51 protein-coding genes are annotated in these 49,013 nt (G+C 27.3%); 5 read left to right on the top strand and 46 right to left on the bottom strand.

The features are described 5' to 3' along the window. From C7U54_RS11490 to C7U54_RS11425, 15 genes are all read right to left on the bottom strand, one after another. Positions 1–893, bottom strand: an 893-nt coding sequence (locus C7U54_RS11490; RefSeq protein WP_146137634.1) for a hypothetical protein, incomplete at its 3' end; no start/stop codon positions are given. 16 nt (positions 894–909) lie between these two features. Further along, positions 910–1,278 carry a helix-turn-helix domain-containing protein gene (locus C7U54_RS11485; RefSeq protein WP_107030385.1) on the bottom strand — a complete coding sequence of 123 codons (369 nt, stop codon included), beginning with the start codon at positions 1,276–1,278 and terminating at the stop codon, positions 910–912. 70 nt (positions 1,279–1,348) lie between these two features. Then, positions 1,349–1,663 (bottom strand): type II toxin-antitoxin system PemK/MazF family toxin, encoded by a 315-nt coding sequence (locus C7U54_RS11480; protein WP_118516409.1) that lies wholly within the window; start codon positions 1,661–1,663, stop codon positions 1,349–1,351. A 555-nt stretch (positions 1,664–2,218) separates the two neighbouring features. Beyond that, complete coding sequence (locus C7U54_RS11475) at positions 2,219–2,674, bottom strand: RNA polymerase sigma factor (protein WP_107030383.1); 456 nt, start codon at positions 2,672–2,674, stop codon at positions 2,219–2,221. A gap of 224 nt (positions 2,675–2,898) precedes the next feature. Further along, positions 2,899–3,345 carry a hypothetical protein gene (locus C7U54_RS11470; RefSeq protein ID WP_107030382.1) on the bottom strand — a complete coding sequence of 149 codons (447 nt, stop codon included), beginning with the start codon at positions 3,343–3,345 and terminating at the stop codon, positions 2,899–2,901. Between the two features lie 93 nt (positions 3,346–3,438). Then, positions 3,439–4,617: a glycoside hydrolase family protein gene (locus C7U54_RS11465; RefSeq protein ID WP_158546524.1), complete on the bottom strand. Its 1,179-nt coding sequence runs from the start codon at positions 4,615–4,617 to the stop codon at positions 3,439–3,441. Continuing rightward, on the bottom strand, positions 4,577–7,498 hold the full coding sequence (locus C7U54_RS11460) for a lantibiotic dehydratase (RefSeq protein WP_107030380.1): 2,922 nt from the start codon (positions 7,496–7,498) through the stop codon (positions 4,577–4,579). Before C7U54_RS11460 ends, C7U54_RS11465 begins: the two co-directional genes overlap by 41 nt. Positions 7,499–7,709: 211 nt before the next feature. Beyond that, positions 7,710–7,898: a hypothetical protein gene (locus C7U54_RS11455; RefSeq protein ID WP_107030378.1), complete on the bottom strand. Its 189-nt coding sequence runs from the start codon at positions 7,896–7,898 to the stop codon at positions 7,710–7,712. A 27-nt stretch (positions 7,899–7,925) separates the two neighbouring features. Beyond that, positions 7,926–8,114: a hypothetical protein gene (locus C7U54_RS11450; protein ID WP_107030379.1), complete on the bottom strand. Its 189-nt coding sequence runs from the start codon at positions 8,112–8,114 to the stop codon at positions 7,926–7,928. Positions 8,115–8,141: 27 nt separating this feature from the next. Further along, a complete protein-coding gene (locus C7U54_RS11445; RefSeq protein ID WP_107030378.1) occupies positions 8,142–8,330 on the bottom strand; it encodes a hypothetical protein in 189 nt (62 codons plus the stop codon). Positions 8,331–8,357: 27 nt separating this feature from the next. After that, complete coding sequence (locus tag C7U54_RS14630) at positions 8,358–8,525, bottom strand: hypothetical protein (RefSeq protein WP_155522458.1); 168 nt, start codon at positions 8,523–8,525, stop codon at positions 8,358–8,360. A gap of 5 nt (positions 8,526–8,530) precedes the next feature. Then, the gene (locus C7U54_RS11440) at positions 8,531–9,232 is read right to left on the bottom strand and encodes a flavodoxin family protein (protein ID WP_107030377.1); all 702 of its coding nucleotides are present in this window, start codon (positions 9,230–9,232) and stop codon (positions 8,531–8,533) included. Then, entirely contained in the window at positions 9,225–10,538 is a 1,314-nt protein-coding gene (locus tag C7U54_RS11435; protein WP_158546523.1) for a glycosyltransferase, read from the bottom strand. The genes C7U54_RS11440 and C7U54_RS11435 overlap by 8 nt, the downstream gene beginning before the upstream one ends. Positions 10,539–10,543: 5 nt before the next feature. After that, a complete protein-coding gene (locus C7U54_RS11430) occupies positions 10,544–11,161 on the bottom strand; it encodes a PIG-L deacetylase family protein (protein WP_158546522.1) in 618 nt (205 codons plus the stop codon). A 66-nt stretch (positions 11,162–11,227) separates the two neighbouring features. Beyond that, positions 11,228–13,006, bottom strand: coding sequence for an ABC transporter ATP-binding protein (locus C7U54_RS11425; RefSeq protein WP_107030374.1), 1,779 nt, complete (start codon positions 13,004–13,006; stop codon positions 11,228–11,230). Between the two features lie 617 nt (positions 13,007–13,623). Between C7U54_RS11425 and C7U54_RS11420 the strand changes: the two genes are divergently transcribed. Then, positions 13,624–14,067, top strand: coding sequence for a DUF632 domain-containing protein (locus C7U54_RS11420; RefSeq protein WP_158546521.1), 444 nt, complete (start codon positions 13,624–13,626; stop codon positions 14,065–14,067). A 399-nt stretch (positions 14,068–14,466) separates the two neighbouring features. On the opposite strand, the gene C7U54_RS11415 is transcribed toward C7U54_RS11420, so the two are convergent. From C7U54_RS11415 to C7U54_RS15420, 4 genes are all read right to left on the bottom strand, one after another. Then, complete coding sequence (locus C7U54_RS11415; RefSeq protein WP_107030372.1) at positions 14,467–14,958, bottom strand: accessory gene regulator B family protein; 492 nt, start codon at positions 14,956–14,958, stop codon at positions 14,467–14,469. Continuing rightward, a complete protein-coding gene (locus C7U54_RS11410; RefSeq protein ID WP_107030371.1) occupies positions 14,959–16,188 on the bottom strand; it encodes a hypothetical protein in 1,230 nt (409 codons plus the stop codon). Next, the gene (locus C7U54_RS11405) at positions 16,185–16,877 is read right to left on the bottom strand and encodes a LytR/AlgR family response regulator transcription factor (RefSeq protein WP_158546520.1); all 693 of its coding nucleotides are present in this window, start codon (positions 16,875–16,877) and stop codon (positions 16,185–16,187) included. The genes C7U54_RS11410 and C7U54_RS11405 overlap by 4 nt, the downstream gene beginning before the upstream one ends. A gap of 207 nt (positions 16,878–17,084) precedes the next feature. Then, positions 17,085–17,207: a hypothetical protein gene (locus C7U54_RS15420; protein ID WP_256179890.1), complete on the bottom strand. Its 123-nt coding sequence runs from the start codon at positions 17,205–17,207 to the stop codon at positions 17,085–17,087. A gap of 168 nt (positions 17,208–17,375) precedes the next feature. Between C7U54_RS15420 and C7U54_RS15620 the strand changes: the two genes are divergently transcribed. After that, a complete protein-coding gene (locus C7U54_RS15620) occupies positions 17,376–17,642 on the top strand; it encodes a helix-turn-helix domain-containing protein (protein ID WP_107030369.1) in 267 nt (88 codons plus the stop codon). Positions 17,643–17,729: 87 nt separating this feature from the next. Here the strand turns inward: C7U54_RS15620 and C7U54_RS11395 are convergent, their stop codons facing one another. The 7 genes from C7U54_RS11395 to C7U54_RS11370 form a co-directional block, all read right to left on the bottom strand. Further along, positions 17,730–18,164, bottom strand: coding sequence for a DUF1284 domain-containing protein (locus tag C7U54_RS11395; protein ID WP_107030368.1), 435 nt, complete (start codon positions 18,162–18,164; stop codon positions 17,730–17,732). A 91-nt stretch (positions 18,165–18,255) separates the two neighbouring features. Continuing rightward, positions 18,256–18,441 carry a hypothetical protein gene (locus C7U54_RS11390; protein WP_107030367.1) on the bottom strand — a complete coding sequence of 62 codons (186 nt, stop codon included), beginning with the start codon at positions 18,439–18,441 and terminating at the stop codon, positions 18,256–18,258. A 537-nt stretch (positions 18,442–18,978) separates the two neighbouring features. Continuing rightward, a complete protein-coding gene (locus tag C7U54_RS15615; RefSeq protein WP_107030366.1) occupies positions 18,979–19,224 on the bottom strand; it encodes a tyrosine-type recombinase/integrase in 246 nt (81 codons plus the stop codon). A gap of 32 nt (positions 19,225–19,256) precedes the next feature. Continuing rightward, positions 19,257–19,727: a tyrosine-type recombinase/integrase gene (locus C7U54_RS11380; protein ID WP_158546518.1), complete on the bottom strand. Its 471-nt coding sequence runs from the start codon at positions 19,725–19,727 to the stop codon at positions 19,257–19,259. Positions 19,728–20,008: 281 nt separating this feature from the next. Next, positions 20,009–20,155, bottom strand: coding sequence for a hypothetical protein (locus tag C7U54_RS14625; protein WP_155522457.1), 147 nt, complete (start codon positions 20,153–20,155; stop codon positions 20,009–20,011). Positions 20,156–20,363: 208 nt separating this feature from the next. Then, complete coding sequence (locus C7U54_RS11375) at positions 20,364–20,795, bottom strand: VanZ family protein (protein WP_158570600.1); 432 nt, start codon at positions 20,793–20,795, stop codon at positions 20,364–20,366. A gap of 1 nt (position 20,796) precedes the next feature. Then, the gene (locus C7U54_RS11370) at positions 20,797–21,309 is read right to left on the bottom strand and encodes a hypothetical protein (RefSeq protein WP_107030363.1); all 513 of its coding nucleotides are present in this window, start codon (positions 21,307–21,309) and stop codon (positions 20,797–20,799) included. Between the two features lie 164 nt (positions 21,310–21,473). On the opposite strand from C7U54_RS11370, the gene C7U54_RS11365 reads away from it, so the two are divergent. From C7U54_RS11365 to C7U54_RS15610, 3 genes are all read left to right on the top strand, one after another. Then, positions 21,474–22,142 (top strand): LytR/AlgR family response regulator transcription factor, encoded by a 669-nt coding sequence (locus tag C7U54_RS11365; protein WP_107030362.1) that lies wholly within the window; start codon positions 21,474–21,476, stop codon positions 22,140–22,142. A 607-nt stretch (positions 22,143–22,749) separates the two neighbouring features. Further along, complete coding sequence (locus tag C7U54_RS14730) at positions 22,750–23,370, top strand: GHKL domain-containing protein (RefSeq protein WP_162297516.1); 621 nt, start codon at positions 22,750–22,752, stop codon at positions 23,368–23,370. Beyond that, positions 23,351–23,731, top strand: coding sequence for a VanZ family protein (locus C7U54_RS15610; protein ID WP_107030360.1), 381 nt, complete (start codon positions 23,351–23,353; stop codon positions 23,729–23,731). Before C7U54_RS14730 ends, C7U54_RS15610 begins: the two co-directional genes overlap by 20 nt. A gap of 382 nt (positions 23,732–24,113) precedes the next feature. Here C7U54_RS15610 and C7U54_RS11350 read toward each other — a convergent pair whose 3' ends face one another. The 20 genes from C7U54_RS11350 to C7U54_RS14725 form a co-directional block, all read right to left on the bottom strand. Next, positions 24,114–25,628, bottom strand: coding sequence for a lysozyme family protein (locus C7U54_RS11350; protein WP_155522456.1), 1,515 nt, complete (start codon positions 25,626–25,628; stop codon positions 24,114–24,116). Further along, entirely contained in the window at positions 25,625–26,014 is a 390-nt protein-coding gene (locus tag C7U54_RS11340) for a DUF6075 family protein (protein WP_107030357.1), read from the bottom strand. The genes C7U54_RS11350 and C7U54_RS11340 overlap by 4 nt, the downstream gene beginning before the upstream one ends. A 13-nt stretch (positions 26,015–26,027) precedes the next feature. Continuing rightward, on the bottom strand, positions 26,028–26,774 hold the full coding sequence (locus C7U54_RS11335) for a DUF6674 family protein (protein ID WP_107030356.1): 747 nt from the start codon (positions 26,772–26,774) through the stop codon (positions 26,028–26,030). A gap of 65 nt (positions 26,775–26,839) precedes the next feature. After that, positions 26,840–29,167 carry a VirB4-like conjugal transfer ATPase, CD1110 family gene (locus tag C7U54_RS11330; protein WP_107030355.1) on the bottom strand — a complete coding sequence of 776 codons (2,328 nt, stop codon included), beginning with the start codon at positions 29,165–29,167 and terminating at the stop codon, positions 26,840–26,842. Then, a complete protein-coding gene (locus tag C7U54_RS11325; protein WP_032089840.1) occupies positions 29,088–29,525 on the bottom strand; it encodes a PrgI family protein in 438 nt (145 codons plus the stop codon). The genes C7U54_RS11330 and C7U54_RS11325 overlap by 80 nt, the downstream gene beginning before the upstream one ends. 63 nt (positions 29,526–29,588) lie before the next feature. Next, a complete protein-coding gene (locus tag C7U54_RS11320; RefSeq protein WP_032089839.1) occupies positions 29,589–29,903 on the bottom strand; it encodes a type II toxin-antitoxin system RelE/ParE family toxin in 315 nt (104 codons plus the stop codon). A gap of 3 nt (positions 29,904–29,906) precedes the next feature. Beyond that, positions 29,907–30,173, bottom strand: a complete 267-nt coding sequence (locus C7U54_RS11315; protein WP_032089838.1) for a type II toxin-antitoxin system Phd/YefM family antitoxin — start codon at positions 30,171–30,173, stop codon at positions 29,907–29,909. An 81-nt stretch (positions 30,174–30,254) separates the two neighbouring features. Further along, positions 30,255–30,836 (bottom strand): hypothetical protein, encoded by a 582-nt coding sequence (locus C7U54_RS11310; protein ID WP_455737478.1) that lies wholly within the window; start codon positions 30,834–30,836, stop codon positions 30,255–30,257. 281 nt (positions 30,837–31,117) lie between these two features. Then, positions 31,118–31,363 carry a glutamyl-tRNA amidotransferase gene (locus C7U54_RS11305; RefSeq protein ID WP_227279869.1) on the bottom strand — a complete coding sequence of 82 codons (246 nt, stop codon included), beginning with the start codon at positions 31,361–31,363 and terminating at the stop codon, positions 31,118–31,120. Between the two features lie 123 nt (positions 31,364–31,486). Beyond that, on the bottom strand, positions 31,487–33,256 hold the full coding sequence (locus C7U54_RS11300) for a VirD4-like conjugal transfer protein, CD1115 family (protein ID WP_107030354.1): 1,770 nt from the start codon (positions 33,254–33,256) through the stop codon (positions 31,487–31,489). After that, positions 33,243–33,443 carry a hypothetical protein gene (locus tag C7U54_RS11295; RefSeq protein WP_032089834.1) on the bottom strand — a complete coding sequence of 67 codons (201 nt, stop codon included), beginning with the start codon at positions 33,441–33,443 and terminating at the stop codon, positions 33,243–33,245. Before C7U54_RS11295 ends, C7U54_RS11300 begins: the two co-directional genes overlap by 14 nt. Further along, positions 33,443–34,345 carry a hypothetical protein gene (locus C7U54_RS11290; RefSeq protein ID WP_107030353.1) on the bottom strand — a complete coding sequence of 301 codons (903 nt, stop codon included), beginning with the start codon at positions 34,343–34,345 and terminating at the stop codon, positions 33,443–33,445. The genes C7U54_RS11295 and C7U54_RS11290 overlap by 1 nt, the downstream gene beginning before the upstream one ends. Positions 34,346–34,348: 3 nt before the next feature. Then, a complete protein-coding gene (locus tag C7U54_RS11285; protein ID WP_107030352.1) occupies positions 34,349–35,080 on the bottom strand; it encodes a PcfB family protein in 732 nt (243 codons plus the stop codon). Between the two features lie 15 nt (positions 35,081–35,095). Then, a complete protein-coding gene (locus tag C7U54_RS11280; RefSeq protein ID WP_107030351.1) occupies positions 35,096–36,445 on the bottom strand; it encodes a relaxase/mobilization nuclease domain-containing protein in 1,350 nt (449 codons plus the stop codon). A gap of 1 nt (position 36,446) precedes the next feature. Continuing rightward, the gene (locus C7U54_RS11275; protein WP_227352169.1) at positions 36,447–36,785 is read right to left on the bottom strand and encodes a plasmid mobilization protein; all 339 of its coding nucleotides are present in this window, start codon (positions 36,783–36,785) and stop codon (positions 36,447–36,449) included. A 139-nt stretch (positions 36,786–36,924) separates the two neighbouring features. Further along, positions 36,925–37,122, bottom strand: a complete 198-nt coding sequence (locus C7U54_RS11270) for a DpnD/PcfM family protein (RefSeq protein ID WP_158546515.1) — start codon at positions 37,120–37,122, stop codon at positions 36,925–36,927. Between the two features lie 49 nt (positions 37,123–37,171). Continuing rightward, positions 37,172–38,125 carry a DUF3991 and TOPRIM domain-containing protein gene (locus C7U54_RS11265; RefSeq protein ID WP_107030349.1) on the bottom strand — a complete coding sequence of 318 codons (954 nt, stop codon included), beginning with the start codon at positions 38,123–38,125 and terminating at the stop codon, positions 37,172–37,174. A 2-nt stretch (positions 38,126–38,127) separates the two neighbouring features. Continuing rightward, positions 38,128–46,362 carry a DUF6908 domain-containing protein gene (locus C7U54_RS15680; RefSeq protein WP_233541203.1) on the bottom strand — a complete coding sequence of 2,745 codons (8,235 nt, stop codon included), beginning with the start codon at positions 46,360–46,362 and terminating at the stop codon, positions 38,128–38,130. 10 nt (positions 46,363–46,372) lie between these two features. Next, on the bottom strand, positions 46,373–47,068 hold the full coding sequence (locus C7U54_RS11250) for a hypothetical protein (RefSeq protein WP_107030346.1): 696 nt from the start codon (positions 47,066–47,068) through the stop codon (positions 46,373–46,375). Between the two features lie 150 nt (positions 47,069–47,218). After that, on the bottom strand, positions 47,219–49,013 hold a 1,795-nt coding region (locus C7U54_RS14725; protein ID WP_277738548.1), incomplete at its 5' end, for an MSCRAMM family protein.

Here is a 49,013-nt window from a genome sequence, read left to right as displayed (position 1 = left end):
CTACCTTCTACTTTTTTCCATTTTATTAGCATTTTGGCTACATTAATAGGAATATGGATTTTCTTACTATTTTCAATTTTATAAATGACAAGCCTAGTACTACCCTCATCATTTATTTTCGGATCAAATTGCTTAATAATATTTTCTCTATGTTCATTAATGTAGGATATCTTCTTTCTTTTTAATTTTTTATTCACTACAGCATAACAATTATTTTTTTTGATGTTTTTATGACCAATATAAAGGTCATTCCATTTTAAAGCCAAAATTTCATTCATTTTCAAGTCAGTTCCAAAAAAACAATGCAAGAACATATGTAATCTTGTTCCTTTACATAATTCAAAAATAGTATTTAAAGTATCAAAATCCCATTCAACTAAATAACGATTAGAATCATTTTGTACTTTATAATATTGCATAGGATTAACATCATATAAATTCATATCTGTAGCATATTTAAATAATTTATTTATGAAAAACTTTATATCATTTTTTAATGTTTTTGAGATTACTTTTTCCTTATTACCAAACTTTGAAACTTGGTTATTTACCTGTGTACTTAAATTTTCAATAAATGATTGTGTTACATCCTTTATATAAATATCTTCAAAATAATCCATAATATATCTTCGTGTCAAACTCACATAAAATTCATACTTTTTATAGGCATCTTTCTTTAAAGAAACCTTTTTTAAATAAATATCAATAAAATCTAAAAATAATGTATTTTGATCTATCCTATATTCTTTATCATATTCACAATTATTGATTTCATCTACTCTAATATCGACATATTTCTTATCAAAAAAGCTTTCTATACACGATTTTTTTACTCCATTACATATTTTGTCATAAGTAATCGTAGTAATGTACTTTCTTTTTGTTATTTTCACATTTGTTCCTCCTAATTTATTTATTAAGCCAGTTATCAAATGATTTTTTAGATATTCTTACAATTTTTCCTAGTTTAATGATTTTAAAGTAATTTTCATTTAACAAATTATAAGAAGAATTTCTTCCAATTTTTAAGATATCTTTTATTTCTTCTAATGTATAAACTTGATTATCAAATGTTTCTTCGTTATTTAAAAGAAAACCTTTATTATCAATCCATTCATTAAAAGATTTCATAGATACTCGTATTGTCGAACCAATCCTAACAGCATTCATGTCATCACTTTCAATAATTTTATAAGCTAGATTCTTGCCACATTTAAAAATTCTTGCAATATCCTGAGCTGTTAGAATTTGTTTTTCCCAATCATTTACTATATTCATTTTCTGACTTCTCCTTTAGTTTATTAAGATGTTTATTCACATACAAATGTGCAAATTTATTAATCGTACATTAATTTAAACCAATACTTATTCGTAAAGACCTATCCATTAAATCGATTTCCTGATCCTCTAAAATACTTAGTTTTTCTAACAGCCGACTTTTATCAATGATTCTTATTTGTTCAAGTAATATCATAGATTTTTTATAAATTCCTGTTCTTTTACTTATAACCAAATGTGTTGGTAAATATGCTTTGCCTAATTTTGTTGTAATCGGTGCAACAATAGTAGTTGTACTAAATCTATTGCCAGTATTATTTTGAATAATCACAACAGGTCTGATACCACCTTGTTCACTGCCTATACATGGATCCAAATCAGCCATATAGATTTCTCCTCTTACTATGTTTTCTATCAACTTCATCACCTTCTTTTTTATGTATGACTAAAAGCAACAGTAAAGTTGCTTTTAGTTAATTGTAATATCAGTAGATTGCTTTGCTATGCAATTCCACGAGTCCCACATAATCTTCAAGGCGTTATATGTTCTCAAAGGATTCTAACCTTCAATAGTGTTTTGCGTGCGGCAAATTTAATTACTCATGCGAACACTATGCGTATCATTATATTCTTATATTATCATCGCCTCATAGCAGCACCTATGATTACCATCAAATATTATTCGCTCTCAATACATATTGGTCATGGCGTATTCATGATTGGGCTTAAATATAAGTAACGTTACTGATATTACTATTCTGCTTTCAATGTACTCTAAAAAAGTCTCCTTATATTTCAAAGAAATTTTCTTTTCATCTATAAGGAGAAAAAAGCAACATTTGTCACCTCAAAAAAATAACTTTTTTATTTTCTATAATTAACATATAAAAAAAGAGTAATCATGATTGTATTATTAATAATCACAATTACTCTATAGATTTTAATCTGTTACATCATATCCATTTTTTTCTAATATTATTCTTAGTTTATCTAATGCTTTAGATATTGACTTGAATACTGATTGTTTTGTACAATTTTCCTCTTTTGCTATTACTTGTAATGATTTTCCCTCTACATATCTTTTATATATTCTTTTACGTTGTACTAAGGTCAAGTTGCTAATCCCTTCTATAATTAATTTTAAAAGATCATCATGAACTATATTATCTAAATATGCTGTATCTTTTCTATTAAAATCCTCTCTATGTATTTCAACATACGGACTTCTTTCTAGGGAATAGTATACTTTATGATATCTTAATTTTCTATCATACGCTGATTCCATATGTTCATAACTATCAATAATTTCAAATATTTCTGTTGCAACTTCAATAAATATGTCCTCCTTATAATGTTCTGGGTATAATAATTTTAAATTTACAATTATTGTATTCATTTTTCTTTTCCTCCTTCGACTAACGGAGGAAAGAAGAGAGAAAGTAAGCCTAATTTTTAAACCCGTATTTTCTCAATTTAAAAGAGTAAAAAAAAAAGATAGTCTTCCTGAAATGAATCAGACTATCTTTACCATTAACTTTGTAAACTATAAATTATACATTTAGTATTAATTTTTTATTTTTTTACAACTATTTCGATATAAATCAATATTTTTTGTGAACACTATACTTTATGATTTACATATGGTAAATTATTTTCTTTAATAATTTGTTCAACCCCATCCCAAATTTTTTTATTTTTATCATTTATTAAAGCAATTAAATTATATTGATCTATAAAAGTAATATTTTTATTTTTTAGATAATTTATCGCTTGAATTAATTCATCCCTATTTGTACCTGTTAATATATTAAATATCGCATTTTTTTCATTTTTTATTTTAATATTGAACATTACTTGGTGTGCATAAGAAAATACACCAACTCTATTTGCAGCTCCACCCATAGGTAGACTTGTAAAGTAGATTTCAATACTTTCTATATTGTCTAAATAAATTTGATGTTCTAATTTTAATTTTCCAAAAACAATCTGCGGTTTAGAATACACTCGAATCAAATGTTCATCTATCTCCCAATGAGCTTCTTTTTTCTTTCCAATAACAAATTTCATAATTAATTCCTCCTTTTCAAATAAATTATATTCATAATCAAAAGTTAATAATATATATATTCATAAACAACACTATTTTTTCATGAAATCACTTTAAAAACCCAACATTTCAAAAATAATCTCATTACTAAAAAATGCCATACATATTACAGGGGATAAATTTCCTTCCATAAGAGAAAAGTTATCAGTAAATTCAAAGTTCTCAAGTAATTGATTTAAAATTTTATAAATTTTCAATTTGTTTTCTTCATCATTTTTATTAACAGTATCTAAAATTAAGCAATAATTAAAAATATAACCACTTACTCCATTAATAAATGCTTTAGTTTCATTCAAATTAGATATGTCTTTTTTTAAATTTTCAATATCTATCATTTTTTCAAAAAAATTATATTTTTTGTTTCCAATCAGCTTACAATAATATGTTAAATATATTATCGTTGTTTGAACTCCATTTCCCCATCTATAAATATTTTTATCTCCAGCATACGTAATATTTTTATCACTAGATATTCTCTCTAAACTATCAATTTTCCCATCAAACCTTAACATTAAATTATAGTAAAAATCGATTAGTATATTCATGCCATTCTTGGCTTGACTATAATTATATTTTCTGTAAATTTTATATAATATTTGAAGAACATTAATTAAACCATGTGCCACACCTAAATCAATATAATTTTCATTAAATATTTCTTTCATTTTTTTATCAATGTAATTTTCTTCATAAATCACAAATATATTATCTTGATTTAATGATAATTTATTTAATTCAGATACAATGTAGTCAACTACTATGCAGACTTCCTTTTTAATTTGGATATCATCATATTGTAATAAAAAAGTCAAATTACCATTCAAACCATTAAATAGGTCATACCATCGATGATTTTGAATATAATTTCCATTAACAATATCTCTAATATTTTCTAAAAGTATATTTTTATAACTATTAAAATTTCCATCTTTAATTATTCCATATTCATGCATTTTATTTAAAATATACAAATAACTACTATGCCCATACCAAAAAGAATTATTAAACGTATAATGCTTGTAATTCTTCATATATTCATCATTAATTTTCAAAATCAATGTTTTATAGAAATTACTTCCTGTATCTTTATATAGGATTAATAGATATATAATAATATCTTTTGCATAATAAAGATCAAAATTATTATTATATATTCTTTTTAATAGCTCTTTATTATACTCATCAATAAAACTATTTGGTTTTAGAATATTTTTGTCTACTTGTAATTCCATAAAATATCCTTTCAACATAACAGTTTAATTCATTTTCTTTTCGTCTATCAATTCCTAATAAGCGATTAAAAAACATATGAAAATAACTTATCAACTGGTCATTATCATAGTTTTCACAATTGAAATATTCCAACACTTGATTATTGCTATTCTCTAATATACTATATAGTTTTGTACCTAAAGAGCTTTTTCTTAATTTAATAAAATTTTCATCCGGGTACATAATGTTTTCGATAAATTTGTATTTTTTTTGATATTCCCTTTTATTAAAATTTATAGTCTTATACATACTTAAAACTTGTGAAACATCTTGATGTAAATTAAACAATATATAAAGCACTGTCATAATATATAGACTTTCTTTGGTGTAATCAATTCTTTTTTTTGTTAATAAATATAACAATTCCAATGAAAAATATGTATTTTCGCAAAACATTTTTTCAAATCTTTCAATATTTCCATAACCATATCTTTCTGTCTCTCTTTCATATACATTAATAGAATATTTCTCTACATATCCCATATCTTTACACTTTAAAATAAATTCGTTAAAATGTACCATAAATTTATTAATATACGAAGATTTTACTCTTAATCTAATATGTGGAAGTTCATCTATATATCTTATATAGAAATATTCTCTTATAAATGAATAAGTTTTTTCATGTAATAAAAATGGCATAAGATAGTTTGTTAAAAATTCATCTTGAAAATAATCCTTTACATAAATATTAAAATAAGTCCATTCGTTAAAAGGAAATAAGGTACGATTACTTTCTTTACTAAAGGACAACGTCTCATGAATTGTATAATTAGTATTATCTCCAGCAAATTGAAAAATAAGCTCCGAAACATGTTTTTCTCCGCTATCATTTATAACAATCAAGTCATTATCAGTAAAATAGTTTTTTACTAATATTCCTTTTGGACTAGATTTAATTTGTTGAAATAATATTTTTTTATGTAAATCATTATTTAAATCTAACAAAAGTCTGTTATCCATATATTCAAAAAACACCTTACTAGGCAACTGATCTGTTTTTATTTTTTCGTCCAATTTTGTACAAAAAATCTCATAACTTTGTTTTTTTGTAAGATTTATCTTATTGTTATCCAATTTCCATTTTTGTGGACTAACTACTACGTTCTTATATCGAATTTCTGGTAGAATATCAAATCCTTCTAACCATCTATTAATCAAATTAAAAAAATACAAATTATTTTTTATTTTTCTTTGAGAAGAATCAAGAATAAAATTTAAAATTGGTGGCATAAAATCTCGTAGTGCTTTATTATTTGCGTTAAAAGCAATTTGTTTTCCTGTTATATTGTTATAATAAAAAAATTCATTTCCGTTAGAACTAACACTAATATCATCAAGGGTTAATCTAGTTTTCCCAAGAATATTAGTATTGGTTGTATATTCTAAATAGTAATTACAATCTGTTGTACAATTTATCACGTTTTGCACTCTACTATTTTTAGGAATATATGTTATCTCTACATAATCAATATCCTCTTTATTAAAAAATTTAGAATTATTTTCTCTGAATATATAATTAAATCTACCAAATGATTCAAATAAATTATTTGAAGCACAAAATGGACTAGTAATATAATTTAATTCTGTTCCGTTTAAAATTGGATAGAACGCCAATTCCATGTTAGTTCTATATTTCTCTTTATTTTTATCCTCAACCATAAAATTTGATAGATCTATAACACTACCACTTTTTATATTTTCATTAAGATAATGTATAAGCCTTTTTCCGTTATCAGAAATTTCTTCATTTCGAAATATTTTAGTTGGTAATCCTATTCCTTTATATTTATCAAATGCATATTTTACAGGAACCCTTACATTCCCAAACTTATCAATAAAAGATTTACAATGATTAATGTACTTATCTTCATCATTAGAAAAACTATTTATAAAATTTGCATAATCCTCTAATTTCTTTTTTTCTTCAATATTAATATCTAAAACAGATTCATAATAACTATCAACTCTAATTATATTTTTACAATTATATACATCTTTCATTTCATTTATCAATCTTTCATATTTTGGAATTGAAAAATCTATATTTAGATTGCATAAATCATAATAGAATTTTCCTAGTTTTTCTAGTAATGGAGAATGATAATTAAATTTTTCTCCTGTTTTAATTATTTCTTTCAATGGATCATTTATAAGTGGGCAAAAACGTAAATTGCTTACCAAAATCTCATATTTTTGTAGTTGATCAAGCAATTTACTTATATCACTTAATCTTTCTGAGCCATATATTTCTAATAGATTATTTATTAAATCTTCTTTTTTTATATATGATTGTGTTAATTCTAATACCTTTTTTACAACACTTGTATTATTAATAATTACTTCATTCGTATTCTTGTTTGTTTCTAAATAATAATGTGTAACCCAGTGGTTAACAATTTTTTTATCATTTTCTTCTATATCTTTATTTTTAACAACGTAAATGTCATTACGTATTTCTTGTTCTAATTTAGGTAAAATTGGTAGCAACCATTCATTATCTACCCTAAAATATAATTTAGGAATATCTATGTTATAATTGTTTTTGTTTGTAAATCTTCCCAATCCTACTCCACTTAACGAACTATATGGTGTACAACGTGTAGATGAACGTATTATATATTTTAAAAGAGAGCATATATTATCATCTTTGCAACCTTTAGAAAGAGTTGCATACAATGATGAAGATGTTAATAATATATCTTGTTTAAATGTATTATTATAAAATTCATTAAATAACGTATAGTTATTTTGATTTGCTACCTTTTCAAATTTATCAAATGATAAGTTTGCATATCTTACATAGAAATTATCTAGACATAAAATTTTATTTTTTTCCACATAATCACCCCATTTAAATATATCTATTATTTTATATTAATTATTGACATTTATGTTAAATACCTTTAAATTATTATATGTAATTTACATAACATAGTAGATAGTAGAATGTGATGGTATTAATTAATTTTGAATATACTTTAAAGTTGCGATTTAAAGTTCATAATTATATCATCACATTTCTACTATTAGTTTATATTTAATAATACTGTTAACATTTTGATTCTGTGTATCCCGGATTTGTAGAAAGACTTGTTGATACTTGTGATAATACCGAAATAACATCTGTTACAAGACAAGGTTTTGTTGTAACACTGTAACTTTGTGGACTGATTCCATCATTTCCATTTTCTGCTGTACTTACAACTGGATCTAAATCAAATTCATCTAAATTTGGCATTTTTCTTACACTCCTTTCATTTTATTATTAACATTTTGATTCTGTGTATCCTGGATTTGTAGAAAGACTTGTTGATACTTGTGATAATACCGAAATAACATCTGTTACAAGACAAGGTTTTGTTGTAACACTGTAACTTTGTGGACTGATTCCATCATTTCCATTTTCTGCTGTACTTACAATTGGATCTAAATCAAATTCATCTAAATTTGGCATTTTTCTTACACTCCTTTCATTTTATTATTAACATTTTGATTCTGTGTATCCTGGATTTGTAGAAAGACTTGTTGATACTTGTGATAATACCGAAATAACATCTGTTACAAGACAAGGTTTTGTTGTAACACTGTAACTTTGTGGACTGATTCCATCATTTCCATTTTCTGCTGTACTTACAACTGGATCTAAATCAAATTCATCTAAATTTGGCATTTTTCTTACACTCCTTTCATTTTATTATTAACATTTTGATTCTGTGTATCCTGGATTTGTCGTATATGTAGAAGTTGGTGGATTAATTGTTATTGAAATAGTCGGTAAAACAGACATAACTGAATGTGGTTCAATAGAGTTATTATCTTCTACATTAACAACCGGATTCAAATCAAATTCATCTAAATTTGACATTTTCTTCACCTCCTTTCATAAATAATTTTATCTAACGATTCACATGTAATCATTCCCGTTTCTTCCCAATATTTTTTTTCATTAATATTTGCATTTTCCGAAAGATAAAATTCTTTCAATCTTTCAAAAGATTCCTCACTAAGTTTAGAAAATTTTAATTTTTCATTATTTTTAATATTATTTATTAGCTTAGAGGAAATATAATCTATTTCATCAAGCGTTCTATTAATATTATCTTTATTTAATTGGTGAGATATTACTTCAATATCCGCCAATCCCAAGTATGACATCACTTTATATAAATAATTATTTACTTCATCCAATCCAGAATTACTTGTTGTAGTAATAATGACTCCTCTTTTACCTATTAATTTAAAAATATGACACCATGACGATATTCTATCTATAAATGTTTTACAGTATCCAGTAACATTGTTTGCATATATCGGTGTTCCTATTATAATAATATCTGAATCCAACATTTCTGCTCTAACCTTATCAAAACAATCCTTATCGTCCAATACACATTCTTTATTTTGAAAACATCTACTACAACCTATGCAATTACTAATCTCTTTATTTTTCAAGTAATATGTACTTAATTCAATGTCACTATTTTGTTTTAACTTATTTAAAAAATTTTTTATTAAATAGTCAGTTGTAGAATTTCTATTCAAGCTGCCATTAAATATAAATACTTTAACCATTAATCAATCTCCTTATTCTCTTATTTATTGTCTCATAATTATTATCAAAATGATTTTTTAAATCTTTTGAATTCATTTTTAAACTATTTTCTATTTCTTTATTATTCAATAAAAAATATACTTCATCACGTAAGGATCTTTTATTTTTTTTATATAGTGTTATTCCAAGATTATTTTTTTCTATAACAATTCCATTCATTCTTTGCTCACATGAAACAGGCCTAACAATCATTGGTACCTCATAATAAATAGATTCCAATACACTATTAAATCCTCCTGATGTAAGAAATAAATTTGCATGCGATAACACATATTTTTGTGGGATAAAATTATCAACATAAACCTGTGAATCTAAATTTTCACTTCTAATATAGTCTTTAATTTCAGAATTCCACTTCAAACAAGAAATTACCAAATTAAATTTTGAATTAGCAAAATAATTAATTATTGCTTTATAAAATTTTTTATCTTCCGAATGAAAAGACCCTGTAGAAACGTAAATAATATATTTACTTTTAGAAATAAATTCTTTTAATCTTTCTGGCACATTGTCTTCAATCACAAATTTATGAAAATTTGGATAAATAATTTTATAATTATTAATATTATCACTAGGTATTGCCTCTTTGGGTTGTAAATAATTCGTACTAAAGATCAAATTAAAATCATCTTCTAATAAATAATTATGATAACAATCTACGTGTACTGCATTTAATTTTTTTTCAACTTCCTTATTCATACCTCTAATTTTTTTAAAAAAATTATGATAATAATCATTACATAGCTTATTTTCGATAGGCAATGTAGCAAAATAAATATGTAACTCCTCTTCATGAGCAGAAAAGTATTCCTCATTATAAAGATTATTAGTTATATATCCAACTGTTTTAACATTTAGTATTCTTGCAATTTCTGCTCCATATACATCTACAGTATCTCTGATAATTAAATCAACTTTTTCCTGTTTAATATCTTTCAGTAATAAATCAAAATACTCTTTGTTAATAGTATGTGATGCTATTAAATCTTGTTTCAACGAATGATAATGTGCTTTTTCATAATTCTCATTAGCTAACTCTATTGCAAATTTTTCTAATTCTTGTTGCGATTCTTCAAAATAATCAGTATCGCCTAAATCTACAGGATATACCCTAAAATTTAAATTATTATCAATAAAGATATTTATATTTTTCTTATCAATATAGCATATCAAATCTGCCCACTTATCAATAGATTTTAAAAGTGGTATTATTGGAAAAATATGACTGATATGTTTAACTGTAAATGCTACTACTTTAGGTTTCATTTTAATCATCCTTTCATCTTATAAATCATTAACCCTTCTGAATAGTTGGAACATGATTTAATTCCATTCAATTTGTCCTTTGCTTCTATGTATGATAATAAATTTTGATTTCTCTTTTTATATTTTTCTATTTGTGATGTATACTTTCTTAATAAACTTTTCTTTTGTTCCTCAAAATCACTAATATCGATGAATAAATTAGGTATAAATTCAGTACTAGTTAAGGATTCATAAAACAATAGATTTTCACAAATCGAAGATATAGATATTGCAGATAACCCTACATTTACATGATCTTGATGAGAATCCTTAAAATATTGACATAGCACCGTATCTATTTCATACTTTTTTATAATATTTGACAAATAATCAATAGTTTTGGGATTATGAAGCAAATGACCATCTTTAATATTTCCTATAATTACTTCATCAAAATTCACACTATTTACTGCATTTTTTGTTTCACATAACCTATCTATGTAAGTTTTTTTTTCCCAATTTCCTCCATTCGTCATAACAAGATAAATGATTTTCTTACCTGCACTTTTTAGCTTTAACACTGTGCCAATGCATCCTAATTCTATATCATCAGGATGAGCTCCAATAACTAATACATTTTCCATATATTTTTTCCTCTCTTCTTTATACATTTTTATTTAAATACCACTTTTATCTACTTTCTTACAAAATTAATTCAATGTTATTCCTCTACTTTGTATATCAAACATATCCTTATAAAATCCGTCTTGCTTTAATAATTCATCATGTTTTCCTTTCTCAATTATCTCTCCATTCTTTAAAACTATTATTTTATTTGCAAATACAGTATTAATAAATCTATGTGTAATAATAATGTTTATTTTTTCATTACTATTTTGATATAGTTGTTTAAATATTTCTAATTCTGAAAAAGGGTCCAATGAAGCTGTAGGTTCATCTAGAATTAAACAGTCAGCATTTTTCATAAACAAACGTGATAGCCCTAGTTTTTGCCATTGACCACCCGATAATTGGGTTCCACCTTCAAACCAGTATCCAACTTGCTGAGTATAATTATTAGGTAAACAATTTATAAATTGATCTGCTCCGCCCTTTTTTGCACTGTATTTTATTTTTTCAATATCATCCAAGTTATCAATTGATCCAAATCCTATATTTTCTTTTATTGTAAATTGATATTTGTTATAGTCTTGAAACAATGTTGCTAAACAATTTCTTAGACTTTTTTTATCAATTTCTCTTATTTCAATTCCATTTATTAATATATTTCCTTCATATTCATCATACAATCCATTTAATAATTTTATGATAGTTGTTTTCCCAGAACCATTTTCCCCTACAATTGCAAGGATTTCTCCTTTTTTTATTTTAAAACTTGTATTTCTTATAGCGTACACTTCCCTATTTGGATACTTAAAGGAAACATTAACAAACTCTATAGTTGTTATATTTTTTAAAGTTTTATTACCATAAAATTTATTTGATTCATAATTAAAATATTTTTTAATATTATCTATATATAAAGAATCCTTATATATTCCAAAAATATTACTAACTATATTCTGTATAGCATTCTCAATCTTTGAAGAAGTATTAATATAAGTCATAGCTGTCCCAACTAGAATAATTCCTTGAGTTGACTCATATATTGCTAAAAAAATAATAAAAAATGAAATGACATAATTCATTAACTGGTATATTTCAGAAAATATATATTGCCTTTTTAATACATCTACATTTTCTTTAAAAAAACGACTTCTTAATTCTATAAATTGCTGTATTAAATATTTAGATAATCCAAATAATCTTACTTCTTTTATATATTCATCTTTTATTAATAAATGAGAAATATACCATGACTTTCTCTCATAGTTTGTCCTATTCATTAAAATATCATATTCATTCTTACTGATTGAAATGAAATATTTTGATGCAAAACTAGCTAACAATATAAAACCAATGATTAATGTTAAATGCCATTTAGTTAATATCAAAAATGCAGATATTAAATTGACACTTTGTGAAATTATCGATAATAATGAAATAATTATATTATAAGGTCTTATTCCTATTTCCTGTTCGGCTCTTTGAATAATATTGTAAACTTCTGGATTTTCAAAATCTTTTAAATTAAATTTTAAAGAATTATCAAGAAATTTCTTATTTAATTCAAGATATAAATATTCTTTATACTTTAATATAAGAAAATTATATAAATTTGAGGAAATTATATATAAGATACCTAAAATCAAAAAAATTATTAACCTTTTTAAAATAAGTCTTATTGATAACCCTATCTGAATTCTATTAATTATTTCTTGTGTGTTAATCATAGTAATGTATGGCAAAATAACATTGATAACACATAAAAATAAACATACAATCAACAATGATAATTTTAAATCTTTTATGAGTTTAAAAATGAATTTAATTCTATCTATAAAACAATAGATCTTATCTTTTTTCATTTTTTTATCCTCCTTAAATTATATTCTTACAGCTGTTAATAAACTTATAACATAATAAATTAGCAATAAATATCACATTACTTAAAATGCATCTTTTTTTCTTAAACGTTTTATATTTATTATTTTTTTATAAAGTAGTCGTTGTAAATCACCAGTAATTTACATTAATTAAAAAGACTTATTATTTCACGCAATTCATACAAAAGTTTTAAATATATTTAGTTAGTTATTCAAATTTATCTAGAATAATAGTTATAATCAATTTCATAATATTTAATAAAAAAACAGATAGTTAAGTAATTCAAACCACATAGACACCACACATTAAAATCAATAATTTACTCAAGTTTAATAATAAAATTAAATAAATGATTATTTTGATTTTCTATACATTATTATGTTAAATGTAAGAATGTGATTATTTTGGCTTAGCTAACCAATAATTCCGATTTATCTTGATCATCAATTCCGATTAGGTTGACCAACTATATAATACAAGCTCCTTTTTGCTTTAAAATTATGTTGTAGATAAGCATCGTATCTACAATATATTTTGCAGGATAGGAATTTTTTATTTTTAAACAAAAGAAGAAAAATATAAAGAGATTTTTAGGTATTTGTCACTGGGAATATCTAGAAATGAAATTTCAAAATTATTAAAGACATCAAGAAATACGATTAGAAAGGTTGAAAATACTGCTAAATCTTTAAATCTAACTTGGAATGATGCTAGTACAATGTCAAACGAAGAATTTGCCAATAAGCTATTTCCTAAATCAAATGATGATAATGATAATCTTCAACCCAAACCTGATTGTGAAATGATGTATCTTGAATTACAAAAAACTGGTGTAAATAGAATGTTATTATGGGAAGAATATTCAAAAGAAGTAAAGGCTATTGGAAAAATACCACTTCAATATTCTCAATTCTGTAATTATTTTAATCAGTATATGGAAAAACAAAGCAACGATGCATTAGCTGACGCTATATTAGATAGAGTTGTTTCAAAATCACAAACGATTAAAATCATGGACGATAAATCAATGAGAAGCAGATAAAAAATAAATTCTGACTGAATAAAAAAAGTTGGGATTTTTTATATGGTCAAGCTTATCGGAATAGTTGATCAATCTCATGGGAATTTGTTGAAATATAGTCGTTGGTCAACCTAATCAGAATGAATGATCAACTAGAGTGGAATAATCAAGAATGTGAATAATACTATTAAAATCCACTTAAATATGTTGGTACTCTAAATAAATATTAATAATTTCAATACACCATCATAGTAAAAATAATTATTTCATATAAAAATTTTAATTTCTAAAACTACTATGATTATTGATTATGTTTTATTTTTTTTCCTCTATCTAACCTTTGAGTATCTGCTTCAAATATTTTATAAGTAAGCTTTAAAATATAAAAAAATAGGGTAAAAATTACCCTACTGTTTAATATTAATTATTATTCTTTACTATTAAATTAGCAATATAAAATATAGAAATAAGCATTACAGAATAAAAAGAAGCTGCACCTATTATGTTATTTAAAAAGCTAAGAATAATTTCAGCCACGAAAATCATTAATGCTATATTTTTGATTTTATTTCTTTTATTATTTAATATACTATATAAAGTTAATATAAATATTGGTATATTCCAATAAAATAGAATATTTTTAAAATTCAGTTTATAAAAAATAATTGTAATTGTAATGATTAAACTAAATAACAACAAACAAGTCGACACTTTTTTACAATGATAGCCTCCTATAATTATTCTTACCGGTATATACAAAGTCATTAATAAAATTATAAATTGTTCTTCATTTAATAATTTTCCTATTAATAAAATTATAATAAATGTAAATAAATTATAAAATAATATAAAAAGTCCATAATTAAACAATAATTTTCTTTCTTCTATACTCTTTGGTAATAATTTTTCCATTTAAAATTCACCTCGATTTGTAATAGAAATAGATAATCTAATATTATAGCTATTATCATCAAAATAGATGTTAGTTTTTGTGTTATATTTTTTTGATAAACTATCTACAGCCGTATTTAATTTAATATTTTTATCCTTATTTCCTTTTATACAAATATTGATTACCAAAAAAGAATTAATTTCTAACATACTTAAATCTGTATCTTCATTATTCAATATAATTGCATCAATTAAGGTATTCAAACAGTCAATAAATTCTAAATTATCATAAAATTCATTTTTTTCTATCGCGATAGATAATTTCAAATCAGTATTATTATCAAAACATTTAGATAATTTTAAAGAAACTAAGCAATCAAAAATATCATTTCCTGAATTTATTACATATTGGTTTTTATTCAATAACGATTTATATTTTTCTATAGTTTCTTTGATTTTAGATAAATCCTTTTTCTCTAACAACCATTCTATTTGCCATAATATATAAAACATTCTATGATTTAAAATATCTGTTTCTTTTTTTATATGTTCAATAGTCTTATATTTTTGCTTTTTAAAAGCATATTCTTGTAATTTTTTTGCATTTTGTATTTTTTCATTATAATTCTTATTACAAACAAGAATAACTAAATAAAATAGAATATTTGAAAAAACACATAGAAATAATAAGGATTTTATAATCATTTGATTAATTTTCCCAAAATTTAATGAATAAAGACATAATCCAATGGTTATAATCATCGAAAATTCTGTAGCAATAATAATCCACCATTCTTTTAATTTCAATGTTATAACGTATTTATCTAAAACAATATAAATAAATAGCGATAAAATTAATTGTAATATTTTAGATAAAATACATGCTATATAATATATTGTACTATTTAAGAATATCTCTGATATATCTATAGAGAATATATAAGTAACAATTTCTACGGAAATACTGGTACATAAAATTATAATTATATTATAAATAATGGGTATAAATAAAATTTTAAAATTTAAAGTTTTTGTTTCAATTATTAAGCCAAATATAGTAACCAAAAGAACGGCTATCGTTAAAAAAACACCATCATACGAATAATAGCTACTAATATTAGTAATAGCGTAATTTATCATACCAATAATTGCAGTATACCTTATTTTTTTATTTAAATTAAAAGTATATGCAATAAATCCAGAAAATAAAAAGACTTCAATAAAATTTATAAAAAGTGTAAAATATGTCATTTTATTAAATATTCTTGATACCTTTCATAAAATAAATCTCTATATTTTCTGCCAATTGGTATCCTTGTGTTATCAAATAACAAAATTTCATTTTTATTTATTCCCTTTAAATAATCTAAATTAATAATATATGATTTATGTATTTGTATAAAATTTAAACTTGATAACTTTATCAAAAAAGCTGTTAAACTAGAACTATCATAATAAACATCCTTTTTTGAATGGATAGTTAATTGATGCTCCCTCGATTCAATATAAATAATCGAGTCTACGGGTATATGAACACGTGTTGCTCTAGAATCTAAGGATATTAATGTATTTTTCTTAAAATAATTATCTAACATCTCAAAAAAATAAATCAAATCCTTCTTATAATTTGCCTTTCTTAAAAAATAAAATGGTTTTACAACAAATGTTTTGAAAACAAGGTTACTTCTAGATGATATAAACACAATCATTACATTGTTATCCAATTCTCGTAATTGTTTAGCAATTATCAAACCATTATTAGTTATTAAATCAATATCTAAAAAAACTATATGATAATTATCAAACAAATCAACTTGATCGAATTCATCATTTATAACCGTGATTATGGCTTTATCGTTAGTTTTTTGAAAAAAATTCTTAATATCATCTTTTAGTGTATTAGTAAATTTTTTATCATCATCAATAATCAATATTTTCACAATGATTTCCTCCCTCATTAAAAGAAAAAGGAACCTTTAACTCAATTTGAAGTTCTTACTTACCTTTGAACAGGAATATATAAGAGAAAACAAAATATAATAATTTCTGAAATCTCTCAAAAGAACCAATAAATTAAAGATTCCATTTATAAAATAATATATTATCTTTATATCATTTTATCACATTTTTTATTAAATTTTTCTTTTTTAAACATCTTTTTTTAATTTTAGTTTAACAGGACATTTTGGATTGTATAACCCATATTGTGATGGTGTCATCGATCCAATAACAGCAATTGCAAATACTAATGTTTTTAAAATTTTCTTCATTTCTATTCTTCCCTCCGTTTACAATTACATTTTATTTTCTCTTTGAAATTATTTCTTTTTTTTAACTTTAAACGTATCTTATTTTCTTATAAAGTATTTGAGGTTCGTAATCACCGAACACTTTGATAATAAAATTCTATTAGGTGATATTATGAGCTTTGGAGAAAAATTGAAAAAATAAGATTAGATAGAAATTTAACTTTAAGTGAAGTTAGTAAAGCAATAAATATAGGTAAATCTTCTCTGTCTGAATATGAAAATGATATTTCTAGACCATCACTAGATAAATTTTTTAGTATTATTGAATTTTATCATGTGAATGAAAATTATTTTTATGGAGAAAATCATATATTTCTAGATCTTTCTACTTTATCAAATGAAACCAAGGAAAAAATTTATGCAATTCTTGCACATGATGATATTTATAAAAAATAACATAAAAATAGTGACCTTTATTATCCATGGGGTCACTATTTTTTATTTGATATTAAATTTATCATAAATAAATTCTACCATTATATGCTATTGCTTATTCATTAATTTATTCAAACCATTTTCCATATTCCTTAGTATTTTCCTTTTTTCATTTATAGAACATGAGTAGTAACATTCATTAATCATTTTAAAATTTATTTTTCTTTGCAATAATTGAATTATGTAATTAAAATCATAAAAGTTATTTTCTACTAACTCCAGTTTATCAAATATAATTTTATTTATATTTTTATAGGATTCGTCTCTAACTTTACATAAATTATCTTCATTATAAACACATGGTTTACAAATATCATCTTCACTTATTGTAAAAGCAATAAATTTTATATCTCGATAAATAATACTATTTGCAACAAAATAATAATCATTTTGTTTTTTTAAATCAGGATGAAATAATTCAATATTCTCTCCATATTTTTTTATAATACAAAATAAGTGATATGGTGTTATTTTTATATTCATATCATCACCTCTTTTTTATAAAAATGATAAATTCAATTCATTTATTACTAATCAGTAGTCATATTTAAATAATAATTTAATTGCTTTATTCTTAAGTAGGTAGTCTTCTGGACAAAGCAATACAATTTATTTTATTCAATATAATTATTTTTTCTTGATTAGTCATTATTTTTTCATTATATACCAAATTCATTGCACTTCTTAAATACTCATTTGCTTCTAAATTATTTTTTGTAGTAATCGCTTTTTCTAAAAATTGTTCAATTTGAGAATTCATTTTTTTCTCCTCTATACTTAAATTTATAATTAAAGAACTTAAATGATGTGCTGTAGCTGCTACAATTAATTATTACCATAATAATACAATTCATTAAATATTATTTCATCAACGACATTATTTTTTCATGACTTTTGATAGTTTAAAATTATCTTTTATATAATTTTCAATTGAAAATTGTATTCGAACAATATTATTTTTAGATGTATATGAATATTTTTGACGACATTGTATCAACATAAACGATATAGACCTGATGTATCAATTTATTAACTTATAAGTATTGTTACTGTTATATTTAATAGAAAAATAAATATTTTTTATTAAAACATCATCAATTTAAAATTGCATCCGCAGTGTTTGATAGTTTAATTAAAAATCAATAAAAAAATTATATAAGTTAATATCAAATGTACCAAAAATAATATCACTCACGTTATCAACATAATTTGTTGCGTTACACATAATTGAATTATTTATATATATTATCATTAAGTAATCATTATTATTTCTTTTCTACATGATTCTCCTAATAATTTAAGCACCCAAACGATAATCATTTATAGGATTTTTTTCTGTTAGTATTTCTATCTGTTTAAAATATGTAACATGAGTATAAATTTGAGTTGTAGATATCGAACTATGTCCTAGAATACTTTGTATATACCTAATATCAACATCTTTTTCCAATAATGTTGTTGCGAATGTATGTCTAAACATGTGCGGTGTAATATGTTCTGTTAGCTTCAATTCAGATTCAATGTTCTTCAGAAAAATTCGCATAGATTGATCAGAAATTTGTTTTCCAAATCTATTTAAAAAAAATAATCATTTTCTGCAACATATTCATTTAATTGTTTATATTCCTTACATAAGTCAACAACAGTTTCATTGCCAATATATAAAATTCTTTCTTTTGATCCTTTTCCAAAAAATTTAAGAGTTTTTTCATTAAAATTTATATCTGCTACCTTTATATTACATAATTCTGATATACGTATTCCAGTTGAAAAAAGTAATCCAATAATTGCAATATTTCTAATTGATATTATTGTTTGAAAATCTGTTTTAGCAGATGATACTCTATCAAATAAATATTGAATAATTTTCTCTATATTTTCTTTTTGAATTGTTTTTGGTAACACATGTGGTTCTTTTATTTTTGTTCTTACTTTGTTAAATGGTGAATATTCAATAATTTCTTCATATTCTAAATAGGAATAAAAAGCCTTTACACTTGCTAATTTTCTCTTCACGGTTTTATGTTTAGAATATTTTTTATTCATAAAATGTATATACTCATTTATCTCTTTTACCTCATCCTCTAGATTCTTGACAAATATTTTCATAACAATAAAATAAAATGTAAGATTTTTACAAAAGTATAAAAGACTAGAAATCTAATTTCTAGTCCTTATTGGTACATAACATATATTTGTAATAATTTTTTGTATTAATACTTTGCAATGCAATTATTTTAGGAAATACAATCAATTAAACAATCTAAAAGATCTAAATATTCAAAAAGTTTATCTAATTCCTCATTACAAAAAACTAACGCTCCTATTTAATTATACAAAATCTTCGATATGCTTTCTGGACAGTCATCACTTTGATGTACCAATTGCAATGTAACTGTTGCAGATTCCAATTGGTTCTTTATTCCTTTTTTTAACACATCTATTATATCTGTAATTTCATCTATATTTTTCATGGTTTGTTTCCTCTTACAAGAACAAAATAACATATACTGACAAATTTTATAAAAAAGGAACAAATTGGTCTTTAAATGAATCATTAAAAAAAGAGCACTTTCGTGCTCGTTGAACAACCCTGTTAGACTATTAGAGCGAAAGAAACTGCTCAATTAAAATACCACGTTAGACATACAGATACGTAAAAATTCTCAAAATCTTATTTTACTACTTGTTATGAGATAACTTTTTTTGTGAATTTCCAATTTCTAAATACCATCCAATTAAATATCCTACAATATATAATAAAATATCATTTATATCAAAATAACCTGCAAATGTAACTAAATGCAATATTTCTTTGCATATACTAAGTAATAATAAAGCACATATTCCTTGTTTAAAAGTAACTTCCTTTTTCATTATCATTCCAAAAGGTACAAATAAAAGTAATTTCAAAGCAATATTTTTTACAATAATATCTAAATTAATATCATAATTAAAATTAAATGGAATTAAGTTAGTATTTTGAACTATCTTGTCAAAGAATGGTAAAGAACCATTTATATCACTTACATTTCTTCCTAGAATATAAGGATATGCAAATAATAACACTATATATAGCAATATAATGATACATGTTATTTTTTTGTTTTTCATACTAATTTTCAACCGTTCCACTACCTGAAAGATAAATTCCAGATGGTAAATTATCATTATTTGAAATTTCTACAAGATAGCTTGAAGATGTTGAAAAACCTCCACCTAAACTAACAGTTTTTGCACTTGTAAATGGTGCATAGAAAGTTGCTTCATTATTAGATAAACCATCTCTTCTTAAATTAACCGTAAATCTATGTTTAGAACAACAACTTGCTTTACTTCCACTTGCATAAACAAAAGTAGCATTACTAATTCTAATTTTTGAATTTGTACCTTTTAATTTAAAACTTCCTGATTTTAATGAATATCTAATTTTAAATGAAAATGACTTAGCTGTTGATCTTGCATTAGAATTGTCCCAATGAAAATATTCTCCCGTCTCTGGATTATCATAATTTCCTTTTTCATCATAGTAAATATTATTATTTACACTTTCTAGTGCTGAAACATTCATAGTTCCTACACTTGTCATAATCATTAAGCTCAAAAGCATTACTATTATTTTTTTCATAATTTTTTCTCCTTTTTTCATATTACCTGGCCAGCTACTTACATTTTATGTATAGAATATTAAAAAATAAACATTTAAGGAATGAATGGTCTTAAATACTCATGGATGGTATTTTTTCATTCATTTAAATCATATATAATTAAATTGTAAAGTGAGGTGATTATATGAGAGTTGCAATATTGGATGATAATATTTCATTTTGTAAAAGTTTAGAAAATTATTTGTCTAAATATCATTTTGATATTTCAATATACACAAATTATAACGATTTAAAAAATCATATAGATTCCTTTGAACTTTTATTTTTGGATATAGAAATGCCGAATATTAGCGGTATTGATATCGCCCAATCTTTATCATATAAACACCTTGATATCATTTTTATTTCAAGTCATGATGAAATGATCAAAAAATGTTTTAATAGAAATGTTGTTGGTTTCGTTGAAAAAAGCCATTTAGAAGAAATTGACGATATCATTTGTAGAATAATAAAAAAAGAACATCTAACAATTATAAAAGATGGTAAAGAATTTGATATATATTTTAATCAGATTGCTTATATTGAATATAGTTTACGTGATACCACTATTTATCTCAATAACAATTCTAAAATAAAGCTTTCTGAAAAATCCTTATCTCTTTTATCAAAAGAATTAGATGAACGTTTCTATCAAATCAATCGTAATATTATTATTAATTTAGATATGGAACCTATTTATAATAAAGGAACTGTTAAAATAAACCACAATGAATTTCAAGTAAGTAGAAGAAATCAAAAAGATTTAAAAATTAAAATTTTAGAAAGGAGTATTTATAATGCTAGAAATATATAATTATGTTATTGGTATTCTTATAGGAATATTATTTTCTTTCAGCAATCATAATGAATCAAAGATAATTATTATAAAAAACTGCTTAATAACAACTGTTATTTATGCTATTTCTATGAGCTTTATTAATGATTATTTTCTTTTAAGTTCTCTTTTAAAACTTATCTATTTTACTATATGTTTTATGCTGATTAGAAAATTAAATTTTTTTCAGTCATATTATAATTCTTTAATTATTGTATTATTTTATCTACTAAGCTATGTTTTTCTTATTTTTATGCTTGAAAATTCTACTCAGTTTTCAATTTTTTATTCGGCAAACATTGACTGCATTGCAATTTTTATGAGTTTAATGGTTTTCTATTATTTAAACGAATTATCATTCTTAAATAATTCAGTGCAATTCAATATTTATGATCTTGTTCTTATAATACTGATTAATATCATACTTTTTATATTCATGTTTATTTTATCCTATAATTTCTTTATTAATAACTTAAATTATTATTTGGGTTTACTCATTTTAGGATTTCTTCTTTTATCAATAATTATAGTAGTTTCTCTTAATTACTGTTACATTCTTAAAAGAAAAGAAGATATAAATATATCTATGTATAAAGCTCAACAACTTGATAAAGCTTATTATCAAGGTCTTAAAATAGAAAACGAAGATTTAAAAAAATTAAAACATGATTATAAAAACCATTTACTTAATCTTAAGCAACTTATCGCATATCAAAATACAGAAGATTCTTTACAATATATTGATCAATTAATAAATACAAACGTTACATTAAAAATGAATCGCTTCTGCAATATTTCTTATATTGACAGCTATCTTAACTCAATCATAGAATCTAATAATAATATCAACTTTGATATTCATTCAACGGACTTATCACAACTAAGCAATATGGGCTTTGACATTTTAATTATTCTAATGAATTTAATAGATAATGCTTTAGAAAATACATCTAACAATACAATAAATGTTGATATTGTATATAATCATGACATAATTATTAAAATTTGTAATCATTCAATAAAAAATCCCATCAAATCACACTTTAAATCTTCCAAGGGTGAAAATCATGGATTAGGTTTGAAAATAGTTAATGATATTGTAATGAAATATAACGGTGAAGCATACGACAATTATGAAAAAACACTCTACTCTAAATATATAATTTTAAAAACAGGAGCTAAAACAAATGAAGAAATCAACATATAAATATCTTTTAACAATATATCTCATATTAATGATATTCATTTCATATATAAATCAAGGTATTAACAATATAGGTGGACTTTCGTATTTTGAAGCTATTTGTCATTCAACAAATTTAGTACCACTACATAGCATTTCAATAAAACAATGTATTATTTCTTTTGTTCAATTTATGCCATTAGGATATCTTCTTCCAAGAGTTTTCTCTAAATTAAACTCAAACAAGAACTTTATCATATCATCATTCATAATTATAATTATATTCAAATTAGTAAAATTACTTACATTAACAGGATATTTTGATATTTCAAGCATTCTTTTAGGATTTGTGGGTTCATTTATAATTTATCGTATTTTGAAATAAATCTATAAAAAATAAAATGCAACTTTAATTTTGTAAAAAATGTGATATACTATAGACGTAGTCATAGGACTAGCATTAATAGACTAAAGAAAAAGGAAGAACGGCAATTCTTCCTTTTTCACTATTTTGGATACTAGCATCAATAGACTTAAGCAGTTAAAACTACTTCAATATAAAAGCGGTAATAACTAGAATTAAATAAAGAATAATTAAATATTCCATTTAATCCTCTCTTAATGTCACATCAATGCTAGTCTCCTAGTATGATGTTTAAACATGCTAGATCCTCCATAGGCACATAAGTGCTTAAAGATTATATCATAATAAAAGCCATAATACGATAAAATATGACAATAATAAATTTATAACAGGCTATTATTTCTTAAACTCCATACCCATAAATAGATTTACTATTTAAATTATAATTTTTTTCTTTTACCTCATCTTTGCTATTACCTTCTATAGTGAATACTTTTCCATTTTCAACTTTTTCAACAATACCTACATGATCTGTATGCCCATCCCGTTGCCAATCAAAAAATATGATATTTCCTGTCATTGGTACATAAGATTTATCTTTCCATCTGTTATTTTTCTTATACCAATTTTCTCCATCTGTACATAGAGAAAACTTTGGTACTGAGCTATCATCTAACATTCCACTTTCATTTGCACACCATGATACAAAAATGGCACACCAATTTACTTTTTTATTAAATCCATACCATGTCCAATATTTACTTCCGCTTGTTGTTCCAACTTGTGACTTTGCAACTTCTACTATATTGTTATTTCCAATATGATAATACCTTAAAACATGTGCAACATAATCAGGATCACCATAAACATTTGTTTTTAATTTTGCCTTCATTTCATCAGAAAATACCTTTGCATTTGCTCTAGTATATCCTCCAAAATGTTCATTTGCCCAACTTATATATCCGTTTCCATAATTATACCCTTGAAGGGCTAATGATATATGCTCGGTATCTCCACTTGAAGCTACTTTTGCATCATTTAAGCAACTAGCTAAATGTTGTATTCCTACCTTAATGGAATAATCAGCATCTGTTATTCCATTATGCACCCTTGGATATTTTTCATTAAATCCACATTCTGATGATTGCATAGGGTCATTTCCCTTTCCTCCGCTTTCTTGCATCATTACTGCCTGTATCAAAGAAACATAATCACCAATCCCACTTTCCAACGCATATTTTTCAATCACTGGTGTATAAGCTATTACTTCTGAATTAAGTCCTTCTACAGACGTATTTACACTAGAATCATCTGACAAAGCAGAAAATACTCCAATAAATAAAACAATCACTATTAGAATAATCATTCCTGTTCCATAAGAAATCAAATGATTCATGATTGCTATTGGCTTTTTTACAAAACTTATCAGCTTTTTTATAAAATCTATAATTTTATTACCTGAATATTTCATCGTGGTTGTTCCATTGAACTTATTTAATGATTTTCTATATTTGTTCAACATTCTTGATTGACTTATTGTCTGATTCGACAAAGTTTGATTAATTGTGTTCGATAAATTACCACTTGTTCTGGAATTAATTTTATTCTTAGCTGTTGATAATTTTATGTTTTTTAATTTGATATTACCCTTTTTTGTACTGTATTCTTTTATAAGCTTTTCATTTTTTCTTTTTTGGTTTCGATATTTCTTTATTTTTATTCTAGCACTAACAAGTGTTTTTTCACTTGTACCTTTGATTTTATTTATTGCATAATTTGACTCCTTATTTTCCTTTTTATCCTGTACATTATTTTTTGTATTAATACTTTGCTTTTTATTAAAAGAATCTAGCATCTTTTTCTTATCAAGAGTCTTAATATCCTTAATTGTTTCTTTTGTCTTAATATTCTTTATCATAAACAGTTATCAAAACTCTTATCTTTTCTAGATTTATAATATTCAGGATATCTTAATTTTATTGACTCCATAAAAAAAGAACTGTATTCACATGAAAACAGTTCATAAGGTGTTGAAACTTTTGCATTTTTTTCATCTACATAACCATTGAACAAATTGAAACCCATCAGCGTTGTATTAATTGATCCTGAAGTATGCCATGATTTGTCTAGTCCTGACAGTTTAATACTATTTCTATTAAAATCATAAAGATCATTAATATGCTCTCTGCAATCTTTATCAATGGTTAATGTATAAAATAGCGATTGATGATAAACATCATTAATTCCACTTTTTTCTATAGCTAAATGATATGCTTTTTTATGTTCATTGTTAAAATACTTCATTATATTCCCCTCACTATCTTATTTTTTCTTTCATTTTATTTTTTATTGATTTTTCTGCCGTCTTGCTTTCTAAATATTTTATTTCACTTTTTACAGACTTTTTATCTATATTATCCACTTGATGAATCATCTTTGAAGTTTTTGCAATCATTTTTTCTAAATTAGACAGCATTGAACGTGATGTTTTTTGAATAAAATTCATTTTATTCACTTCTGGTCTTTTATTAACTGGTGGCTTCCCCATAATAATTGCTCCGATATTTTTAAAATTCATCTTTGTATTTCTTAATTCGTTAGTAACAGCATCACATTTATTTATAAGTAGATGTGTTTTATTAACACATTTAAAAAGTGATCTATGGAATTTTCTAAGAGCCACTTTAAAATGTGAAATTTCAATCGTTTTGATAACTGCCTGTTTACCATGTTGTTTAAACTGATTCACATATTCTTTTACTGAAGATAAAATATTTGATTTTATATCACTTAATTGTTTCTTTCCATTATCTACTGTCTTTTTTATATCTTCAGTTATACTTTTCATAGTTTCTCGAATAGTTGGATTTTGTAATTGTTCTATTGTATTCTTTAATTCTAAAACTTCACTTGTCATATAATCTATTTTCTTTTCCATATTTGAAATATAATCGAGTAATTCTTTAGTTTCATTTATTTTATTTTCTTTATGTTCCTTATAAAGTATTTTAAAATATTCACTAATGTAAGGATCATTGTATATTGCTGGCAATTGTTTATCCATAATGGTTTCTCCCTTCATGAAATGCGAAAAGATATGTATTCATATCCTTTCGCTTATATTTAATATTATTTATTTTTTTCTGATGGTTTTGTTGACATCAATTTATATAACAATGTATTTTTTGGAAATCTATTTATAAAAGGTACGATGTTTCCACCATACTTAATAAGTCCACACCCTGATTGTGCATTAGTTATATAACTTAACTGCTCATCAGAGATATTCAGTAATTTCGCAAGCTTTTCTCTATCTTGATATGATTGATTTAACATAACAACAAACTCACTGTTAGAAAGCATCGTACTTGCCTGAACACTATCTAACAGATATTCAACATTTTGTGTAATTCCAATAGGATAGCCATCTCTTTTTCTAAATTGTCTCCATGCCGAATTAAAGAAAGAAGCACTCTCTTCATTTTCAAAAACCACATGAAATTCATCAAGAATGATGTGTGTCCTTTTACCTTTTCGCCAATTTTCATTAACACGGTTAATCATTGCGTCTGTGATTACTAATAGCCCCATTGTCTTTAATTGTTTTCCAAGCTTAAAAATATCATACGATACAATTCTGCTTGAAGTATTTACATTTGTTTGGTGTGCAAATGCATCCAATGATCCATCTGTAAACAGTTCAAGTTTCAAAGCCAAACTTCTTGCTTCTATTTCAGGTTGTTCTAACAGTTTCTCTCTCAACGTAACAAGTGTAGGCATTTTTCTTGTTCGATAATAATCCTGAAATACCAAAGTTACACATCTATCAATAATTGACCTGTCTACTGGTTTAATTCCATCTCTATCCAACTGTTCAAATAAAGACATGATAAATTGTGACTTATCTCCAACTGGATTACCACTATCACCATAACCTTCCAGCATATCCATTGCATTAATATGATTTTCACTTCCTGCTGCAATCGTTATAACTTCTCCTCCCAACTCTTTAACTAAAAGTGAATACTCTGCTTCTGGATCACAGATAATAATATCATCTTGAGTTGCAAGAGCTAAAAATACGATTTGTTCCTTTGTTAAAAAGGATTTTCCAGAACCAGGTACTCCTAACTGAAAGGCATTAGGATTCATCAATTTTTCTTTATTGCACATAATTAAATTATTTGTAATAGCATTTTGTCCAAACCAAATGCCTCCATCATCAACAACTTCCTGTGCTCTAAACGGTATAAAAACAGCCATGCTTTCTGTAAGTAATGTTCTTACAATATTTAGCTTATTTGTTCCAATTGGTAAAACACTTGATAGACCATCTAGCTGTCTGCTTGCAAAAAACAATATATCCAATTCACACATATACTTTCTTGCAATCGCCATAAGTGTTTCTGTATCATTATCAAGTTCTTCTAGACTATCAGCTAAATGAACGATTGTCATACAGCCCAACATCATACGTTGATCCCTTACTGTTAAATCATCTAAAAATTCTTTGCTCTCTTTTCTTTGAAGTTCCATATCATAAGGAATTACAGCACTGAAATTGTTATTAGCATTCTGTCTTCTTTGCCAATTTGTGATATTAGTTTCAACACCGAGCCATTTTCTTTCAACTTCTTTTACTGCCTCGTCTGTTGGAACTGTAATAATATCCATTGAATACATAAGATTTTTATTTAATGAACAAAGTTCTGAAATAAAACTGTCTTTTACATATCTTGCATACTCACTTAAATACATAACTCTTCCATACTTATCTCCTAATTGAAAATATTTATCATGAAACTTTGGCATTTGTGGACAGATAGCATCTTTAAAATGATGTCCCTTTCTCATTGAAACATCCATATCAAATGAAAACTGTTCTTCATGTCCATTTCTATAAAAATCATGAAGAATTTTTAATCTTTCAATAGCATCAAGTTCTTCTAATTGAGAACCCAATTTAGAAAAATGAGATGATAATTCCACAGTTACCCTTGAAAAGAAATTTCTTGCTTCTTCTACATTCTTTTTAAAGGCAGTTATTGTTATATACTTTTCTTGAATAATTCCATCTGCTCCAGATACTTTCTCTAATAACATATCATTGTATTCTTTTCGATATTTATCAAGATGATCATTTCTTAATGGAATTAAAATCTTTTCTTTAAATTCTTTTATATTAATTTTTCTATTATTGATTGTAATCTTTGTCATTGTTGAACTGTCTAATGAATTAAGCAATTCACTATAATTCAAAAATAATCCAACCTTTTCATCCTTTGAAGCAATTGAATAATTAATATCCTTAAACCTATATGTTTTAGAATACTTGTTCTTAGAACAAAAAATACCATCTTTATAGATGGTATCAATATCAATTAGATCCTGTGCACTTTTGGGAACACTTATTTTTTCTTTGTTTTGCTTTTTCAATCTTTCGTAACTTTTTATCATATGGATCAATAGACTCCTTTCTTTTAATTTCTAAAAATTCTTTTAAATATTCGTAATATAAATTTTGTGGTTTAAATATCAAATTATGCTGTTTAATCAATAGTGAGCGTATCGCACATATAACAATCTGTTCAGCATTCATTCCTTGAAATCTAATAAATCCAAGTGCTGCAAATGGTGCAGCTGAAATCATACACAACCAACTTGTTATCTCCATTCCTAAATGATCAATGAATAAAAAATAAAATATAACTGCCATTACACACGCTAAAAAAGAAAAAAAGCATTGTCTTAGGGATAATCCTAAGAAAATGCCTTCTGTATATTCTCTTATCTCTTTATTAATTTTTACTTCCATATTACTCCTTCCTCTTTTTTCACAAATAAAAAGCAAGAGGAAATTTCTCTTGCCATTAACTCTTTACTTATCTAACCATTGATAATCTTTTCTATAATCAAGTATATAATCAACATATACAACATCTTCTTGAATTTGATATAAAATCAAATACCATTTTTTTATAAACATTTTTCTATATTTGTTTGGTGGTATATATTCTTCGTTAAAAAAAGGATAGCGTTTGGGCATTTGCTCTAATGATCGTATACCATCAATAACCGCTTTTTTTTGTTTTGTTGCTGCATCAGCACTTACCTTAGCAATAAAAGCAATATTTGATGCAAGCATATTTTTTGCCTTTTCTGAAATAATTACTTTATATTTCTCATATTCCATTTTCTATACTCCTGAAATAATATCATCAAGGTATTTATCTAATTCATCAATTGTATACCCTTTATTTCCTGCCATTCTATCTTCTTCTACAGAAAGAAGTTGTTCACGTAAATCTAACATTTTTTCCCTACGACTAAATGTCTCCATATCCATAACAACTAAATCACCTTCACCGTTTCTTGTGAGATATACAGGTTCTTGACTTGTCCTACAAAGGTCTGCAATTTCATTATAATTTTGTCTAATTGCTGCAGATGGACGAATATTCATAATAAGCACCTCCAATATAGTAATATTCTAGTAATATTATACCCTTATAATACTATATATTCAACATTTTAGATTAAAGTATTACAATCCCATCATTTCTTTAACTATTCGATCTGACATTTTTACCGTACCAACTAAAATCAGCATATTGAAAATAAGCTCTCCAATGTAGCTCCACAACATGGAAATCGCACTCACTTCACTGTCTACAACTGGTGGGGACCCCGCAAATTGTGAAAAAATAATACAGGCTAAAACTATAATTGCTCCTTCTAGACATACACCCACATAAGACTTAATAAATGTTATCGCTACTGACTGTGTACTTTCTCCTGCAGCAGTAGAAAGTGGCACAGGAGAAATGGCCGTATACATATACAATTTAAAGAAACGACCATAAACAGTAAGTATGAGGACAAAGGACAAAATCGTAATGAAAATGCCACCTAAAAGTGTTACCGCCCAAACAGGTATACTTTCCAAAAAACCACAATCCTCTACTGCATCTATGATTTCTTGAGGAATAGTAGTAGATGTTGCTGTTCCAACACCTACTGTTGTCATAATTTGAGAGGTTACGCCTTGCACTATTTCAAATAATTTTGTCATTAATTCCATTCCATAAACAACTAGACCTCTTGCAATTGCAAACCTTAAAAACAAACGAATTGCCTGCTCAGGTCGCTTTATCTCGTTTAGATTACTGCATGTCTTTACCATTCCTATCGCAAAGAAAAGAACGAGAAGGGCAAGTCCAATGGCTTGCAAACCTCCATGTATCTTCACAATCACATTCCAAATATTTCCGCCTTTAAAGTTTTGAGGTGTCTGTGTTAGTAACAACCATATTTCTGCGAGTTTCTCATTCCATGTATTGATTGCGTTTGTTAAGTTATCAATAATACTACCCAATATCTATCACCTGCCTTACCCATTTAAAATCACTATCCTGTAATTGTATTTAAAATTTCTTTTGCAAAGGTAATGACGATACCACCTGCTACAGTTAAAAATCCATTTGCTCTTTGAGATGGATCATGACTTTTTAAACTTAATCCTAACTGTACAATTCCAAATCCTAAAATGATCATTCCAATTGCTCTAATTAAACTAAAAACAAAAGTTGAAAGATTATTAACAACTGTTAATGGATCTCCATCTGCATAAACTTGAATTACCTTGAAATTCATTAAAAAGATATTGAGTGCATAAACAAAAAATATCTTCATTGTTTTTTTGTATTTTTTTAAATATTTTCTCATTTGTTTTTCTCCCTTCAAAATGAAAACAGCTCTATTTCTAAAGCTGCTTTCCTATTTACTATTTAATTGTTTAAAATAGTTGTCCATATCTTCATCACTTAATAATTCATATTCTCTATCGCTCAATAAAATATTTTGCCAGTCATCAATTGAATATTTGATTTTACCATGCAGATATGGTTTTGCATTTCCATCCGTAGTTTCATTTATTCTTGGATGTTTCAAAATATCATACTTCTTATCAAATACAGGTCGTTCTCCTCTAATAAAAAGCAATCCATAATCATTATCTAATAATCTAACCTCATCTGGTGTAAGTAATTCTCTTCCAGCCTGTTGATAGTTTGTTGAATAATTCCCTGACCTCCCACTTGATTTACCGTAAGTATTTGTATCAAGTGTCTCTTTTCCCAAATATTCTGACATGAATTTGTGTGTACTCTGTTCATTTCCACCCAAATAGTATAATGTATCACAATTTCCTACGATACTTTCCCAACTGTCTTTATAAAGTCCTTTGATTTGAGCAAGATTCTGTATAATGATTGAAACAAAAATAAGTCGTGATCTCATTGTGGAAAGTAATTTATCAAATTCATCTGGTAAAGCAACATTCGCAAATTCGTCCATAAGAAAATGTACGGGTACTGGTAAAGCACCACCGTGAACAATATCCGCTTGATAATACAACATTTGAAAAAGCTGCGTATAAAGCATACCGATAAGAAAGTTGAATGTTGAATCATTATCTGGAATAACCGCAAAGATTGCTGTTTTTCTTTCTCCCACCAAATCAAGTTCCAACTCATCTGTTGCAGTTAAACTAGCAATACTTTCCAAGTTAAAAGCTGATAAACGCACACCTACAGAAATAAGAATCGATTTAGCAGTTTTCCCTGCCGCCTGTTTATAAATCTTATATTGCTTGAGAGCTAATGAATTTGGATTTCTTATTTCCAATCTTTCAAACAATTCATCTAGCGGACTTTGATATTCTTCATCATCTTCTTTTACTTCAGCAGCTGCAATCATTTCCATCACCATCGTGAAATTTTGTTCTTCTTCTGGTGCTTCATGTAAAAGGTAAAGACAAAGAGCTTCTAATAAAGCCGTTTCCGATTTTTCCCAAAAGGGATCATTTGTCTGACTACCTTTAGGTGTAGTATTTCTTATAAGATTGGTTATAAGCTTTAAAACATCCTTATCATCCTTGATATAGCGAAATGGATTATAACAATGTGATCTGTTCATATTGATAAGATCAACAACTTTGATAACATATCCTTCTTTTTCTAAAAGATTTCCTACATCTCTGAGTTGTTCACCTTTTGGATCAAGAACCACAAAAGATGTATTGCATTGCATCAAATTAGGCTTACCAAAAAAGCGAGTTTTCCCTGCTCCACTTCCACCAATAACTAAAGTATTTAGGTTTCTTCTATGTCGTCTGCCATCTAAACCAATACGAACATTCTGCGAAAGTATCTTATTGGAAGAGTAATCCTTTTCAGTATATTTTTTATTGACAGCTTTATTATTCGCCCATTTTGCCGAACCATACTCCTCATTTCTTCTGTAATTCTTCCTGTTATAGTAATAAGCCAAGTATGAAAAAGAATAGATTGACTCAGATATCAAGATACATTTAAGAGTATCCTGACATAATTCAAAAGAAAAAGGGCTATTCATTGCTTCATTTAAGTAAATGATTGCATCAAATAGTCCCTCATGGATGCAAGGAGCAACAAGAACTGAAAGCCACGCTATAAATACTGCTCCTACAAAATAAAAAACAAGTTCAACCTGTTTATCTTTCCTCATATGATTTTTTTGATTTGGATATATCAGCTATTGCTGCCTTGTCCATAATCGATTCAATATAATCATAATCCTTATTTTCTTTTATTTGCTTGTCTCTTAAATTTCTCAAAGCAGTAATAATTATTCTTCTTTCAAAGTCCGTTACTCTAATCAAAACCGTTGGCTCTTTATTCTTAAATAACCCCATTAACGTTCTTCTCCTCTGTTTGCATTATCTCTTTCCTGTTGCAATCTATAGATTCCTCTTTCAGCTCGATTGCTCACTTCATCTGCAATACTTTTAATATTGCTTAATTCTTCTTTGGTATCTCGAGAATCCATTCCTTCAAAATAATTTTTTACTTCATTTGCGAAATCAACGTTTGAAACTGGAATGTTCAATTTTTTACAAAGAATATAGGCAGCACTTTTTACCATAAAGGCATCCTCTGTTCTGTCAACATTTCCATATTGGCTTTCAAATTCTACATAGCAATATTCTCTTGCTAAACCCTCCATTAAATCTGTCGGACTCATCCCGTCTGCATAGTAGATCATTTGATTATCTGGAGAGTATTGTACTAGCGAACCATTTTCAGTATTGTCAACCATTTGCATTTTAACAGGTGATTGATAAACTAAACCGCTGATGATTTTTCTAACAGACAAATTTTGTTTTTTCATTCTGTATGGTCTGTTTAATTGAGAAATATCAAAAACATATTTAACATCATAGTTGGTTCTTATCACGCCATCATTTCCTTGATACTCACCTTTAGGCTCTAATATTCCAATTCCTTTTACTCCTTTTTTTACATACTTTTTTTCTTCTACCCAACGATTGTTATCTTTTAACAGTGTTGCCTGTGGACATTGTGCCATGACCAAGAGTGTATTGGTAACAGTATAACCAAATTTTGATTGCATTTCTAAATAGTTCAGATAATTTTGTGGAGAAGAAACAACTTCATGTGTTTGCTTCTCAGCCATATCATAAAGATTCTGTCTTTTTTGTTGTTTTTGTTTGGCATATTCCTCTGGAGGAATTCTAGGTTTTTCTTCAACTTTCTCATTAGCTGCATTGTTTAATAAATTATATATATCACTCATATTTTATCTTACCTTTCTTTTTATCTTTTTCTTACGTTGAGGCTGTTTATGACGTACCCTATTTCTTTGTCTAACTGTTTGTTTAGGTTTAGCCTTTTTATTTCTATTTTTTATCTCATCTAGTTCTTTTTTTACTGATGGTCTTTTATTGATACCTTCCTCCATTGAGATATGCTCGAACTGATTTTCGCCCCTCGTTTTCGTTCGAGCCATAGACGGGTTTTGTTCTTCTTTCATTGAATTCAATAAAGAAGATACCAACTCATCATGTTCTTTTTCAGTTAATGGTTTGACATCTTTGAATTCATCAGGCTGTTTTGCAAGCGCTGCTTTTCTCATTGCTTCAGTATCAATAGTTGCAAGTTCATATTTATCTACGATCCTGCTGATTTTTGCTGCATCTTCAGCTCGTACCATAATATCGCATATTCCATCCGTATTATTTCTTTCTTTTAATACAGAATAAAGAACACCATAACGTTTTGCTTCTTCACAAAACTTTTTCAAATCTGAATGATGTACAGCAAACACTTTAAGTTCCTTTCCAGATTTCAACATATTAGCTAGTCTTGTTTTTCCTTTAACCTTTTTCTTATCTGTTAAAATTGCATAAAGCGTTACTGCTAAAGATTTAGAAGCCATTCCACCTGCCTTTAAAGCTACATTAGCTGCCATTTCTATTCCCTGAAGTGTCATCCTCACTGCTTGATCTGCTGTTTCTCCGCCAGCATTCATAAAGTTCCTCCTTCCTTAATAATTTCTTTTTCGTTCTTTTGAACTTCTTTCTTGTACTTTATTTTCTTGTTCCTTAACTATTTGCAATTTATCTTTAATCTTTAAGGAACGTTGTTTGATACCTTCACATAATTTCACCTCCTTTCGATAATCCTTTATTTCTTTTGAAATTGTTTCGATATCTTTTTGAATCATTTCTTTTCTTTCAAGATTTCGGCATCTTTTGACCTTGTTATAAAGGCATCTTCTTTCCTTAACTAACTTTTCAATTTTGTTGCTTATTTCACTTTCATAATTTTCCAAATCCTCGATCGTATTGATTTTCTTTTTGCATAGAAAAGTTGTTTCTTCAGTAATCCTGTCCATATATCTAAGATCCTCCTTAAAAATAAAATGTACCTTTCTTCTAGAAGGTACATTTTTAGGGATAATTCCCATTCGATACATATAATGGAAATACAATGCCTTTATTCCTTTTATCTTTTTTGCCTTTTTGATATTTCCATGATATTGATATTTACTTTTGATTCGTGTTCTTTTTTCAAAATACAGATCCTGTTCAATGATTCTTTTCTTGATATTTTCTTCACTGTATGTTCCATCATCTCTTACTTTATAAAGTCTAAAAAAACGAGGTGCTCCGGGTGGTTTGACTGCAATATGTTTTACATTTGTTTTCACATCATATCCAATAGACTTGAGATATTGTAAAAACTGTGTGAATGTTCTTGATGATGCAATAGCACGTTCAAGATCATCTTCTATAAGCGTTCTTCGTGTAGGCTTTTTCTGTTTTTTAGCCTGCCATTCAGAATAGTGCACTCCCTTTTTAGAATCTGTAATTACATTGAGTCTATACTTTTCACAAAGTGCATCCGACAATCTTCTCATTTTGTCATAGTCAGAATGCTTATTTAAAAATCTTTTGTACGTTGTCCATGAAACAGAATTTATAACAAAGTGATTATGAAAATGTTTCTTATCTGTATGTGTGCAGACCAATACCTCAAAATCATCTCCCCACATCTGATGGGCAAGTTCTAATCCAATTTGATGTGCTGTTTCAGCTGTAACCTCCCCTGGTAGAAAAGACTGATACGCATGAAATGCTAGAACACCATCCTCCTTGTGTGCATTCCTTTTTGTCTGTTCCATTTGCTGAAGAACAGTTGAGGGATGACAATTTAAACCACTGACATAAAGTTGTCTTTCAGTTTTATCATCATTGACAGCATAATCAATAACATTCTCAAGTCCTTTATATTCATAACCACTATCCGTTTCTTTTGTCTTAAGAGGATTGGAAGCATAATTTAAAACCCTGTCCAAATTATCCTTAACTGCCCATATACTTGTTGTAGCCATTTTACTTTTCCATCCTTGTAGGTTCAGTAACATTGTTTAATATTAATTGAACATTTTTTTCAAGTTCTGAACAGTTTCTCTTATATTTTAAAATATCAATTGTTCCAGTTTTATAACCAATAACTGCAATCTGATTTAAGTTATTACCTATCATTCTTAACTGCTTAATAATTTCTTTAACATCATCACTGATTCTTGGTGCTGGAACATATCCACTTATCAATGTACGAATATATTCTTCTCTTGACAGTCCTGTTTTCTTAACACATTTATTTAAATTTTCTAATTCAATCAAAGACAATCTTACTTTTATCTCTTTATTTCTTTTGATCTTGTTCAATTTTATCTACTCCATTTCCTGCAGGGTCTTAGGGATTGTCCCTAACAAGCTGACTTTGGGTACAAAAGTCCTTGCTTGCTACAAAAGTCATCAACAGGATAATACTTCTATTTAATGAATTTATTATCCTGCTGGAAAACTATCTTTCCCTGTCAAAAAGTTTTTTCTTGACTTCAAGAACATCAAATCTTAAATCCGTTATATTTTCATCATTAAGTATTACATCTTCATTTTTATACTTTTCTCTTACAACATTAATTGCCTCATTTTTGAAATGAGCCTTTACTGTTTCTTGATGCTGTAATACTTCTGTAATTTCAACAACATATTCTTTCATCATTTTCTCCTTGTATAATAAAAGGTCACGAATTTGATCCATGACCTTCCTATCTACTATATTCTTCTTTTTGCTTAAATTTTCTTATTAGAACTTCATTGACATCTTTCATTTTTTTAGGTCCTTTATCATAGATTTGATAACTTTTACCTAAAAGATAATTGATCTTTGCAATACTGTTTTTTCCTGCCTTATCATTATCCAAATATAGATTTAAAACTTTAATTTGAGGATTGATTTCTAAAAATTTACCTAAGGCAATAGGCAATTCACTTTCCTCAATAGAATTGCCTATTGCTGTTACTCCTGATAAAGAAAGATAATTGTTCTTCTTCCAATTTCTTTTATGCAACTTCTCTAAAGTTTGAAAAGACATAAGGTCAATTGCACTTTCAAAGATATTTAAAACATCACTTTCTTTATTCACCAATTGAAAACTGTATTCCTTATTACTGTTAAATACGTCTATCTTCCAATCACCATCTGTTGCTCTTTTTGAAGCATAACGTTCTATTCCTTTTTCATCATATCCTACAAAGACAACAGAGTGATCATAACTACACTCATAGATCATTCCCTTTTGATAATAAAATTGAATAACTTCTTTATCAATTTTTCTTTTATTTTTTAGATAGTACATCATTTTTTTATTATCTTTTGAAACGGGTGGCAATTTGAAAATACCATTGTTCGTTTTTGAACATTTGTTTACATGATAAACAGGAGGACTATCTCTTATACATTTATCAACATATTTTACAGCCTCATAATAGTTCATACCTTTAACATCCATTAAATAACTGATTGCACTTACCCCACCTTTTCCTTGAGAAAACCATATCCACTTTCCATTAGAGATAACCAAAGAGGAATGCGTTGCCGTTCGGTATTCTTTTTTTCCAGATTTAACAAGTTCACTTGGTTCATAATTATACAGATAAGTAAATACATCCAACTTTTGTAATTCTTGTGCCTCCTCATCTGTGTAAAACTTATTTGACATACTTATCGCATCCTATTTACTTTTGATTTACGATCAACACCTGTATCGTTTTTTTGAACAGAAGTATCTGGAATATTTTCTTTCTTATCTAAATCAAGTTCTTTATTGATTTTGGACAGTTTCTTTAAGGCATTATTCAATTCATCTTCTTTTTCAAATGGCTTTTTTACTTCAAGTTCAGCATTATGCAACTGTTGCAATGTATTTTGAAGAAGTTCCTTTTCCACTTTTAAACTTTTTGGAATATTTTCAATAGCATTATCAATTCTTGTAAGATTCCCATAAACATCATTTCCTAATTCAACAGGATAATAAAGTTCTTTCTTTAAAGACATGATGTAATATTGACTTAAACTGTTGAACTGAATGTATAAATCAAATCCTCTGTACTCCCCAATATGTTTTTTATCCTGACCATCATATTCCTTACAGGCAAGAAGTATTGCATTTCCCGCCTGTTTTTTATCCACTATCAACATATCCTTGATTTTTATTTGCTGAAACTCTTTTTGAGGTTTCAAATCTTTTATATCATTTTCTAACCCTTCAATCCTTGTCTTAATGGATTTAATCTTTTGTGGATAATATTTAATAATTCTATCTTCTAAATCATATTTTTGAGAGAGATAGTTTGCTTTGGAAAGCTTTAGTTTGGATACTTTTGTATCAAGCTCCATCTTTTCTTTCACTTTGGGATTTCCACTCGCTAGTGCCTTGATCTCTGCATAAGAAAGTGAAGCCTCATCTATATCTTCTGCACTTCTTACAGGAGATTTGCTTGTCATAATTTGCCCTATGAATTTTTGTTTATTTTCAACCAACTGATATAGATAAGCATCAAATGTACCTTCTGTTACATAACGATAAATATAAACATCCTTATTTCTATTTCCTTGTCTTACGATTCTTCCTGCACGTTGCTCCAAGTCCGAAGGTCGCCAAGGACAATCCAGATCATGTATTGCTATCAAGCGTTCTTGTACATTTGTTCCAGCTCCCATTTTACCTGTCGAACCAATCAAAATTCTCACTTTACCTTCTCGAACCTTAGAAAAGAGTTCTTTCTTTTTAACATCTGTTTTTGCATTATGGATATATGCAATTTCACTTTCAGGAATTCCTTCTTCTAATAGTTTATTCCTAATTTCATCGTAGACATTGAATGCATCATTACGAGGAGTAGACATATCACAAAAGACAAGCTGTGTACTTTTTTCTTCCACTGTTTCATGATATATCTTCAATATGTTTTTAATACAGGCATTGACCTTGCTATTTTTATTTTCTGGTAAAAGTTCATTGATAAGCCTTTGATCAAGTGCCAATTTTCTTCCATCGTTCGTAATTTTAAGCATATTATCCTCATGAGGATCAACTGTTCCATCTCTAATTTTTTGAGCACGTTCACCTAAGCTTTCAACAAGTTCTTTTTGAATATCCGAAGGTTTAACTGCCACATTTTGGTAATGAGCATTAGGAACAGGAAGATTCAACATATCAGCAGTCTTAATATCCGCTACTTCCTTGAACATATTAATTAATTCAGGAAGATTGAAGAATTTAGAAAAACGAGTCTTCATCCTATATCCAGAACCTTCAGGGGCAAGTTCGATACTCGTGCTTGTTTCTCCAAAAGTAGAAGCCCAACAATCAAAATGCTGAAGATTATGCTTAACTAGAGTAGAATACTGCAAATAACGCTGCATCGTATACATTTCCGTCATCGAGTTGGAAATAGGTGTTCCTGTTGCGAAAACAACCCCTTTTCCTCCTGTAATTTCATCCAAGTACCTACACTTCAAATAAAGATCTGAGGATTTTTGTGCATCTGTTGTAGAAAGTCCTGATACATTATTCATCTTTGTAAATAGAAAAAGATTTTTATAAAAATGTGCTTCATCAACAAAAAGACGATCCACTCCTATTTCTTCAAAAGTAATTAGATCGTCTTTTCTATCATTCTTATTCAGTTTTTCGAGTTTTGCTTTTAACCCTTTCTTGGTTCTTTCTAACTGTTTGATTGTAAATCTTTCTCCATTGTTTGCTTTTAAAGAACTTATTCCATTTGTAATTTCTTCAATTTCATTTTCAATATTCATCTTCTGCCTTTCAATTGACATGGGTATTTTTTCAAATTGTGAATGTCCTATGATGATAGCATCAAATTCACCAGTTGCCATTTTAGAAAACAGCTTTTTTCTATTTTTCTTTTCAAAATCTCTTTTTGTTGCAACTAGAATGTTGGCACTTGGATAGAGTTGCAAAAATTCTGCTCCCCATTGCTCAACTAAATGGTTGGGAACAACAAACATTGGCTTTTGTGCTAAACCTAATCTTTTTAATTCCATACATGCTGCCGTCATTTCAAAAGTCTTCCCTGCCCCCACTACGTGAGCAAGAAGAACATTTTGACCATAAAGGATATGTGCTATGGCGTCTTTCTGATGTTTTCGTAAAGTAATTTCAGGATTCATTCCCGGAAACTCTAAATGATCACCATTATATTCACGGGGTCTTATGCTATTGAATAATCGATTGTAAATCTGTGTTAATTCTTCACGTCTTTGAGGATCTTTCCAAATCCAATTATTAAAGCTTTCTTTGATTGTATCCTGTTTTTGTTGAGCAATCATCGTTTCCTTTTTATTAAGAATTGCTTGTTTATTACCGTCATCATCATATTCATAATCAAATATTTTTGTCTGTTTCAAATTAAGACAATCTTCCATCAATCTATATGCGTTTGCTCTTGAAGTTCCATAAGTCTTATCAGCTTTTACGCTTTCTTTATCCATATTCTTTGCACTGATATTCCAATTAGCATTATAAGAAGAATAAGAAAGCTTCGTATAGTTTCTTACCCAGCTAGGTGTATCAAGCAATTCATAAAGAAACTGCTGATAGATTTCTACTGGAATCCAAGTTGCCCCAAGTCTGACCTCAATTTCACTGGCTGTAAGTTCTTTAGGCATTGCCTTTTCTAAAGCCTCCACATTCTTTTGATACTTTGGATCAATTGCTGCTGACATTTTGGCTACTTCTAATTTTTCTCTGATATTTCCACTAAGGTATTCATCAGCTGTTACATATTTTTCCTGTTCTTCATTTAAAACACTAGGGACTTTAAATATGATACCATCTAAATCTTCTTTGATTTTTTCATTACTTATGCCCGTCAATTCACTCATATAATTAATGTCGACTTTTGCTTTTTCACTTAAAGACACCATCAATGCCTCATTAGCTGTAGCAACATTGTTAAACTCTTTCTTTTTACGAATCGTTCTTTGAGTAAACATGGCTGCTTTAGATTTTAAAGTTCCATCTTCGTTTAAATTTTCTAAAGAACATAAAAGATAGAACGAACTGTCTTCTCTAAATGCAATGGTATTACCTCGACTGTTGAGCAAACCATATGCTTGAGTAAAAACATCATAGTAATCATTCAATTCTCTTTGCTTTTTAGCAATCATTTCCTCTGGATAATCTTCACTTTGATAGGTAATCAAATCTCTGACAGTATCACGTATTCTAATCATGCCTTTTATTCTTTTAAATGTTGTATCACCAACATCAACTTTATTCATTAAAGAATTTTCTCTGTAATAGACCTTATCACCTATAACAGTATAAGAATAATTTCTTACCTGTGGGTCGGCAGGTATACTTTCAATCTCATATTCATCTTCTTCCACAATATCAAATTCATCTATATGACCTTTGATATTATAGATAGCTTTTCCCAATGATTCATTGAGAGGTTCATCATATCCTACGACCGTTATATCCTCTCTACCATACATTGCATGTGTTTTTTCAATTGTTCCTAAGATCATTTCAGGGTGATCAATATAATATTGATTGATGACATATCCTTCTTCTGTTATCCCTGTTGAAACCCAATCATCATCTTTTAAAACAGGACGCTCTCTTTTTTGAAGAAACAGAATATCACTGACCGCTTTTGTATCACCAAAAGCATCATTAGGTAAACGAATGGCACCTAAAAGTTCACATCTTTCATTGATATATCTTCTTACATTGCTGTTTCTTTTATCCATTGTATAACGTGAAGTCACAAATGCAATAATTCCATTTGGTCTTACCTTGTCGATTGTTTTTGCAAAAAAGTAATCGTGAATATTGAAATTCAGCCTATCATATTTTTTATCTACGACCTTAAAGTTTCCAAATGGCACATTTCCAACAGCTACATCGAAAAAACTATCTGGTAACTTAGTTTCCTCATAACCTTCTATTGCAATATTTGAATTTTGATAAAGCTGTTTTGCAATACGACCACTGATCGAATCCAACTCCACACCATACATCTTTGAACCCTTCATTTCATCTGGAAGCATACCAAAGAAATTACCAATACCACATGATGGTTCTAAAATATTACCATGTCTAAATCCTAAATTGTTCAATGCCTTATAGATACTTTCAATAACAACAGGTGAAGTATAGAAAGAAGTCAGTGTTGATTCTCTTGCACTTTTATATTCTTCCTCACTCAACAATGATTTGAGTTCAAGATATTCATTTGCCCAGTTCGATTTACTTTCATCAAAAGCATCTGCTAATCCTCCCCAGCCAACATAACGAGATAGAATATCCTGTTCATCTTTTGTTGCATTTCTTCCTTGTTTTTCTAAAGAAAAAAGCAGTCTGATTGCTGCTACGTTATCGTTGTATCTTTCTTTTGGAGTTCTTTTACCTAAATCTTTATCCATGATTTGATAATTTATCTTTTCAGATTGAACAGGATTAATTAAAATATCTTCTTTTTGAATCTTATCTGAGACAATATAATTATAATTATCTGCGAACTCCTTTACTAAAGAATAAGGCATGTCAGTATAAACAATAAAAGAGCCATCATAATCTATATGATAAATTTCTCTTTTGTTAATGCTATCCTTAAATACTTGCTCGGATTCAACTATATAATTTTTTTCTAAAAGTTTATCAAGCCATTGATTTGCATAATTTTCTAAATCATCTTTGGTTGATAAAGCGTCTTTATTTTTATTATCAGAAGAAATTTCAATATCAATTGAGTCATTTTTATATGAAATCGGCTCTAACAGTTCTTTTGAAAAATCAACTTTAAAGGTCATATAAGGCTCACTTACTTCTATACCATTTACCTCATAATAATGGAACATGTCTATTGTTTTTTCATCATGATCATATAAAATCATCAAAGGATCATTGTCACTTGCAGTTATCATGTTACAAAAACCAGAGATTTCATTCATAATACGTGGTACTATTTTTTTCATTTTTTCAAACAACTGTCTATTTTCTTTATTTTCTTTGTTGAAAATATCATTAGATATTGAATAATCTTCATAAGTTCTATCAATCAAATAATCAACAAGCGAATTTCTAAACTCATCATCATTAAGATATCTGTTATAAAAATCAGGATCCTTCGTTTCATAAGAAGGCATAATAGAAATCAATTCTTCTCGAATATAATCTTCTGCCTCTTCATCTGTTGTATCACTATCACGTAATGCGGGATAAATCATAGAACGTTTAATTTGATCTTCAAGGTCAGGAAGGTACCTCTTAATGATTGTATGGTTTGAACTATCAATGTTAATATCTTGAACTTCCTGTGTTATTGGTTTTAACAAATGGTCATTTAATGGGTTTTCTTTTAACAATTTGAGAAAATCATCTTTAGAATAATATTCTAAAAACAATGGGAAGCTTTCATCCTGTAAAGTTATTTCATTACCACTTTCAATAATTTTGTATTCCGTTGCTCCAACATATACACTGTCTCCCAAGTTCCATTGATACTCTTTTGGAATATTTTCATTCTGTAAATCATCAGAAGATTCAGGGATAAGACTTTGATTAATACTTTTCCTTTCATATTCGAGTTGATGTTGAAGTTGATTTTGCAAGAATGTTGGATAATATTCTTTTTCTTTTTTATTAAGATATCTGTCAAGCTGAATAAGTTCATCTATCCTTTTAGCAACCTTATCCCATTTTAAAGTGATTTTGATTTCATCTTTTCCAATCTCACGATAACGACTTAAACTCATTCCCTTAGCATCATAATTGACATTTATAAAACCTATTGCAGGAGAACTTCCACCCTCTCCATATTCTTTTTTTAGAAACTGAACCTTTTCTTTCAATGTAGTATTTTTTGAAAACATTTGATTGATTCGGTATTTGCCTTCTTCAAATCCACTTCCACGAGTCAATACTCTATCTATTTCCTGTTGTGAAAAATAGATTCCATTTTCAAAATTTTGAATATTCTCATATACTGCATTTTTTTGTTCCTCCAGTGATGGAATCTGTATATCTGGTGCAAAATATCGAGATAATATCATGCCATCAATTTCTTTGGCAACAAAATTCCATGAATAATCATAAGAAACAACTTGATTATCAAAAGTTCCTAAATAAATATGCAGACCATCATCTAATCTGTCATATCCAAGAATGACATCATCAACTTTCCATTCTCTTATACTGTCAGGATATATATGCTGAACATATTCACAACGTTCTTCATCACTGTCATGTGTTTGAAAAAACTCAATGATTCTTCCTGCAGATTCTAAAAGTTCATCGTTATACTGAAAAACATGATAAAAGACATTCGCATTGATGATTTTGTTTTCATATGCCCTTTTTAATCCTGATTCATTTTCATAAGGTGATGTAAGATATTCATCTTTTTCAATAATTTTTGCAAGATAACTTTGAAGTTGAAAAAAAGACAAGTACGATTCGCTTTTCCGATTCAAGTAGTTACCACTCCATATGTCCAGTCCATCATTTCTTTTTTTATAGCCAAGATAACTATAGTCATAGTGTTCTGGACACCTGAATGTTTGAACAAGCGTATCATCATAACTTTCTTTTAAATAATTTGCCCTTTCAATTTCATCTGTATGCTCATGAAAATACTGAATAATTTCTTCTTTGCTATGTTGCAATGAAACATCTTCTCTTAAGAGTTGAGGTAAATCACTTAAATCAAAGGGTGGCAATACATTATCGCCACCCTTTTCCTTATCGACTTCTTCAATTCCTAAATCTAATTGTAGATTATTTCCTTCAGAATGATTTCTTCCGCTGTTTTTTGAAGGTTGTTCATATGCTGTACCCATTCCATCTGATGTATCTCCTTGTTTGGTGCTGGATTTTTCGTTAGCAATTCCTTCATCAACATTTCCATCATTTCGTTTGCCTTCTTCTCTGTTTTCATTAAGTAAGAGTTCAGTTGATTCCTTACTCGAAGTGAAAAGAGAATTTCTGGCTGCTGTTCCTTCAGATACTTTTTCTTCATCATTGCGTATTTTCCTAAAGGTATCTCCTTGTCTACTGTCAAATTGGGCATTTGATAATCTCCCACTGTTGAGTATGTGATTTGTTCCATTGATAACACTCCCTTCATTTTTATCAATTTTATCATCTACTAAACGATTGTTATTTTCAAATGTGCGATTTTGAATTATCAATTCTTTTGTAATATGAGAAATCACATTTAAAAGTGAATTACTTTCTTCCTGAAAGGAATTACCTATCACTCCCAACATTTCAGGTGTATTAAAAAGTTCTATTGATATAAAATCATCCGCTTCGAAATAAAATTTTGTTTCAATATCACATCTGCTCATTAAACTGTAGGCAACTGAATTTTCTAAAAGATTTCTATAAAGATTCTTTAGTTCATTTTCCCCATAGCTTTCTAGCAAAGAACCGTCTTTTAATATCATCAACCTTTTAAAATAATCATCCACATAATAGCCTGTCTGTTCCTTTGCAATTTCTTTGATGAAACTTCCTAAATCCTCATCATTTGAAGTCATATCAAATTGTTTTGCAATTCTATCAATCAATTGTTTATGAAAGGACTCTTTTACACTCCATAAATGAAGTTCTCTATTACGTGGGCTCCTTGTATCAGCAATATCAAAAACATATCTTATTTTTGTATATCGACCATCATCATCTATAAGAGCTATACCTTTTGAACCTTTTTTGATCCACCTGTTCATCCTGTTATTCCATGTTTCAAAGTCCGTACAGGCTTTTGCATCAGGTCTTTGCTGATAGATCAATAGTTGGTTGGTAAAATTGAAATTATAAAGATAACCAGATGTTCTTAAAAACGAAAGCCACGCTTCCTCACTTTGAATAATATCATGACATGATTTTTCAAGAAGTTCATATAATGTATCTAATTTATTCAATTCATCTCACCTACCTTTCTCGATTTGTTTTATTTTTTCTTAAAAAGTTCCTTTTTCTACACAGATTCTGCTCAAGTAAATATTTTGAACGTTTCTCCATATCCTTATATGCTTCTTCATAATCATTAAAATAATGTCCTGTATAAAATCCATATTTTCTATTTCCATTTGTTTCCCAAGTAACAAATTTAGATGGAGATGTAGGACTGTATCCAATAACAATCGAATCATCATTGATGTGTATTTCCTTAATGATTTCATAGGAACCATTTTTTTCCTGATAGAATTTTGAAATATCTATTTTATTAAGACTCAATAAGAACATTGTATTTTCTGTAATATCTTTTCGCTTACAAAAATCAAAATAAAGATTCATTCCTTTTTTGTGAATAAGAGTTTCATAATTTTCTTTAACATAGCGCCAAATATCGTAATGGACATTCAACGGTGCATAAACCAATTCATATCCTCTTTCTAGATCAGTAAACAAAAATAAATCTGGATTGAAATTAAAATGATCTAGATTTTGTGTATGATTTCGACTATCAACAATATCAAGTTGGATAGTGCTTTTTGTATGTTTATTCACAGCAACTGCACGAACGATATCATCCTTATTTTTAAGGATATACTCAACTGAATAATTACATTTGGTCTGTTCATCGATTATTTCTTGGCAAATCTCTTTTATTTGTAATTCTTTCACTTTTTATCTTCCTTTCTATCAAATGAAAAAAGGGAGAAATTTCTCCCCTTCATTTTCTGTCTAATCTGTTTCAGATGTCTGATTTGAATATATATTTTTAAACCAGCAACTCCAAAAAGAATAAGAAGTGAAGCTAAAAACGAACAGACATTATTTGTCATTCTTTTCTCCATATTTTCTTTTTGCATAAAAACATACGATCAAACCTAAAGCAAACATTCCCATTGCAACATAGAAACTGATATTACTATCATCACCTGTTTTTACAACAACAGGTTTTGCTTCATCTTTCATAACCACTTTTTGAACTTCTCCTGTATCAGAGATTGTAAATTCAATATCACTTGCAACATTGTAACCTGCAGGTGCTAAATCTTCATGAAGCACATAAGTTTTTGAAACAGTTAATCCTTCGATTCGATGTGGTTCTTTTCCAGAAATCCACGATTCAACTACTTCACCTGTTTCCTTGTCTTTTAATGTAAGCTTAGCTCCTTCAATTTCTTTTCCAGTTGTTGCATCTACTTTTGAAATATCTACCTTTGTGATTTCATCTTTCATTTTAACTTTAGTCACACTTCCATCTTCATTTACTGTAAATGTTACATCACTTGCTGTTGCATATCCTAATGGTGCAAGTTCTTCATGCAAGATATATTTTTTACCTGATACAAGACCTCTGATAATGTGAACATCTTTTGTTGATGTCCATTCTTCCACAACATTTCCTTCTTCATCTCTTAATGAAAGTTTTGCACCTTCAAGTTCTTTTTCATTAGTTGCATCAACTTTTGAAATTTCAGTTGCTGTCTTTTTATTAAGAACGTCAAGTTCTTTTGAATAGATGATCTTATCTGTGTGATCATAGCTTAAGTCAATGTCATAGACCTTATTGTTTTTAACATATCCTTCTAATTCTTGTACTTCTTTCAATTCATATTTTCCAAGTGGTAGTCCTGAAATATGAATTTCGCCTAATTCATTAGTCACATAATATCCGTTTTCTGAAATATCCATTGAAACAGCTTCACCTTTTTTATAAAGAAGTGTATTTCTTCCATCAAGTGAATAGATGTCTTCTTTTGCTGTTAATTGGAAAGTAACACCTGAAAGATCTTCTAATGTATCTCTGTCTCTTTTTTGTACATGGATTTCACCATGAGGTGCAATGTTCGTTACATTCTTTGTAATGACATATTCTTTAGTTGTTAGATCTTTTTGTTCAAGATTGATTTGATGTACTTTTTCTGAAAGCACATATCCTTCATTTGTTAAAGTTTCCTTTAATTCATATTTGCCCATGAATAGCGAATCAATGACAAGTTTTCCATTGGCATCTGTTTTTCCTTTGGCAACAGTAGCTCCTTTTGCATAACGTAAAGTACCATCAACTGCACTGTAGATATTTTCTTTGGCAGTTAATTCATATTCAACATCAGCTAGTGCTTCATTTGTAGCCTTGTCTGTCTTTGTTAAAATGATTTTTCCTTTTGGCTGTACATTTTTTACTTTGACAGTTAGAATTGGATCTTCATCCTCATCCTTGTCATAATCTCTTGTATTTGTAATTGTGAATTTCACAGGTTGTTCTAGTTGCAAGAAGCCTTTAGGTGTTTCTACTTCTTCGATAGAATAATCTCCCGCGTCTAGCTGTAAAGGAAGTGTTACTGTTCCTTCTTCGCTGTCTTTTACTGTGACAACGTTTTTAGAATTGGTTGTAAATGTGTCATATTTCTTTCCGCCAACTTTTTGTACAACATAGTTTCCTTTGGAATCTTTGATTTTAAATGATGCACCATTTAATGTGACTTTCTTTCCTGATTCGGCATCTAATTTAATAATTTTAAGTTGTGACGTAAATGGTCGGTTATTCACATTGACACGTTTTACCTGTTCAACATCTTTATATTCACTGTAATCATCTGTTACTGAAATTGTGAAATCT

It is taken from the genome of Faecalibacillus intestinalis (genome assembly GCF_003024685.1).
Lineage (GTDB): Bacteria > Bacillota_I > Bacilli_A > Erysipelotrichales > Coprobacillaceae > Faecalibacillus > Faecalibacillus intestinalis.
Note: the sequence above shows the minus strand (reverse complement) of the source record. Positions and strands in the feature narration are given on the sequence as shown.

Excerpts from the sequence above, each read along its gene's own strand:
- C7U54_RS14630 (WP_155522458.1), bottom strand. The coding sequence starts at position 8,525 with ATGTCAAATTTAGATGAATTTGATTTGAATCCGGTTGTTAATGTAGAA.
- C7U54_RS11450 (WP_107030379.1), bottom strand. The coding sequence starts at position 8,114 with ATGCCAAATTTAGATGAATTTGATTTAGATCCAATTGTAAGTACAGCA.
- C7U54_RS11390 (WP_107030367.1), bottom strand. The coding sequence starts at position 18,441 with ATGAATTCTCAAATTGAACAATTTTTAGAAAAAGCGATTACTACAAAA.
- C7U54_RS11470 (WP_107030382.1), bottom strand. The coding sequence starts at position 3,345 with ATGAAATTTGTTATTGGAAAGAAAAAAGAAGCTCATTGGGAGATAGAT.
- C7U54_RS11410 (WP_107030371.1), bottom strand. The coding sequence starts at position 16,188 with ATGACATATTTTACACTTTTTATAAATTTTATTGAAGTCTTTTTATTT.
- C7U54_RS11365 (WP_107030362.1), top strand. The coding sequence starts at position 21,474 with ATGAGAGTTGCAATATTGGATGATAATATTTCATTTTGTAAAAGTTTA.
- C7U54_RS11265 (WP_107030349.1), bottom strand. The coding sequence starts at position 38,125 with ATGTCAAATAAGTTTTACACAGATGAGGAGGCACAAGAATTACAAAAG.
- C7U54_RS11350 (WP_155522456.1), bottom strand. The coding sequence starts at position 25,628 with ATGATAAAGAATATTAAGACAAAAGAAACAATTAAGGATATTAAGACT.
- C7U54_RS11425 (WP_107030374.1), bottom strand. The coding sequence starts at position 13,006 with ATGAAAAAAGATAAGATCTATTGTTTTATAGATAGAATTAAATTCATT.
- C7U54_RS11370 (WP_107030363.1), bottom strand. The coding sequence starts at position 21,309 with ATGAAAAAAATAATAGTAATGCTTTTGAGCTTAATGATTATGACAAGT.
- C7U54_RS15420 (WP_256179890.1), bottom strand. The coding sequence starts at position 17,207 with ATGAAGAAAATTTTAAAAACATTAGTATTTGCAATTGCTGTTATTGGA.
- C7U54_RS11445 (WP_107030378.1), bottom strand. The coding sequence starts at position 8,330 with ATGCCAAATTTAGATGAATTTGATTTAGATCCAGTTGTAAGTACAGCA.
- C7U54_RS11480 (WP_118516409.1), bottom strand. The coding sequence starts at position 1,663 with ATGGCTGATTTGGATCCATGTATAGGCAGTGAACAAGGTGGTATCAGA.
- C7U54_RS14730 (WP_162297516.1), top strand. The coding sequence starts at position 22,750 with ATGTATAAAGCTCAACAACTTGATAAAGCTTATTATCAAGGTCTTAAA.
- C7U54_RS11325 (WP_032089840.1), bottom strand. The coding sequence starts at position 29,525 with ATGGAAGTAAAAATTAATAAAGAGATAAGAGAATATACAGAAGGCATT.
- C7U54_RS15615 (WP_107030366.1), bottom strand. The coding sequence starts at position 19,224 with ATGCGAATTTTTCTGAAGAACATTGAATCTGAATTGAAGCTAACAGAA.
- C7U54_RS11440 (WP_107030377.1), bottom strand. The coding sequence starts at position 9,232 with ATGGTTAAAGTATTTATATTTAATGGCAGCTTGAATAGAAATTCTACA.
- C7U54_RS11395 (WP_107030368.1), bottom strand. The coding sequence starts at position 18,164 with ATGAATATAAAAATAACACCATATCACTTATTTTGTATTATAAAAAAA.
- C7U54_RS11415 (WP_107030372.1), bottom strand. The coding sequence starts at position 14,958 with ATGGAAAAATTATTACCAAAGAGTATAGAAGAAAGAAAATTATTGTTT.
- C7U54_RS11340 (WP_107030357.1), bottom strand. The coding sequence starts at position 26,014 with ATGAAGTATTTTAACAATGAACATAAAAAAGCATATCATTTAGCTATA.
- C7U54_RS11455 (WP_107030378.1), bottom strand. The coding sequence starts at position 7,898 with ATGCCAAATTTAGATGAATTTGATTTAGATCCAGTTGTAAGTACAGCA.
- C7U54_RS15610 (WP_107030360.1), top strand. The coding sequence starts at position 23,351 with ATGAAGAAATCAACATATAAATATCTTTTAACAATATATCTCATATTA.
- C7U54_RS11290 (WP_107030353.1), bottom strand. The coding sequence starts at position 34,345 with ATGAGTGATATATATAATTTATTAAACAATGCAGCTAATGAGAAAGTT.
- C7U54_RS11465 (WP_158546524.1), bottom strand. The coding sequence starts at position 4,617 with ATGGAATTACAAGTAGACAAAAATATTCTAAAACCAAATAGTTTTATT.
- C7U54_RS11320 (WP_032089839.1), bottom strand. The coding sequence starts at position 29,903 with ATGGAATATGAGAAATATAAAGTAATTATTTCAGAAAAGGCAAAAAAT.
- C7U54_RS11295 (WP_032089834.1), bottom strand. The coding sequence starts at position 33,443 with ATGGGGTTATTTAAGAATAAAGAGCCAACGGTTTTGATTAGAGTAACG.
- C7U54_RS11305 (WP_227279869.1), bottom strand. The coding sequence starts at position 31,363 with ATGAATTTCAAGGTAATTCAAGTTTATGCAGATGGAGATCCATTAACA.
- C7U54_RS11300 (WP_107030354.1), bottom strand. The coding sequence starts at position 33,256 with ATGAGGAAAGATAAACAGGTTGAACTTGTTTTTTATTTTGTAGGAGCA.
- C7U54_RS11315 (WP_032089838.1), bottom strand. The coding sequence starts at position 30,173 with ATGAATATTCGTCCATCTGCAGCAATTAGACAAAATTATAATGAAATT.
- C7U54_RS11375 (WP_158570600.1), bottom strand. The coding sequence starts at position 20,795 with ATGAAAAACAAAAAAATAACATGTATCATTATATTGCTATATATAGTG.
- C7U54_RS11430 (WP_158546522.1), bottom strand. The coding sequence starts at position 11,161 with ATGGAAAATGTATTAGTTATTGGAGCTCATCCTGATGATATAGAATTA.
- C7U54_RS11280 (WP_107030351.1), bottom strand. The coding sequence starts at position 36,445 with ATGGCTACAACAAGTATATGGGCAGTTAAGGATAATTTGGACAGGGTT.
- C7U54_RS14625 (WP_155522457.1), bottom strand. The coding sequence starts at position 20,155 with ATGAAAAATATAGATGAAATTACAGATATAATAGATGTGTTAAAAAAA.
- C7U54_RS11285 (WP_107030352.1), bottom strand. The coding sequence starts at position 35,080 with ATGAATGCTGGCGGAGAAACAGCAGATCAAGCAGTGAGGATGACACTT.
- C7U54_RS11330 (WP_107030355.1), bottom strand. The coding sequence starts at position 29,167 with ATGATAAAAAGTTACGAAAGATTGAAAAAGCAAAACAAAGAAAAAATA.
- C7U54_RS11485 (WP_107030385.1), bottom strand. The coding sequence starts at position 1,278 with ATGAATATAGTAAATGATTGGGAAAAACAAATTCTAACAGCTCAGGAT.
- C7U54_RS11435 (WP_158546523.1), bottom strand. The coding sequence starts at position 10,538 with ATGAAACCTAAAGTAGTAGCATTTACAGTTAAACATATCAGTCATATT.
- C7U54_RS11270 (WP_158546515.1), bottom strand. The coding sequence starts at position 37,122 with ATGAAAGAATATGTTGTTGAAATTACAGAAGTATTACAGCATCAAGAA.
- C7U54_RS11475 (WP_107030383.1), bottom strand. The coding sequence starts at position 2,674 with ATGAATACAATAATTGTAAATTTAAAATTATTATACCCAGAACATTAT.
- C7U54_RS11380 (WP_158546518.1), bottom strand. The coding sequence starts at position 19,727 with ATGAATAAAAAATATTCTAAACATAAAACCGTGAAGAGAAAATTAGCA.
- C7U54_RS11335 (WP_107030356.1), bottom strand. The coding sequence starts at position 26,774 with ATGGATAAACAATTGCCAGCAATATACAATGATCCTTACATTAGTGAA.